51 protein-coding genes and 1 pseudogene (1 of these 52 cut by a window edge) are annotated in these 56,696 nt (G+C 68.2%); 23 read left to right on the forward strand and 29 right to left on the reverse strand.

Annotated elements, in window-relative coordinates; genetic code table 11:
* The 3 genes from rpmB to nadB all read left to right on the forward strand — a co-directional run.
* On the forward strand, nt 1-165 hold the 3' portion of the coding sequence (gene rpmB, locus ACFIMZ_RS15405; RefSeq protein ID WP_004186391.1) for a 50S ribosomal protein L28. It extends 69 nt beyond the left edge of the window; only the last 165 of its 234 coding nucleotides appear in the window; its start codon lies beyond the left edge, outside the window; the stop codon is at nt 163-165.
* A gap of 17 nt (nt 166-182) precedes the next feature.
* Complete coding sequence (gene rpmG / locus ACFIMZ_RS15410) at nt 183-350, forward strand: 50S ribosomal protein L33 (protein WP_006478046.1); 168 nt, start codon at nt 183-185, stop codon at nt 348-350.
* A gap of 160 nt (nt 351-510) precedes the next feature.
* Complete coding sequence (gene nadB, locus ACFIMZ_RS15415; protein WP_431820258.1) at nt 511-2,097, forward strand: L-aspartate oxidase; 1,587 nt, start codon at nt 511-513, stop codon at nt 2,095-2,097.
* 75 nt (nt 2,098-2,172) lie between these two features.
* On the opposite strand, the gene nadC is transcribed toward nadB, so the two are convergent.
* The 6 genes from nadC to purN all read right to left on the reverse strand — a co-directional run bounded on the left by nadC (nt 2,173) and on the right by purN (nt 9,157).
* Entirely contained in the window at nt 2,173-3,057 is an 885-nt protein-coding gene (gene nadC, locus ACFIMZ_RS15420) for a carboxylating nicotinate-nucleotide diphosphorylase (protein WP_431820259.1), read from the reverse strand.
* Complete coding sequence (nadA, locus tag ACFIMZ_RS15425; protein ID WP_431820260.1) at nt 3,054-4,190, reverse strand: quinolinate synthase NadA; 1,137 nt, start codon at nt 4,188-4,190, stop codon at nt 3,054-3,056. Before nadA ends, nadC begins: the two co-directional genes overlap by 4 nt.
* Before the next feature lie 277 nt (nt 4,191-4,467).
* Nucleotides 4,468-5,664 (reverse strand): DesA family fatty acid desaturase, encoded by a 1,197-nt coding sequence (locus ACFIMZ_RS15430; protein WP_431820261.1) that lies wholly within the window; start codon nt 5,662-5,664, stop codon nt 4,468-4,470.
* A 191-nt stretch (nt 5,665-5,855) separates the two neighbouring features.
* Entirely contained in the window at nt 5,856-7,214 is a 1,359-nt protein-coding gene (locus tag ACFIMZ_RS15435; protein ID WP_431822510.1) for a mechanosensitive ion channel family protein, read from the reverse strand.
* A gap of 18 nt (nt 7,215-7,232) precedes the next feature.
* On the reverse strand, nt 7,233-8,498 hold the full coding sequence (locus ACFIMZ_RS15440) for an RsmB/NOP family class I SAM-dependent RNA methyltransferase (RefSeq protein ID WP_431820262.1): 1,266 nt from the start codon (nt 8,496-8,498) through the stop codon (nt 7,233-7,235).
* Nucleotides 8,495-9,157, reverse strand: coding sequence for a phosphoribosylglycinamide formyltransferase (gene purN, locus ACFIMZ_RS15445; RefSeq protein ID WP_431820263.1), 663 nt, complete (start codon nt 9,155-9,157; stop codon nt 8,495-8,497). The genes ACFIMZ_RS15440 and purN overlap by 4 nt, the downstream gene beginning before the upstream one ends.
* Before the next feature lie 122 nt (nt 9,158-9,279).
* Here purN and ACFIMZ_RS15450 point away from each other — a divergent pair, with 122 nt between their 5' ends.
* The 5 genes from ACFIMZ_RS15450 to dut all read left to right on the forward strand — a co-directional run bounded on the left by ACFIMZ_RS15450 (nt 9,280) and on the right by dut (nt 15,510).
* Nucleotides 9,280-10,272, forward strand: a complete 993-nt coding sequence (locus ACFIMZ_RS15450; RefSeq protein ID WP_431820264.1) for a bifunctional riboflavin kinase/FAD synthetase — start codon at nt 9,280-9,282, stop codon at nt 10,270-10,272.
* 102 nt (nt 10,273-10,374) lie between these two features.
* Entirely contained in the window at nt 10,375-13,212 is a 2,838-nt protein-coding gene (gene ileS, locus ACFIMZ_RS15455) for an isoleucine--tRNA ligase (RefSeq protein ID WP_431820265.1), read from the forward strand.
* On the forward strand, nt 13,213-13,713 hold the full coding sequence (gene lspA, locus ACFIMZ_RS15460) for a signal peptidase II (protein ID WP_431820266.1): 501 nt from the start codon (nt 13,213-13,215) through the stop codon (nt 13,711-13,713).
* Between the two features lie 80 nt (nt 13,714-13,793).
* Nucleotides 13,794-15,005: a bifunctional phosphopantothenoylcysteine decarboxylase/phosphopantothenate--cysteine ligase CoaBC gene (coaBC, locus tag ACFIMZ_RS15465; RefSeq protein ID WP_431820267.1), complete on the forward strand. Its 1,212-nt coding sequence runs from the start codon at nt 13,794-13,796 to the stop codon at nt 15,003-15,005.
* Between the two features lie 58 nt (nt 15,006-15,063).
* On the forward strand, nt 15,064-15,510 hold the full coding sequence (gene dut / locus ACFIMZ_RS15470) for a dUTP diphosphatase (RefSeq protein ID WP_010090930.1): 447 nt from the start codon (nt 15,064-15,066) through the stop codon (nt 15,508-15,510).
* Nucleotides 15,511-15,555: 45 nt separating this feature from the next.
* On the opposite strand, the gene ACFIMZ_RS15475 is transcribed toward dut, so the two are convergent.
* From ACFIMZ_RS15475 to clpS, 4 genes are all read right to left on the reverse strand, one after another.
* On the reverse strand, nt 15,556-16,326 hold the full coding sequence (locus tag ACFIMZ_RS15475; RefSeq protein WP_431820268.1) for a COG4705 family protein: 771 nt from the start codon (nt 16,324-16,326) through the stop codon (nt 15,556-15,558).
* A gap of 135 nt (nt 16,327-16,461) precedes the next feature.
* Nucleotides 16,462-17,841, reverse strand: coding sequence for an amino acid permease (locus tag ACFIMZ_RS15480; protein ID WP_431820269.1), 1,380 nt, complete (start codon nt 17,839-17,841; stop codon nt 16,462-16,464).
* A 103-nt stretch (nt 17,842-17,944) separates the two neighbouring features.
* Nucleotides 17,945-20,245: an ATP-dependent Clp protease ATP-binding subunit ClpA gene (clpA, locus tag ACFIMZ_RS15485; RefSeq protein ID WP_431820270.1), complete on the reverse strand. Its 2,301-nt coding sequence runs from the start codon at nt 20,243-20,245 to the stop codon at nt 17,945-17,947.
* Entirely contained in the window at nt 20,242-20,556 is a 315-nt protein-coding gene (clpS, locus tag ACFIMZ_RS15490; protein WP_006398529.1) for an ATP-dependent Clp protease adapter ClpS, read from the reverse strand. The genes clpA and clpS overlap by 4 nt, the downstream gene beginning before the upstream one ends.
* A 247-nt stretch (nt 20,557-20,803) precedes the next feature.
* Here clpS and ACFIMZ_RS15495 point away from each other — a divergent pair, with 247 nt between their 5' ends.
* Nucleotides 20,804-21,013 carry a hypothetical protein gene (locus ACFIMZ_RS15495; RefSeq protein WP_431820271.1) on the forward strand — a complete coding sequence of 70 codons (210 nt, stop codon included), beginning with the start codon at nt 20,804-20,806 and terminating at the stop codon, nt 21,011-21,013.
* Between the two features lie 84 nt (nt 21,014-21,097).
* The gene (locus tag ACFIMZ_RS15500; protein ID WP_004196460.1) at nt 21,098-21,301 is read left to right on the forward strand and encodes a cold-shock protein; all 204 of its coding nucleotides are present in this window, start codon (nt 21,098-21,100) and stop codon (nt 21,299-21,301) included.
* A gap of 227 nt (nt 21,302-21,528) precedes the next feature.
* On the opposite strand, the gene ACFIMZ_RS15505 is transcribed toward ACFIMZ_RS15500, so the two are convergent.
* From ACFIMZ_RS15505 to ACFIMZ_RS15520, 4 genes and pseudogenes are all read right to left on the reverse strand, one after another.
* Nucleotides 21,529-22,362, reverse strand: coding sequence for a YadA family autotransporter adhesin (locus tag ACFIMZ_RS15505; protein WP_431822511.1), 834 nt, complete (start codon nt 22,360-22,362; stop codon nt 21,529-21,531).
* Between the two features lie 57 nt (nt 22,363-22,419).
* A pseudogene (locus tag ACFIMZ_RS15510) lies at nt 22,420-23,355 on the reverse strand (hypothetical protein); the annotation flags it as partial.
* A 492-nt stretch (nt 23,356-23,847) separates the two neighbouring features.
* A complete protein-coding gene (locus tag ACFIMZ_RS15515; RefSeq protein ID WP_431820272.1) occupies nt 23,848-25,452 on the reverse strand; it encodes a multicopper oxidase family protein in 1,605 nt (534 codons plus the stop codon).
* 175 nt (nt 25,453-25,627) lie between these two features.
* Nucleotides 25,628-25,849, reverse strand: a complete 222-nt coding sequence (locus tag ACFIMZ_RS15520) for a hypothetical protein (RefSeq protein WP_431820273.1) — start codon at nt 25,847-25,849, stop codon at nt 25,628-25,630.
* Nucleotides 25,850-26,015: 166 nt separating this feature from the next.
* Between ACFIMZ_RS15520 and ACFIMZ_RS15525 the strand changes: the two genes are divergently transcribed.
* Entirely contained in the window at nt 26,016-26,243 is a 228-nt protein-coding gene (locus ACFIMZ_RS15525; RefSeq protein WP_431820274.1) for a hypothetical protein, read from the forward strand.
* A 169-nt stretch (nt 26,244-26,412) separates the two neighbouring features.
* Here the strand turns inward: ACFIMZ_RS15525 and ACFIMZ_RS15530 are convergent, their stop codons facing one another.
* Together ACFIMZ_RS15530 and icd are read right to left on the reverse strand one after the other, a co-directional pair.
* Nucleotides 26,413-28,641, reverse strand: coding sequence for an NADP-dependent isocitrate dehydrogenase (locus ACFIMZ_RS15530; protein ID WP_431820275.1), 2,229 nt, complete (start codon nt 28,639-28,641; stop codon nt 26,413-26,415).
* 278 nt (nt 28,642-28,919) lie between these two features.
* Entirely contained in the window at nt 28,920-30,176 is a 1,257-nt protein-coding gene (gene icd / locus ACFIMZ_RS15535) for an NADP-dependent isocitrate dehydrogenase (RefSeq protein ID WP_431820276.1), read from the reverse strand.
* 273 nt (nt 30,177-30,449) lie between these two features.
* Between icd and ACFIMZ_RS15540 the strand changes: the two genes are divergently transcribed.
* The 5 genes from ACFIMZ_RS15540 to ACFIMZ_RS15560 all read left to right on the forward strand — a co-directional run bounded on the left by ACFIMZ_RS15540 (nt 30,450) and on the right by ACFIMZ_RS15560 (nt 35,677).
* Nucleotides 30,450-31,028: a pseudouridine synthase gene (locus ACFIMZ_RS15540; protein ID WP_431820277.1), complete on the forward strand. Its 579-nt coding sequence runs from the start codon at nt 30,450-30,452 to the stop codon at nt 31,026-31,028.
* A gap of 267 nt (nt 31,029-31,295) precedes the next feature.
* Nucleotides 31,296-31,520 carry a hypothetical protein gene (locus ACFIMZ_RS15545; protein WP_071733224.1) on the forward strand — a complete coding sequence of 75 codons (225 nt, stop codon included), beginning with the start codon at nt 31,296-31,298 and terminating at the stop codon, nt 31,518-31,520.
* Between the two features lie 161 nt (nt 31,521-31,681).
* Nucleotides 31,682-32,182, forward strand: coding sequence for a DUF192 domain-containing protein (locus tag ACFIMZ_RS15550; protein ID WP_431820278.1), 501 nt, complete (start codon nt 31,682-31,684; stop codon nt 32,180-32,182).
* Between the two features lie 208 nt (nt 32,183-32,390).
* On the forward strand, nt 32,391-34,505 hold the full coding sequence (gene fusA, locus ACFIMZ_RS15555) for an elongation factor G (protein ID WP_431820279.1): 2,115 nt from the start codon (nt 32,391-32,393) through the stop codon (nt 34,503-34,505).
* 161 nt (nt 34,506-34,666) lie between these two features.
* Nucleotides 34,667-35,677: a HoxN/HupN/NixA family nickel/cobalt transporter gene (locus ACFIMZ_RS15560; RefSeq protein ID WP_431820280.1), complete on the forward strand. Its 1,011-nt coding sequence runs from the start codon at nt 34,667-34,669 to the stop codon at nt 35,675-35,677.
* 330 nt (nt 35,678-36,007) lie between these two features.
* On the opposite strand, the gene ACFIMZ_RS15565 is transcribed toward ACFIMZ_RS15560, so the two are convergent.
* Genes ACFIMZ_RS15565 through ACFIMZ_RS15575 form a run of 3 tightly spaced genes read right to left on the reverse strand, consistent with a single transcriptional unit; the run spans nt 36,008 to nt 38,325 of the window.
* Nucleotides 36,008-36,457: a hypothetical protein gene (locus ACFIMZ_RS15565; protein WP_431820281.1), complete on the reverse strand. Its 450-nt coding sequence runs from the start codon at nt 36,455-36,457 to the stop codon at nt 36,008-36,010.
* Nucleotides 36,458-36,509: 52 nt separating this feature from the next.
* Nucleotides 36,510-37,442 (reverse strand): hypothetical protein, encoded by a 933-nt coding sequence (locus tag ACFIMZ_RS15570; protein WP_431820282.1) that lies wholly within the window; start codon nt 37,440-37,442, stop codon nt 36,510-36,512.
* Nucleotides 37,443-37,479: 37 nt separating this feature from the next.
* Entirely contained in the window at nt 37,480-38,325 is an 846-nt protein-coding gene (locus ACFIMZ_RS15575; protein ID WP_431820283.1) for an aldo/keto reductase, read from the reverse strand.
* Nucleotides 38,326-38,494: 169 nt separating this feature from the next.
* On the opposite strand from ACFIMZ_RS15575, the gene ACFIMZ_RS15580 reads away from it, so the two are divergent.
* A complete protein-coding gene (locus ACFIMZ_RS15580; protein ID WP_059616015.1) occupies nt 38,495-39,241 on the forward strand; it encodes a GntR family transcriptional regulator in 747 nt (248 codons plus the stop codon).
* Between the two features lie 276 nt (nt 39,242-39,517).
* Here ACFIMZ_RS15580 and ACFIMZ_RS15585 read toward each other — a convergent pair whose 3' ends face one another.
* Nucleotides 39,518-40,912: a CoA transferase gene (locus tag ACFIMZ_RS15585; protein WP_431820284.1), complete on the reverse strand. Its 1,395-nt coding sequence runs from the start codon at nt 40,910-40,912 to the stop codon at nt 39,518-39,520.
* Between the two features lie 139 nt (nt 40,913-41,051).
* Here ACFIMZ_RS15585 and ACFIMZ_RS15590 point away from each other — a divergent pair, with 139 nt between their 5' ends.
* A complete protein-coding gene (locus ACFIMZ_RS15590; RefSeq protein ID WP_431820285.1) occupies nt 41,052-42,284 on the forward strand; it encodes a citrate/2-methylcitrate synthase in 1,233 nt (410 codons plus the stop codon).
* Here the strand turns inward: ACFIMZ_RS15590 and ACFIMZ_RS15595 are convergent.
* Nucleotides 42,257-42,580, reverse strand: a complete 324-nt coding sequence (locus ACFIMZ_RS15595) for a DUF2917 domain-containing protein (RefSeq protein ID WP_431820286.1) — start codon at nt 42,578-42,580, stop codon at nt 42,257-42,259. The two genes, ACFIMZ_RS15590 and ACFIMZ_RS15595, sit on opposite strands and share 28 nt — an antisense overlap.
* Nucleotides 42,581-42,818: 238 nt before the next feature.
* Here ACFIMZ_RS15595 and mdtD point away from each other — a divergent pair, with 238 nt between their 5' ends.
* Nucleotides 42,819-44,255 (forward strand): multidrug transporter subunit MdtD, encoded by a 1,437-nt coding sequence (gene mdtD, locus ACFIMZ_RS15600; RefSeq protein WP_431820287.1) that lies wholly within the window; start codon nt 42,819-42,821, stop codon nt 44,253-44,255.
* A gap of 173 nt (nt 44,256-44,428) precedes the next feature.
* Entirely contained in the window at nt 44,429-45,703 is a 1,275-nt protein-coding gene (locus ACFIMZ_RS15605) for an EAL domain-containing protein (protein ID WP_431820288.1), read from the forward strand.
* A 37-nt stretch (nt 45,704-45,740) separates the two neighbouring features.
* Here the strand turns inward: ACFIMZ_RS15605 and ACFIMZ_RS15610 are convergent, their stop codons facing one another.
* The 3 genes from ACFIMZ_RS15610 to ACFIMZ_RS15620 form a co-directional block, all read right to left on the reverse strand.
* Entirely contained in the window at nt 45,741-46,346 is a 606-nt protein-coding gene (locus tag ACFIMZ_RS15610; protein ID WP_431820289.1) for a class I SAM-dependent methyltransferase, read from the reverse strand.
* A gap of 95 nt (nt 46,347-46,441) precedes the next feature.
* Nucleotides 46,442-47,449 carry a 2-dehydropantoate 2-reductase gene (locus ACFIMZ_RS15615; protein WP_431822512.1) on the reverse strand — a complete coding sequence of 336 codons (1,008 nt, stop codon included), beginning with the start codon at nt 47,447-47,449 and terminating at the stop codon, nt 46,442-46,444.
* Between the two features lie 7 nt (nt 47,450-47,456).
* Nucleotides 47,457-47,984, reverse strand: coding sequence for a DUF962 domain-containing protein (locus ACFIMZ_RS15620; RefSeq protein ID WP_431820290.1), 528 nt, complete (start codon nt 47,982-47,984; stop codon nt 47,457-47,459).
* Between the two features lie 82 nt (nt 47,985-48,066).
* Here ACFIMZ_RS15620 and ACFIMZ_RS15625 point away from each other — a divergent pair, with 82 nt between their 5' ends.
* Nucleotides 48,067-48,810, forward strand: coding sequence for a Crp/Fnr family transcriptional regulator (locus ACFIMZ_RS15625; RefSeq protein WP_431820291.1), 744 nt, complete (start codon nt 48,067-48,069; stop codon nt 48,808-48,810).
* A gap of 24 nt (nt 48,811-48,834) precedes the next feature.
* Here the strand turns inward: ACFIMZ_RS15625 and ACFIMZ_RS15630 are convergent, their stop codons facing one another.
* From ACFIMZ_RS15630 to xseA, 5 genes are all read right to left on the reverse strand, one after another.
* A complete protein-coding gene (locus ACFIMZ_RS15630) occupies nt 48,835-50,169 on the reverse strand; it encodes an MFS transporter (RefSeq protein ID WP_431820292.1) in 1,335 nt (444 codons plus the stop codon).
* A gap of 17 nt (nt 50,170-50,186) precedes the next feature.
* A complete protein-coding gene (locus tag ACFIMZ_RS15635) occupies nt 50,187-51,497 on the reverse strand; it encodes an MFS transporter (protein WP_431820293.1) in 1,311 nt (436 codons plus the stop codon).
* 175 nt (nt 51,498-51,672) lie between these two features.
* Nucleotides 51,673-52,524, reverse strand: coding sequence for a hypothetical protein (locus tag ACFIMZ_RS15640; protein WP_431820294.1), 852 nt, complete (start codon nt 52,522-52,524; stop codon nt 51,673-51,675).
* A 311-nt stretch (nt 52,525-52,835) separates the two neighbouring features.
* The gene (gene sodB, locus ACFIMZ_RS15645; RefSeq protein WP_017333980.1) at nt 52,836-53,414 is read right to left on the reverse strand and encodes a superoxide dismutase [Fe]; all 579 of its coding nucleotides are present in this window, start codon (nt 53,412-53,414) and stop codon (nt 52,836-52,838) included.
* 168 nt (nt 53,415-53,582) lie between these two features.
* On the reverse strand, nt 53,583-54,965 hold the full coding sequence (xseA, locus tag ACFIMZ_RS15650) for an exodeoxyribonuclease VII large subunit (RefSeq protein ID WP_431820295.1): 1,383 nt from the start codon (nt 54,963-54,965) through the stop codon (nt 53,583-53,585).
* Nucleotides 54,966-55,414: 449 nt separating this feature from the next.
* Here xseA and lpxK point away from each other — a divergent pair, with 449 nt between their 5' ends.
* Complete coding sequence (lpxK, locus tag ACFIMZ_RS15655) at nt 55,415-56,443, forward strand: tetraacyldisaccharide 4'-kinase (RefSeq protein ID WP_431820296.1); 1,029 nt, start codon at nt 55,415-55,417, stop codon at nt 56,441-56,443.
* Nucleotides 56,424-56,618: a Trm112 family protein gene (locus ACFIMZ_RS15660; RefSeq protein ID WP_010090898.1), complete on the forward strand. Its 195-nt coding sequence runs from the start codon at nt 56,424-56,426 to the stop codon at nt 56,616-56,618. Before lpxK ends, ACFIMZ_RS15660 begins: the two co-directional genes overlap by 20 nt.
* Nucleotides 56,619-56,696 lie beyond the last annotated feature (78 nt).

Consider the following 56,696-nt stretch of genomic DNA (forward strand, 5'->3'; position numbering starts at 1 on the left):
AAGACGAAGCGCCGCTTCCTGCCGAACCTGCAAAACCGCCGGTTCTGGGTGGAGAGCGAAAACCGCTGGGTGCGCCTGCGCGTCTCGAACGCCGGCCTGCGCCTGATCGACAAGAACGGCATCGATTCCGTGCTCGCTGACCTGCGCGCACGCGGCGAAGCCTAAGCCCAAGGAGCACAATCATGGCAAAAGGCGCACGCGACAAGATCAAGCTCGAGTCGACCGCTGGTACGGGTCATTTCTACACGACCACGAAGAACAAGCGCAACATGCCGGAAAAGATGGCGATCAAGAAGTTCGATCCCGTCGTCCGCAAGCATGTGGAATACAAAGAAACCAAGATCAAGTAATCTCCGGTTTCCAGCAGCCTGATGGTGACCAAAAAGCCCCGCAATCGCGGGGCTTTTTGTTTTGCGCGCACGCTTTTGCCCGACGCGGTATGCTCTCCCCTTTCCGCGGCTGCGCCGCCGGAATACACAAGATCAAGCGTGCAATGATGGAGATGCAGCAATGAAATTCGACGTGGCGATCGTCGGCAGCGGCCTGGCAGGCCTGTCGGTCGCGCTCAATCTGGCCGACACGCGGCGGGTCGCGCTGATCGCGAAGCGATCGATGATGGAAGGCGCGAGCGACAACGCGCAAGGCGGTATCGCCGCGGTGCTCGATTCCGCGGACAGCATCGAGAACCATGTCGACGACACGCTGGTCGCCGGCGGCGGCCTGTGCGACGAGAGCGCGACGCGCTACATCGTCGAGCACGGCCGCGAAGCGATCGAATGGCTGATTTCGCAGGGCGTGCCGTTCACGAAGGACGACGCCGCCGAGCTCGGCTTTCACCTGACCCGCGAAGGCGGCCACAGCCACCGCCGCATCATCCACGCCGCCGACGCGACCGGCCATGCGGTGCTCGCGACGCTGTCCGAGCGCGCGCGCCGGCACCCGAACATCACGTTCCTCGAGAACCATCACGCGATCGACCTGATCACGTCCGAGCGGCTCGGTCTACCCGGCCGCCGCTGCCACGGCCTGTACGCGCTCGACGTCGACAGCGGCCGCACCGTCACGATCGAAGCGCCGCACACGGTGCTCGCCACCGGCGGCGCCGGCAAGGTCTACCTGTACACGACCAACCCGGACACCGCGACCGGCGACGGCATCGCGATGGCGTGGCGCGCGGGCTGCCGCGTCGCGAACATGGAATTCATTCAGTTCCACCCGACCTGCCTGTTCCACCCGTACGCGAAGTCGTTCCTGATCTCCGAGGCCGTGCGTGGCGAAGGCGGCCTGCTGAAGCTGCCGGACGGCACCCGCTTCATGCCCGCGCACGACCCGCGCGAAGAACTGGCGCCGCGCGACATCGTCGCGCGCGCGATCGACTTCGAGATCAAGAAGCGCGGGATCGACTGCGTGTACCTCGACATCAGCCACCAGCCGGAAGCGTTCCTGCGCGAACATTTCCCGACGATCCACGCGCGCTGCCTCGAGTTCGGCATCGACATCGCGAAGCAGCCGATTCCGGTCGTGCCGGCCGCGCACTACACGTGCGGCGGCGTCGTCACCGACCTAGCGGGCCGCACCGACCTCACCGGCCTGTATGCGGTCGGCGAAACGTCGTACACGGGGCTGCACGGCGCGAACCGGCTCGCAAGCAACTCGCTGCTCGAATGCCTCGTGATCGGCCGCGCGGCTGCCGGAGCGATCGAGACGGCCGGCTTCGACGTCGACTCGCCGGGCGCGCTGCCCGCGTGGGACGAGAGCCGCGTGTCGGATCCCGACGAGGAAGTCGTCGTCGCGCACAACTGGGACGAATTGCGGCGCCTGATGTGGAACTACGTCGGCATCGTGCGCACCGACAAGCGCCTCGAACGCGCGAAGCACCGGCTGTCGCTGTTGCGCGACGAGATCCACGAGTATTACGCGAACTTCCGCGTGAGCCGCGACCTGCTGGAGCTGCGCAACCTCGTCGACGTCGCGATGCTGATCGTCAAGAGCGCCCAGTCGCGACGCGAAAGCCGCGGTCTGCATTACAGCCGCGACTGGCCGCACACGCTGCCGAAGGCGCTGCCGAGCGTGCTGATGCCGAAAGCGCGCCGCTGAGCCGCACGCCGCACCAGCAAAAAAGCCGTTGGCAGAACGCCAACGGCTTTTTCGTCTGCGGATTGCGCCGCACGGTCAGTCGACGATGCGCATCGAATAATCGGTCGCGCGCACGTCCTTCGTCAGCGCGCCGATCGAGATGCGATCGACGCCGGTCTCGGCGAACGCGCGCACCGTATCGAAATTGACGCCGCCCGACACTTCGAGCACGGCCTTGGCCGCAGCCACGCGCACTGCCTCGCGCATCATGTCGAGCGTGAAGTTGTCGAGCAGCACCGACTGCGCGCCGTGCGCGAGCGCCGTGTCGAGTTGCGCAAGCGTCTCGACCTCGACCTGCACCGGCACACCGGCATTCAGCGCGAACGCCGCGTCGAGCGCTTCGCCGACGCCGCCCGCGGCGGCAATGTGGTTCTCCTTGATCAGGATCCCGTCATACAGCGCGAGCCGCTGGTTCGCGCCGCCGCCGACTCGCACCGCGTACTTCTGCGCGAGACGCAGGCCCGGCAGCGTCTTGCGCGTATCGAGGATCTGCGCGCGCGTGCCCTCGATCCGGTCGACATAGCGGCGCGTCGCCGTCGCGACGCCGGACAGCAATTGCAGGAAGTTCAACCCGTTGCGCTCGGCGGTCAGCAGCGCGCGCGCCGGGCCTTCGAGTTCGCAGACGGTCGAATCGGCCATCATCCGGTCGCCTTCGCGATACTGCCAGCGCACGTCGATCGCCGGATCGATCCGGCGCATCACCGCGTCGAACCAGGGCACGCCGCACAGCACGGCTTCTTCGCGCACGATGATGCGCGCACGGCGGCGCTCGCCGGCCGGCACGAGCCGCCCGGTCTGGTCCCCCGTGCCGACGTCCTCGGCAATCGCATCGGCGACGTTGCGCGCGAGCGCGTCGTCGAACGCGGCGCCGTAGTGCGCACGGATCGTGTCGTAAAGCGGGGAAACGGCGCTGGTCGTCATGCCGCCCCCACGTTCGCGAACAGTTGCTGGTCGCGCTGCAGGTCGCCGCTCGCCTGCACGCGCTTCTTGTGAGCGGCCGCGAAATCGAGCATCCGGTCGATCGGCAGGCGCGCGCGCGCGCCGATTGCCGGGTCGACGAAGATCTCGTTATGGCCGCGCTCGAGCACGTCCGCGAGGTTCGCGAGGCCGTTCATCGCCATCCACGGGCAGTGCGCGCAGCTCTTGCAGGTCGCGCTGTTGCCGGCCGTCGGCGCCGCAATGAAGGTCTTGCCCGGCGCCGCGAGCTGCATCTTGTGCAGGATGCCGAGATCGGTCGCGACAATGAAACGCGTCGCGTCCAGCTTCACCGCCGCGTCGATCAGCTGCGTCGTCGAGCCGACGACGTCGGCCAGCGCGACGACGTTCTCCGGCGATTCCGGATGGACGAGCACCTTCGCGTCCGGGTATTCGGCGCGCAGCAGGTCGAGCTCGATGCCCTTGAATTCGTCGTGCACGAGGCACGAACCCTGCCACAGCAGCATGTCCGCGCCGGTTTTCTTCTGGATGTAGCTGCCGAGATGGCGATCCGGCGCCCAGATGATCTTCTCGCCGCGGGCGTGGAGATCCGCGACGATCTCGAGGCCGATCGACGACGTGACCATCCAGTCCGCGCGCGCCTTCACGGCTGCGCTGGTATTCGCGTAGACGACGACGGTGCGGTCCGGATGCGCATCGCAGAACGCGGAGAATTCGTCGGCCGGGCAGCCGAGGTCGAGCGAACAGGTGGCGTCGAGGTCCGGCATCAGGATCCGTTTGCCGGGGCTCAGGATCTTCGCGGTTTCGCCCATGAAGCGCACGCCCGCGACGACGAGCGTCTGCGCGTCGTGGTCGCGGCCGAAGCGGGCCATTTCGAGCGAATCGGCGACACAGCCGCCGGTTTCGTCGGCGAGTTCCTGCAATTCGGCGTCGACGTAATAGTGCGCGACCAGGACTGCCTTCTTGCGGGCCAGCAACGCCTTGATGCGCGCCTTCAGTGCGGCGCGCTCCTCGGGGGACGGCGTCTCGGGCACCTTCGCCCATGCCTGCCCGACGCCGCAGACTGCGCCTGCCGCGACCGGCCGGTCGTACTCGACGGGTTTGATCGTCGATTGCATCTCCATATCTCCTGTCGATCGGAGTTAGCGCTTCAGCGCTTACTCCGATCCCATGCTTCGCGGTCGACCAGAGTTAGCGCTTCAGCGCTTAATCTGGTCCCATGCTTCGCGGTCGATCGGAGTTAGCGCTTCAGCGCTCACTCCGATCCCATGCTTCGCGGTCGGCCGGAGCGAGTGCTTCAGCACTTCCTCCCGCCCCATGCCTTACGGTCGCCCAAAAGAAAAAACCCCGCCAGCGCGGGGTTTGTGACGTCCTGAGATTCTAATCGATTTCGAATCAGGCGTAGCGGCGCAGACGCATCGCAAATTCCTGCAACGCCTTAATGCCGCTTTGTTCGGCGCGATGGCACCAATCCTGCAATTGGGCCAGCAGCTGTTCGCGCGACGCGGTCGAACGATCCCAGATCGCGGCGAGATCCTGGCGCAGCTGGAAGTACGTCTGCAGCTTCTGGCTGTTCGCGAAGATCTCCGGCAGCAGCTTCTTCTGCGGCTCGTCGAGGCCGTCCGCATCCTTGTGGAACCACTTGCGCGCGCCGCGCATCAGCTGGTACTTCTCACCCGAGCCGAGCTCCTTCAGGCGCACGAGCTCCTGACGGTACGCCCGCTTGACGGCCTTGCCGTAGCGCGCCATCACCTCGTAGCGGTTCGACAGCACGGCCTGCAGCGTTTCCTGGTCGAGCACGGTCTTCGGCTTGTTCAGGCGCGGCGTCGGCGCGACCTTCTTCACCTTCGCGAGACCGAACGCGGACATGATGCGGATGTACATCCAGCCGATGTCGAACTCGTACCACTTGTTCGACAGCTTCGCGGACGTCGCGAACGTGTGATGGTTGTTGTGCAGTTCCTCGCCGCCGATCACGATGCCCCACGGGAACAGGTTCGTGCTCGCATCGGCCGAGTTGAAGTTGCGGTAGCCCCAATAGTGGCCGAAACCGTTGACGACGCCCGCCGCCCAGAACGGGATCCAGACCATCTGCACGGCCCACACGGTCAGGCCGAGCACGCCGAACAGCGCGACGTCGATCACCATCATCAGGCTGACGCCGAGAATCGGGTATTTCGAGTAGATATTGCGCTCGATCCAGTCGTTCGGCGTGCCGTGGCCGAACTTGCGCATCGTCTCTTCGTTCTTCGCTTCCGCACGGTACAGCTCGGCGCCTTCGAGGAACACCTTCCAGATGCCGCGGGTCTGCGGGCTGTGCGGATCTTCCTCGGTCTCGCACTTCGCGTGGTGCTTGCGGTGAATCGCCGCCCACTGGCCGGTCAGCATGCCGGTCGTCATCCACAGCCAAAGGCGGAAGAAATGGCTGGCGATCGGGTGCAGCTCCAGCGCGCGGTGCGCCTGGCAGCGGTGCAGGTAGACCGTCACCCCGATGATCGTCACGTGCGTGACGGCGAGCGCGAACAGCACGATCTGCCACCACGAGAAGCGCAGGAGCCCGTGAGCAAGAAAGTCGAGCAGGGAATTCAACAAGGCAGTTACCTGTGGAGTGAACGACGCCGGCACGCACCGACGTCAGAAAAATGAAAGCATACCGCTGAATAGACCAGAATTTTACTTCAACCGTTCCAAGTCTTTGTAAAAAATGAATATTTCTTGCCTTGACGCAACGCCGGCAGTCCAGCGGCGGACTCCGCCGGCCCGGCGCTCCGCGTCTGGCCGGCTTACACGACGGCGCGGCCGGCCGCGCCGTCGCCGTCCTCGGCGCGCGTCGCCGCGAAGCCGTCCGGCAGGCCGACGACGCGCACCTCGCGCTGCGGGAACGGGATCGAGATCCCGTGCTCGCTAAAGAGCCGCCAGATGTTGCGGTTCACCGTCGAGCGCACGCCCGACGTGCCTTTCGCGGAATCCTCGATCCAGAAGCCGAGCTCGAGATCGATGCCGTCCGCGCCGAAGCTCACGAGATACGGCGTCGGCGCCGGCTCCTCGAGCACGCGCGGCACGCCCGTCGCGGCCTCGGCGAGCAGCGTCAGCGCGTGCTCGACGTCGCTCGTGTACGCGACCTGCACCGCGACCTTCGCGTAGCCGCGCGTCAGGTACGACGACTGGTTCTGCACGACGTCGGTGATCAGCTTCTCGTTCGGGATCAGCGTCTCGTTGCCGTCGAGGCCGCGCACGACCGTGTAGCGCGTGCGGATCTGCGTGACGATGCCCTGCAGCCCGCCGACGCTGATCGCGTCGCCGAGCCGCAGCGACCGGTCGAGCAGGATGATGAAGCCCGACACGTAGTTGCTCGCGATCTTCTGCAGGCCGAAGCCGAGCCCGACGCCGACCGCGCCGCCGAACACGCCGAGCACGGTCACGTCGATGCCGACGAGCGACAGCCCGATCAGCACCGCCGCGAACACGAGCAGCGCGCGCCCGACCCGCGACAGCACGACCTTCAGGTTCGCGTCGAGCGTGCTCGCGCGCGTCAGGCGATCCTCGAGCACCGAGCCGAGCCACATCGCGACCAGCAGCGTCACGCAGATCCACAGCGCGCCGGAGATCAGCGACAGCAGCGTGAGGTGCGCGTTCGCGACGCGGAACTGCACGCTGTCGAGCCACGCGATCACGTCGCGCTGGATGCCGAGCACGGTCAGCACCATCGCGGCCCACACGACGGTCGACACGATCTTCTCGACGATCGACAGCCACGCGTGGGTGCTGCCGTCGCGCGCGAACACGCGCCGCGCGAAGAAGAACAGCACGTAGATGAGCCCGATGCCGATGAGCGGCACGAGCGCGAGCGACAGCAGCGCCGTCGACATGAACGGGTCGAACGCGAGCTGCGCGATCCACACGAACACGCCGCCGAACAGCGGGAACAGCGCGCGCTTCAGGCTCTGCGCGCCCGCGCCGGGCCCGCGCCCGGACGCGCGACGGCGCGCGTCGATGCGGCCGTGCACGAAGCGCGCGGCGAGCCACGCGAAGCACAGCGCGCCGACCAGGATCGCCGCCTGCCAGATCATCACCGGCTGGTTGAAGTCCCGGATCACCGACGCGAGACGGCGCGACAGCAGGCGGCTCTGCAGGTTCTGCATCATCCGTGCGGCCAGCCGTTACGCCTGCGCGCGCCGCTCGAGCACGGCGGCGAAGAAGCCGTCGGTCGCATGGCGGTGCGGCCACAGCGACAGGTAGTCGCCGGTATCGAGCGCGATGCGCTGGTCGGCCAGCACCTTCTGCGCCGGCACCAGCACGAACTCCGGATGATCGGCGAGGAACTGCGCGACGATCGCCTCGTTTTCCGCGTCGAGCAAGCTGCAGGTCGCGTAGACGAGCCGCCCGCCCTTCTTCACGAGACGCGCCGCGCTCGCGAGGATCGACGCCTGCTTCGGCGTGAGCTCGTCGATCGACGTGCGCGACTGGCGCCACTTCAGGTCCGGGTTGCGGCGCAGCGTGCCGAGGCCGCTGCACGGCGCGTCGACCAGCACGCGGTCGATCTTGCCGGCGAGCCGCTTGATCTTCGCGTCGTGCTCGCTGTCGATCAGCACCGGGTTCACGTTCGACAGCCCGCTTCTCGCGAGGCGCGGCTTCAGCTTCGCGAGCCGCTTCTCGGACACGTCGAACGCATACAGGCGGCCGGTCGAGCGCATCATCGCGCCGAGCGCGAGCGTCTTGCCGCCCGCGCCCGCGCAGAAGTCGACGATCATCTCGCCGCGGCGCGGCGCGACGAGCGAGCACAGCAGCTGGCTGCCCTCGTCCTGCACCTCGATCTGGCCTTCCTCGAACAGCTTCAGGCGCGTGAGCGCCGGCTTGCCGACGACGCGCACGCCGAACGGCGCGAACGGCGTCGCGCCCGCGTCAATGCCGTTCGCGCGCAGCGCGTCGATCACCTGGTCGCGGGTCGCCTTCTGCGCGTTCGCGCGCAGGTCGAGCGGCGCCGGGTAGTTCATCGCGGCGGCGAGCTGCGCGAGCTCCTCGGCGTCGAAGCGCGACGACAGCGCCTGCTGGATCCAGTCCGGCAGGTTCGCGCGCACGCGCACCGGCAGGCTCGCCGGATCGATCTTCGACACGTGTTCGAGCCAGGCCGCTTCCGTGTCGGACACGAACGGCTTCAGCGCGTTGCGGCCGACCGTCTGCATCAGGCCGAGCAGCGTCAGACGCCGCGCGGGGCTGCCCGTGCCGCTCTCGGCGAGGTGCGCGAACTCCATCTTCCGGCGCAGCACCGCGAACACGGCCTCGGCAATCACGCCGCGCTCGGCATGCCCGAGCTTCGGGTGCGCGCGGAAGAACCGGCTCGTCGTCGCGTCGGCGGGGCCGGCGAACTTCAGCACCTCGGCCAGCAAAGTCTCGGTCTGGCCGATCAGGAATCCGTGCAGCTTCATACGCCCTCACTTGTTTCGGTATGCGGTTGGTCCGCGAAAATCCAGCGCGCCTCTTCCGGCGCCACGACCGCGCGGCCGTTCTCGAGGCGCAGGCGCCCTTCGACGAACCAGCGCACCGCGCGCGGATACAGCACATGCTCGACCGCCAGCACGCGCTGCGCGAGCGCCGCCGCGTCGTCGCCCGCGCGCACGGGCACCGCGCCCTGCGCGACGATCGCGCCGCTGTCGAGCTCGGGAATCACGAAATGCACGCTTGCGCCGTGCAGCGCGACACCCGCGTCCAGCGCCTGCTGGTGCGTGTGGATGCCCTTGAAGCTCGGCAGCAGCGACGGATGGATGTTCAGCAGCCGGCCCTCGTATTGTCTGACGAATGCCGGCGTGAGGATGCGCATGAAGCCCGCGAGGACGACGAGGTCGGGCGCGAAACGGTCGATTTCGGCGGCGAGCGCCGCGTCGAAGCTGTCACGGCCGTCGAACGACCGGTGGTCGACCACCGCGGTCGCCACCCCGTGCGACGCGGCAAAAGCCAGGCCGGACGCGTCGGGCCGGTTGGCGATCACGGCGGCGACCTCGGCCGGCCACCGTTCCTGCGCGCACGCGCGGACGATGGCCTCCATGTTGCTGCCGCGACCGGAAATCAGGATCACGAGTTTTTTCATCCGCGAATTTTACCATTCGGCCTCGCGTTTCCCGCCTCCTGAGCCGCCGGCCCGCCCGAACGTTTATAATCTTCTGCTTTGCGGCCTCGATCCGCTCATTCCCCGACGCTGCACCCGCTATCGTGAAAGTCTTCCGCGGCCTGCCCAACGCCGAAAGCCGCGCCCCGTGCGCGCTGACGATCGGCAACTTCGACGGTGTCCATCGCGGCCACCAGGCCCTGCTCGCGCGCGTGCGCGCGGCAGCGGACGCGCGCGGCCTGCCCGTCTGCGTGATGACTTTCGAGCCGCACCCGCGCGAATTCTTCAACCCGGCCGGCGCGCCGCCGCGCATCGCGATGCTGCGCGACAAGCTGGAAGCGCTGCGTGAGCACGGCGTCGACCGCGTCGTCGTCGAGCATTTCAACCATACGTTCGCGAGCCAGTCGCCGCAGGCGTTCGTCGAGCGCACGCTCGTGGGCGGGCTGCACACGCGCTGGATGATGGTCGGCGACGATTTCTGCTACGGCGCGAAGCGCGCGGGCACGTTCGACACGCTGAAGGCGGCCGGCGAGCAGCACGGCTTCGAGGTCGAGCAGATGGGCACGGTCGCCGGCAGCGACGGCGCGCGCATTTCCAGCTCGGGCGTGCGCGCCGCGCTCGCGGCAGGCAATCTCGCCGCTGCCGCGCAGGCACTCGGCCACGGCTACGCGATCAGCGCCCACGTCACGCACGGCCTGAAGCTCGGCCGCGACCTCGGCTTCCCGACGCTGAACCTGCCGATCGCGCACAAGCGGCCGGCGCTGATGGGCATCTTCGTCGTCCAGGTCCACGGCCTCGCCGACACCCCGCTGCCCGGCGTCGCGAGCCTAGGCTTGCGCCCGACCGTCGTCGATTCGGGCCGCGTGCTGCTCGAAGTCCACCTGCTCGACTGGCACGGCGACGCCTACGGCAAGCTCGTGCGCGTCGAATTCCTGCAGAAGCTGCGCGACGAGGCGAAGTTCGACGATCTCGAAGCGCTGTCGCGCGCGATCGCGCAGGACGTCGCGCACGCCCGCGCGTACTTCGCGGCGCGCGACCACGCGCCCGGCAGCCGCACGACCGGCTTCTCGACGTCGGCCACCGACCGAATTAGCTGATCCCGGCTGGCGGCGCCATGCGCCGCATCCCGGCGCCGCCGCCGCGCGCGCTCACCCGATTCACGACGCACGAGCGTCCCCCGATTTGATAGCGATCTCATCATGAGCAACAAGAAAGCCGATTCGAAACCGCAGGCCAAGTATCCGGTCAACCTGCTCGACACGCCGTTCCCGATGCGCGGCGACCTGCCGAAGCGCGAGCCGCAGTGGGTCAAGGAATGGGAAACGCGCGGCCTCTACGAGAAGATCCGCGCGGCCAGCCAGGGCCGGCCGAAGTTCATCCTGCACGACGGCCCGCCGTATGCGAACGGCGACATCCACCTCGGCCACGCGGTGAACAAGATCCTGAAGGACATCGTCGTCAAGTCGCGCAACATGGCGGGCTTCGACGCGCCGTACGTGCCGGGCTGGGACTGCCACGGGATGCCGATCGAGATCCAGATCGAGAAGCAGTTCGGCAAGTCGCTGCCGGCGGCCGAAGTGATGACCAAGGCGCGCGCGTACGCGACCGAGCAGATCGAGAAGCAGAAGGCCGGCTTCAAGCGGCTCGGCGTGCTGGGCGACTGGGGCAACCCGTACAAGACGATGAATTTCGTCAACGAGGCGGAAGAGATCCGCGCGCTCGGCAAGATCATCGAGAAGGGCTACGTGTATCGCGGCCTGAAGCCGGTGAACTGGTGCTTCGACTGCGGCTCGGCGCTCGCCGAGGCGGAAGTCGAGTACAAGGACCGCACCGACCCGACGATCGACGTGATGTTCCCGTTCGCGGAGCCGGACAAGACCGCGCAGGCGTTCGGCCTGCCGGCGCTGCCGCGCGCCGACGGCGGCATCGTGATCTGGACCACCACGCCGTGGACGATCCCGGCGAACCAGGCGCTGAACCTGCATCCCGAGATCGTCTACGCGCTGGTCGACACCGAGCGCGGCCTCCTGATCATCGCGGAAGAGCGCGTCGCCGCGTGCATGGAGGACTTCAAGCTGACCGGCCGCGTCGTCGCGACGACGCTCGGCGAGAAGCTCGTCAACCTGCGCTTCCACCACCCGCTCGCCGCGGCCCACCCCGGCTACAAGCGCACGTCGCCCGTCTATCTCGGCGACTACGTGACGACCGACACCGGCACCGGCGTCGTGCACTCGTCGCCCGCTTACGGCGTCGAGGACTTCGTGTCCTGCAAGGCGCACGGGATGACCGATTCGGACATCATCAACCCGGTGATGGGCGACGGCCGCTACATCGAATCGCTGCCGCTGTTCGGCGGCCTGTCGATCTGGGACGCGAACCCGAAGATCGTCGAGGCGCTGAACGCGGCAGGCTCGCTGCTGCGCAACGAGAAGTACACGCACAGCTACATGCACTGCTGGCGCCACAAGACGCCGATCATCTACCGTGCGACGTCGCAGTGGTTCGCCGGCATGGACGTGACGCCGCACGACGGCGGCGCGACGCTGCGCGAAACCGCGCTCGCGGGCGTCGACGCGACCGCGTTCTACCCGTCGTGGGGCAAGCAGCGCCTGCACAGCATGATCGAGAACCGCCCGGACTGGACGCTGTCGCGCCAGCGCCAGTGGGGCGTGCCGATGGCGTTCTTCGTGCACAAGGAAACCGGCGAGCTGCATCCGCGCACGCTGGAACTGCTGGAAGAAGTCGCGAAGCGCGTCGAGCAGTCGGGCATCGAGGCGTGGCAATCGCTCGATCCGCGCGAGCTGATCGGCGACGACGCGAACATGTACGAGAAGAACCGCGACACGCTCGACGTGTGGTTCGACTCGGGCACGACCCACTGGCACGTGCTGCGCGGCTCCCACAAGGACGCGCTGCAGTTCCCGGCCGACCTGTACCTCGAAGGCTCGGACCAGCACCGCGGCTGGTTCCACTCGTCGCTCTTGACCGCGTCGATGCTCGACGGCCGCGCGCCGTACAAGGGCCTGCTCACGCACGGCTTCACCGTCGACGGCGAAGGCCGCAAGATGAGCAAGTCGCTCGGCAACGGCATCGATCCGCATGAAGTCGCGAACCGCCTCGGCGCGGAGATCATCCGCCTGTGGATCGCGTCGACCGACTACTCGGGCGAGCTCGCGATCTCCGAGGAAATCCTGAAGCGCGTGACGGAAGGCTATCGCCGCATCCGCAACACGCTGCGCTTCCTGCTCGCGAACCTGTCCGATTTCGACTACGCGCAGCATGCGCTGCCGGTCGGCGAATGGCTCGAGATCGACCGCTACGCAGTCGCGTTCTCCGCACAGCTGCAGGCGGAGCTGCTCGCGCACTACGAGAAGTACGAGTTCCACCCGGTCGTCGCGAAGCTGCAGACGTACTGCTCGGAAGACCTCGGCGGCTTCTACCTCGACGTGCTGAAGGATCGCCTGTACACGAGCGCGGCCGATTCGAAGGCGCGCCGCTCCGCGCAGACGGCGCTCCATCACCTGACGCAGGGCCTGCTGCGCGTGCTCGCGCCGTTCCTGTCGTTCACCGCCGAGGAAGCGTGGAAGGTGTTCCAGCCGGCCAGCGACACGATCTTCACGGAAACGTACTACGCGTATCCGGACGTCGCCGAAGCGGATGCGCTGATCGCGAAGTGGACGCTCCTGCGCGACGTGCGCGGCAACGTCACGAAGGCGCTCGAGGAAGCGCGCACCGCGAACCGCATCGGCTCGTCGCTGCAGGCGGAAGTCACGGTGCACGCGAGCGGCGCGCGCTACGACGCACTGACGAGCCTCGCCGACGACCTGAAGTTCGTGCTGATCACGTCGGCCGCGACGGTCGTCAAGGTCGACGACGAAGCGCACGAGAGCGTCGACGTGGCCGCCTCGACGTACCAGAAGTGCGAGCGCTGCTGGCACTACCGCGAGGACGTCGGCACGCACGCCGATCACCCGACGCTGTGCGGCCGCTGCTTCTCGAACCTGTTTGAAAACGGCGAAATCCGGAGCGCTGCATAAATGGCGAAAACCCTGTCGAAATCGGCAAGTGGCGCGCTAGCGCCGTGGCTCGGCATTTCGCTGATCGTCATCCTGTTCGACCAGCTGACGAAGATCGCGATCCTGAAGACCTTCGCGTACGGCGCTCAGCACGCGCTGACGTCGTTCTTCAACCTGGTGCTCGTCTACAACCGCGGCGCCGCGTTCGGCTTTCTCGCGGCGGCGGGCGGCTGGCAGCGCTGGGCGTTCACCGCGCTCGGCATCGGCGCGACGCTCGTGATCTGCTACCTGCTGAAGCGCCACGGCCATCAGCGCCTGTTCAGCCTGTCGCTCGCGCTGATCCTCGGCGGCGCGCTCGGCAACGTGATCGACCGGCTCGTCTACGGCCACGTGATCGACTTCCTCGACTTCCACGTCGCCGCCTGGCATTTCCCGGCGTTCAACCTCGCCGATTCCGCGATCACGGTCGGCGCGGTGCTGCTGATCTACGACGAGCTGCGTCGCGTGCGCGGCGCGCGCTAAGCCCGCATAAAGCGCGCATACTCTGCGTCGACGGCCGGCCTCGCGCCGGCCGTCTTGATCGACCCCTTCGGAGGCCCGAGTTGGCACACGCAGAACTCGCAGGAAAACACCTCGTCCTCGGCCTGACGGGCGGCATCGCCTGCTACAAGATCGCCGAGCTGACCCGCCTGCTCACCAAGGCGGGCGCGACCGTGCAGGTCGCGATGACGGAAGCCGCCACCCAGTTCATCACGCCCGTCACGATGCAGGCGCTGTCCGGCCGGCCCGTCTACACGAGCCAGTGGGACCCGCGCATCGACAACAACATGGCGCACATCGACCTGTCGCGCGAAGCCGACGCGATCGTCATCGCGCCCGCGTCGACCGACTTCCTCGCGAAGCTCGCGCACGGGTTCGCGGACGACCTGCTGTCGACGCTGTGCGTCGCGCGCGATTGTCCGCTGCTCGTCGTGCCCGCGATGAATCGCCAGATGTGGCAGAACCCGGCCACCCAGCGCAACGTCGCGCAGCTGCGCGCGGACGGCGTGTCGGTGCTCGGCCCCGATTCGGGCGCGCAGGCGTGCGGCGAGGTCGGCGACGGCCGCATGCTCGAGCCGGAAGCGATCTACGAGGCGATCGTCGCGCACTTCCAGCCGAAGCGGCTCGCGCATCGGCGCGTGCTGATCACGGCCGGCCCGACCTTCGAACCGCTCGACCCGGTGCGCGGGCTCACCAACCGCTCGAGCGGCAAGATGGGCTTCGCGCTCGCGCGCGCGGCGCAGCAGGCCGGCGCGGAAGTGCATCTGGTCGCCGGCCCCGTTGCGCTGGCAACGCCGTGGGGCGTATACCGGGAAGACGTGCAGACCGCGCAGCAGATGTACGACGCGGTGATGCACGCGGTGGCCGACGCGGACATCTTCATCGCGGTGGCGGCGGTCGCCGACTGGCGCGTCGCGCACCCCGCCGAGCACAAGATCAAGAAGACCGCCGAGCGCAAGATGCCCGCGCTGACGTTCGTCGAGAACCCGGACATCCTCGCGTCGGTCGCGGCGCTCCCCGATCCGCCGTTCTGCGTCGGCTTCGCGGCCGAGAGCGGCGATCTCGACGTGCACGGCGACGAGAAGCGCAAGCGCAAGAACGTGCCGCTCCTCGTCGGCAATCTCGGCCCGCTCACGTTCGGCCGCGACGACAACGAAGTCATGCTGTTCGAGGCGGCGGGCATCACGCACCTGCCGCGCGCGCCGAAGGACACGCTCGCGCACGTGCTCATCGACGAAATCGCGAAGCGCCTGCCCGACAACCGCCTGATCTGACGCCCTGCGCGGCGGCACTTCGGCTGCCGCCGCGTTTTTTCCCCGAATCGACGACCGAATGAAACTCGACCTGAAGATCCTCGACGCGCGCATGCGCGACTACCTGCCTGCCTACGCAACGACCGGCAGCGCCGGCCTCGACCTGCGCGCGTGCCTCGACGCACCGCTGACGCTGAAGCCGGGCGAGACCGCACTCGTACCGACCGGCCTCGCAATCCATCTCGCCGACCCCGGCTACGCGGCGCTGATCCTGCCGCGCTCGGGCCTCGGCCACAAGCACGGCATCGTGCTCGGCAACCTGGTCGGCCTGATCGACTCCGACTACCAGGGCGAGCTGATGATCTCGACGTGGAACCGCGGGCAAACGGAATTCGTGCTGAACCCGTTCGAACGCCTCGCGCAGCTCGTGATCGTGCCGGTCGTGCAAGCGCAGTTCAACATCGTCGACGACTTCGCTGCAAGCGATCGCGGCGCGGGCGGCTTCGGCAGCACCGGCCGTCACTGAACGACGAAAGGGGCGACGCCTGCGCCGCCCCGTCCCCTTCTTCGCTTACTCTTGCGCCGGCCGCCCGATTCGCGCCATGCCCGGCGCCGGCTGACGCGCCGCCGCGAACATCGCGTACGCGACCAGCGCCACCAGCACGCCCAGCAGCACCGCCGACGAACCGACCGTGCCGAGCGCGAGCCCGCCCTTCGCGACCGGCTTCGTCAGCAGGTCGCCGACCGTCGCGCCGAACGGGCGCGTCAGCACGAACGCCGCCCAGAACAGGAACACGCCCGAGATCCGCGTGAAGTAATGCGCGAGCACGATCACCGCGATGAGACCGCCGATCAGCAGCGCGCCGCCGGCGAAGCCGAGGCCCGAGCTGTCCGCGAGGAAATCGCCGAGCGCGGTGCCGAGCGTGTTCGAGAACAGGATCGCCACCCAGTACAGCAGCTCGACCTTGCGCGTGCGGATCGTATCGACCGACAGCGATTCGCCCGTCATGCGCCACGCCGCGAAGATCGCCAGCAGGATCGCGACGAGGATCGACGAGCCGGCCGCATAGCCGAGGCCGAGCGTGCGATCCATGAAATCGGACATCGTCGTGCCGGCGGTGCTGGTCGCGACGATCACCGCCCAGTAAATCGCCGGACGATAGCGCGTCGTCTTCAGCTGGGCACCGAGCGTGACGAGGAAGAAACCGAACAGCAGGATCGAGCTCACTGCATAGCCGACGTTCAGCGTCATCGACAGCAGGTCGCCGCCGGTTTCGCCGAGCGTGGTCGCGCAGATCTTCATGATCCAGAAAGCGAGGGTGATTTCGGGCAGTTTTTTCATTCGAACCTCATGCGGGAAACGCGAGGCGGCGCAGGCCGCCTCCGTGCGGACGGGTCGAATGTAATCGACGCACGGTTAACGCAGCCTTAGCATGCGTGCATCCCGAGGAGCGGCCGCGCGCGGTTGCCGGACCGCTCAGCGTGCGTGCCGGTGCCGGTAATGCAGCGCGTAAGCGAGCGTCAGCAGCACGACGAACGCGACGCCGACCACCATCGTCATCCGGAACTCGTGCGTAAACGCGGTCGTCAGGAGGATCGCGGCGAGCAGGCCCGCGCCGAGCAGGCTGCCGAACGGATGCCACCACATCCGGAACGCGAGCGCCGGGCCACGATAATGCCGGCGAAAGCGCAGATGCGTGACGAAGATCATCAGCCACGTGAACAGCGCGCCGAACATCGCGATCGCCATCATCACGGTGAATGCGGTGTCCGGCGACAGCGCGACCAGCACGGCCGCGACCGCGACGCCGCTCGTCGACACCCACAGCGCCGCGCGCGGCACGCCGTTCACGCCGAGCCGGCCGAACACCGCCGGCGCCAGGCGGGCGCGCGACAGGCTGAACATCATCCGCGTCGTCACGTAGAGCTGGCTGTTCATCGCCGACAGCGCGGCGACCAGCACGACGAAATTGATCACGCCGGCCGCATACGGCACGTGCGTCGCGGCCATCACCCTCACGAACGGGCTTTCGTCGGTGCCGGCCTGCGTCCACGGCACGATCGCGAGCATCAGCGCGAGCGTCAGCAGATAGAACAGCACGAGCCGGAACACGGTCGAGCGGAACGCGCGCGTGACCGCATGCTCCGGGTCGCGCGCCTCGCCCGCCGCAATCGCGACGGCTTCGATGCTCATGTAGCTGAAGATCGCGACGATCACCGCGACCCAGGTGCCCCACGGCCCCTTCGGCAGGAAGCCGCCGTGCGCGGTGTAGTTCGCGAAGCCGATGCCGGACGCGGCCGGCGCAGACCAGACCAGATACGCGCCGAGCACGACGAACACGACGATCGCCGCGATCTTCAGCAGCGAGAATGCGTACTCGACCGACCCGTACAGCGTGACGCTCGCCATGTTCACTGCGATCAGCAGCGCCGAGAAGCCGATCACCCAATACCACCCGGGCACCGTCGGGAACCAGTACTTCATGAACACCGCGATCGCGCTGATCTCGGTGCCGATCGCGAACACGACCGCGAACCAGTACGCGTAGCGCACGAGAAAGCCCGCGAGCGGGCCGACGTAATGCTCCGCATACGCGCCGAACGAACCAGCGGTCGGATGCGCGACGGTCATTTCCGCGAGCGCGCCCATCAGCAGCAGTGCGATCAGCGCACCGATCGCATACGAAATCATCACGCTCGGGCCGGCGAGCCCGATCGCGAAGCCGCTGCCGAGAAACAGCCCGGTGCCGATCGCGCCGCCGATCGCGATCATCGCCATCTGCCCCGACGACAATGCGTGGCGCAGCCCTTGTTCACGTTCGACGATGCTGTCGAACGACCGTTGTTGTTGTGACACTTCCCTCACTCCCCTGCACCCGCGCTGGCGCCGCCGGCGCCAGATAAAACGAAACGGCGCGGAAGACTTCCCGCGCCGTTGGCTGAAACGGATTGACCGTGGCTTATTCGACTTCCACCGCTTCCTCGTTCGGCTTGTGCGGCGGATTCGCCAGCTTGTCGAACGACAGCTGCACCTTGTCGCTGTCGTCGACATCGACCGTCACGTGACCGCCGTTCACCAGCTTGCCGAACAGCAGCTCGTCGGCCAGCGCGCGACGAATCGTGTCCTGGATCAGCCGCTGCATCGGCCGCGCGCCCATCAGCGGGTCGAAGCCGTGCTTCGCGAGATGCTTGCGCAACGCGTCGGTGAACAGCGCGTCGACCTTCTTCTCGTGCAGTTGCTCCTCGAGCTGGATCAGGAACTTGTCGACCACGCGCATGATGATTTCCTCATCGAGCGAGCGGAAGCTGATGATCGAGTCCAGACGGTTGCGGAACTCCGGCGTGAACAGGCGCTTGATGTCGGCCATCTCGTCGCCGGTTTCGCGGCGCGTCGTGAAGCCGATCGTCGCCTTCTGCATCGACTCGGCGCCCGCGTTCGTCGTCATGATGATGATGACGTTGCGGAAATCCGCCTTGCGGCCGTTGTTGTCCGTCAGCGTGCCGTGGTCCATCACCTGCAGCAGCACGTTGAAGATGTCCGGATGCGCCTTCTCGATCTCGTCGAGCAGCAGCACGCAGTGCGGCTTCTTCGTGACGGCTTCGGTCAGCAGGCCGCCCTGGTCGAACCCGACGTAGCCCGGCGGCGCGCCGATCAGGCGGCTCACCGCATGGCGCTCCATGTATTCCGACATGTCGAAGCGGATCAGCTCGATGCCGAGCGTGAACGCGAGCTGGCGCGCCACCTCGGTCTTGCCGACGCCTGTCGGGCCGGAGAACAGGAACGCGCCGATCGGCTTGTCCATCTTGCCGAGGCCCGCGCGCGCCATCTTGATCGAGGCCGCGAGCGCGTCGATCGCCGGATCCTGGCCGAACACGACGCTCTTCAGGTCGCGGTCGAGCGTCTGCAGCTTGCTGCGGTCGTCCTGCGACACGCTCTGCGCCGGCACGCGCGCAATCTTCGCGATGATTTCCTCGATCTCGCTCTTGCCGATCGTCTTCTTCTGCTTCGACTTCGGCAGGATGCGCTGCGCGGCGCCCGCCTCGTCGATCACGTCGATCGCCTTGTCAGGCAGGTGACGGTCGGTGATGAAACGCGCCGACAGCTCGGCCGCCGCCGACAGCGCGCCCGCCGAATACTTGACGCCGTGGTGCTCCTCGAAGCGCGACTTCAGGCCGCGCAGGATCGCGACCGTCTGCTCGACGGTCGGCTCGGTCACGTCGACCTTCTGGAAGCGCCGCGACAGCGCCGCATCCTTCTCGAAGATGCCGCGATATTCGGTGAACGTCGTCGCTCCGATGCACTTGAGCGTGCCCGACGACAGCGCGGGCTTCAGCAGGTTCGACGCGTCGAGCGTGCCGCCCGACGCGGCGCCCGCGCCGATCAGCGTATGGATCTCGTCGATGAACAGGATCGCATGCGGGCGCTCCTTCAGTTCCTTCAGCACCGTCTTCAGACGCTGCTCGAAATCGCCGCGATACTTGGTGCCCGCGAGCAGCGCGCCCATGTCGAGCGAATAGACCTGCGCGTTCGCGAGGATGTCCGGCACTTCGCCGCGCGTGATGCGATAGGCGAGGCCTTCCGCGATCGCGGTCTTGCCGACGCCGGCTTCGCCGACGAGCAGCGGATTGTTCTTGCGGCGGCGGCACAGCACCTGCACGACGCGCTCGACTTCGGACTCGCGCCCGATCAGCGGATCGATGCGGCCGTCCTTCGCCATCTGGTTCAGGTTCTGCGTAAACTGCGCGAGCGGGGTTTCCTTCTGCGCGTTCGCGTCTTCGGTCTCGGCGTTCGCGTCGCTCGACTTCGCGGCCTCGCCGCTGTTGGTCTTCGCGATGCCGTGCGAGATGAAGTTGACGACGTCGAGGCGGGTGACGCCCTGCTGCTGCAGGTAGTACACCGCGTGCGAGTCCTTCTCGCCGAAGATCGCGACGAGCACGTTCGCGCCCGTGACTTCCTTCTTGCCGTTCGACGTCGACTGGACGTGCATGATCGCGCGCTGGATCACGCGCTGAAAGCCGAGCGTCGGTTGGGTATCGACGTCGTCGGTGCCCGGGACGGTAGGCGTATTGTCGTGGATGAAATTGCGCAGGTTCTGACGCAGGTCCTCGATGTTCGCCGCACACGCGCGCAACACCTCGGCCGCCGTCGGATTATCCAGCAGGGCCAGCAGCAGATGCTCGACCGTTATGAACTCATGGCGCGCCTGACGTGCTTCCATGAACGCCATGTGCAGGCTGACTTCCAATTCCTGGGCAATCATGCTTCCTCCATCACGCACTGCAGCGGATGCCCTGCCTGCCGCGCATGGGTAACGACTTGCTCAACCTTGGTCGACGCGATGTCCCGCGTATAGACCCCACAAACCCCTCGCCCTTCGCGATGGACCTTCAGCATGATCTGCGTGGCCGTCTCGCGATCCTTCTTGAAATACTCCTGCACGACCATCACGACGAACTCCATCGGCGTGAAGTCGTCGTTGAGCAGCACCACCTTGTACATCGAAGGCGGCTTCAGCTTCTGCTGCTTGCGTTCCAGGACGGTGCTGTCCTGCTTGTCCGGGATAATCGCCATACACCCATTCTAAACAACTCGGACAGGCCCGCAATCCTGCCATTACCCGACCGACCGGCCGGCGCCCTCCCCGGAAGCCCGGAACCACGCGCTTGCGCTCGCGCCATACGAAAGCCGGCTGCGGTGCCGGCTTTCACAGGTGGCGCGGGACACGCACCGTCACGGGGAATCGCACCGCGACGTCGCATCCGCATCCAGTATCCCACAAGCATGGGAAGCTCGAACGCGTGTCACTCGAGCCTGGTATATGAGCCGATTATCCGACTTTTCAAGTCCACGCGCTTGCGACGATGCCGACAGGCAAAGCCGGAAAAACCCTGAAAATGGGTTCTTTACAACGGCCCCCTATACGTCTAAAAATTTTCTTGACACTCCAATAAAGAGCGCCAACAATCAAGCTGGCACTTTTTTCAATTTGTCTGAACGGCAAAAAGATAAAGGCCGAGGTGAGCTGTGAGGGGGGAACGGCTGTATTTTCCGGTCGTTTAGCTTTTCGAGCGTGCTCGTGGTAGGTAGCGACTGTGTGACAGGGGAAGTAGGTATGGCAACTGGTATTGTCAAATGGTTCAATGACGCGAAGGGCTTCGGTTTCATCACTCCCGACGAGGGCGGTGAGGATCTGTTCGCACACTTCTCGGCCATCAACATGCAGGGCTTCAAGACCCTGAAGGAAGGCCAAAAGGTGAGCTTCGAGGTCGTCCAAGGACCGAAAGGCAAGCAGGCTTCGAATATCCAGGCCGCCTGAGGGCAACGGATTTCGGACGAGGGAAACCCGGCTAAACGCCGGGTTTCTTTTTTTTTATGTATATGTCGTCAACGTGTCGCTGATTTGATTGGCGCTCCCGGCCAATCGCGATGCATGACGCCAGATTGTCGTGCAAATGACGCAAATGCGTTCATTGCAACAACGGGCGCGCCGCCGAAGCGGCGCGCGCGCCGATGTGCCGGCGACTCCGTCGGCACATGCGCGCGTTACCAGCTATACGACGCGCCAGCCCCCCATGTCGTCGCCGCGGAGCTGAATCCCGCGCCCACCTTCATCTTCAGGTTCTCGCCAAGCCGGACCGATGCACCAAACGCGCCGGCCTGATAGCCAAGATAGCTGCCAAAGCCCATGCCAACGGCGATCGTCTTGCCCGGGTCGACGTCCGGGATCATCGTCAGCGCGGTGGCCGCCGCGACGCCGCTGTACGCACGTCGCGCGACCGCATTGAGCTGGCGAAGGTTGACCGCATCGAATGGCAGCACGCCGTCAGACAAGTTGGTGAGCTTTCGCTCGTTGCCCGGCGTGCCGATCGACACGGTATTGTCACGATCCGCAACGGAACCGGTTCCAAGCGCGACCGAGTTTGTGCCGGTCGCAACGGCGCCGGAGCCGATCGCTGCGCTCTGCGCGCCGGTGGCCGACGCACCGGAACCGAGCGTCACGCTACTGTCGCCGCTCGCGACTGCGCCAGCGCCGACCGCCAGGCTGCGAGCGCCGCCCGCCTGAGCCTGCAGGCCGGTCGCAACGCTGGCGTTACCGGTCGCTGCCGCGGCGACGCCCGTCGCCAAGCTGCCCTCCGCGCTTGCCAGCGCGCCGACACCCATCGCGGTGCTGCTCGAACCGGACGCCGTCGCGCCAGCGCCAGCCGCGAGGCTCGCATCGCCCGCCGCCGAAGCGTCCGCGCCGAACGACGTGCTGCGGTCGCCCGTCGCGGCGGCCTGCACGCCGACGGACGTGCTGTTCGCACCCGATGCGCTGGCGCCGTTTCCGGCCGCAATGCTCCGCTCCGCCGTCGCGCTCGCATTCCAGCCGAGCGCCATGCTGTCGGTTTCCGTTGCGCTCGCGCCCATGCCGAGCGCAACGCTTCCGTCGCCCGTCGCCGCCGATCGGGCGCCAAGCGCCGTGCTGTCCGCGCCCGTTGCCGACGCCTGCACGCCTGCCGCCGAGCTGTTCACGCCCGAGGCCGTCGCGCCCGTGCCGGCCGCCATGCTTTGGTCCGCCGTCGCATTCGCGCCCTTGCCGAGCGCCATGCTCGCATCGCCCGTCGCCGACGCCGAAGCGCCCAGCGCCGTACTGTCCGCGCCCGTTGCCGATGTCTGCACACCTACCGCCGAGCTGTTCACGCCCGAGGCCGTCGCGCCCGTGCCGAGCGCCATGCTTTGGTCCGCCGTCGCATTCGCGCCCTTGCCGAGCGCCATGCTCGCATCGCCCGTCGCCGACGCCGAAGCGCCCAGCGCCGTGCTGTCCGCGCCCGTCGCCGACGCCTGCACGCCTACCACCGAGCTGTTCACGCCCGAGGCCGTCGCGCCCGTGCCGGCCGCCATGCTCTGGTCGCCCGTTGCCTTCGCGCCGTTGCCGGTTGCCAAGCTCAAGTTGCCCGTCGCCGACGCCGACGCGCCCAGCGCCGTGCTCGAAGTGCCGCTTGCCGATGCACTCGCGCCCGCCGCGGTGGAGCCGGTGCCGGACGCCGATGCGGAATCGCCAAGCGCCGTGCTGCCGGTCGCCGATGCAGCCGAATTCGCACCGAGCGCAACGCTGTTTGCCCCCGTACCCGGCGACGGCAGCGAACCGGCGAGCTTGTTGTTGATGCCGGTGATCGAATTGTTGGTCGACGTTTTGAAGGAGTCGAGCGAGCTGCTCAGACTGTCGAGCTGGTCACTCAGGTCCTGGAGCGTCTGTGCCTGCGCACTCGCTGACGCCAAGCTGGCCGTGCCCACAACACTCGCCGCAACGGCGCGCATGGTCAACACGCGCAATCCGCACGACCGCGTCTCATATTCCACATTATTGGCCAGGCCTCGATTCAATTTCATAGCATTCCTGATTAAATTGTTCTGTTGCTTGCGGCACGGTACCGCCTGGATTCAAAAGGCGTGGATATCAACTTGCCAAATTGCGCCCTGCCTCGCCTTCTGCACGCGCTTCGTCACGGCACGGTGGTGTTTGCCGTTTGCGATACGTCAGCAGAGACCCGTCCGGCAAGACCAGCCCCCTGTCGCATCGTGTGAAGTTCGTGCTTCAGAGTATAGGGACCGCCATCTGGAACAAACATGAGACGGGTACGTAATTGACCCCACGTCATGTAGTACTTGTCTCACTCGGCTGGCGAAACCGTGACGACGTGCGTCAGCGACCACATCGAGCGTTAGCTCGTGGCGTTAGTCAGGCGGGAAAAAGCAAGATTTGACCGCGCGTCCCAATCGGTCACGCGCAGCGAAATGCGCGGCATCGCGCAGCACTTGCGCATCGAAAGCCGGCGCGCGGCTTGCCGCAGCCGCGCCTTTCGATGGGCGCGGCGCGGCCGATTACACGACCTTCAGCGTCCCCATCATCCCGAGATCTTCGTGCTCGAGGATGTGGCAGTGGAACATGCGCTCGCCACGCAGGTCCTGCGTCGTGAGCAACGTCACGGTTTCGCCGCTGCGCACGTTCACCGTATCGCGCCATGCGCGGAACGGCTCCGGCGTGCGGGCGCCGCCCGACGCGCGCTCGATCACCTGGAATTGCGTGCCGTGCAAGTGGAACGGGTGATCCATGTCGGTTTCGTTGCGGATCGTCCAGCGCTCGACGTCGCCCGCGCGGCTCGTCAGTGTCGCCCGGTGCGGTGCATAGACATCACCGTTGATCGTGAAGCGCATGCCGGCCGGACGGCCATGCGCCGGCGCGGCCATCATCGCGTCCATGTCCATTTCCTCGCCGAACGCCACCGACTTGTCCGCGACCGGCTTCCCGAGCTCGGGCACCACGCGCAGCGTCGCGGGCAGCGTTCGCGCGGCAGCCGGCGCAAATGCGACGTCGGCGAGCGGCAGCGCCGGATCCGGCGGCAGGCTGCCGTGCCCGTCGTCCGACATCGCCATCTTGCGCCGGTCGTATTCGGCCGCGACCAGCACCGCGCGCGACGCGCGCTCGCCCGCGCGCACCAGCAGCTCCGCGCGCTCGCCCGGCGCGAGCAGCAGCGACGTGACGCGGCGCGGCGCTTCCAGCAGCCCGCCGTCGGTGCCGGCCTGCTCGAACGCACGCCCGTCGTCGAACGCGAGCCGCAGATAGCGCGCGCTGCACGCGTTCCACACGCGCCAGCGCTCGTCGCCGGCGACCTCGACGCGCGGCCGTCGCGCGCCATTGACCAGCACGAACTGGCCTTCGCGGCCATTCATCCAGTCCATCATGTCGTTCGGCGCAATCGTGCCGTCGCGAGCGAGCTTCAGATCGGACACGAACAGGTTGCGCTCCGGCCAGCCGGCGAGCGGGTCGTCCGCCGCGCGTACGACGAACGGCCCCGCCAGCCCGCGAAACACCTGCTCGGCCGTCATCATGTGCGGATGCGGGTGATACCAGTACGTGCCCGCGCTCCCCTTCGGCAGCGTGAACCGATAGACGTGCGACGCGCCCGGCGCGACCGGCCCGGACGGATTGCCGTCCTGATCGGGCGGCACCGGCAGCCCGTGCCAGTGTATCGTCGACGGTTGCGGCAGCCGGTTCACGAAACGGATCTCGACCGTATCGCCTTCGCGGACGTCGATCAGCGGCCCGACGACCGGCCCCTGGGCGCCGTCGCCGAATTGCCAGAACGTCGTCGGTCGCGCGCCGCGCAGCATCGGGCGCGCGACCGGCTGCGCGACGAGCGTCGCACGAAACGTCCCGGGCTCGCGGCTCTCGTTCGCGAGCGTGCGCAGCGACGCCAGCGGCGCGCCGTCCGGCAGCGCATCGGCGGCGGCGAGCGGGGCCGGACGCGCCGCCGGCGCATGCTTGCCGTGCTGACCGTGCGACGCCATGCCCGACATCCCGGGCATGTCGTCCATCTCCATGTCGGCCATGCCGGCGTGACCCGCGTGCTGCGCCCACGCGCTGCGCGCGACCAGCGACGCGACGGCGACGCCGACGGCGTGCGACAGGAAGGTTCTCCGTATCATCAATCGTTCCTTGTTCTCGACGGTATGGTTCGGGAAGCAGCGGCTGCCCGCGTCATCATAACCGGGCGCCCGCCCTGTTAAGTGACCGCCACATCCAGGCGGCGAAACGCCGCATGCCCGGCGCACACGCGTGCCTCTCCCACCGCTCCACCTCCTCGTGATCGCGTGACGACGGTCACTCCGCGACCATGCCGTGCGTGTCGCGCGCTTCGCTCGTCAAACCCGTCCAAAATTTCACGATGCGGAACAGGCCCTTGCCTTGTAAAAATTCGTGGTGCAGAGCACAAATATCCTGTTTCGCGATGCCAAAACCCGTTCCGCAATGCAAAACAAAACATGCAACAGATTGTTTTTTAACGACAATTTTTGTTTTGATCAGTGCTTCTACGCGCACCATCCGAGCGGGCCCCGGACGTAGACTTCTTCACATGCACTGGCGTTACGCAGCGACGTTCGGCACACACCACCGACGAACCCGACGCAACCGCCAGTCGAGCCAGAACCTGCCGGACACCGGCAGGCGGCGCAAAGGAATCGCGTGTGATCAGATAGGGAGAACGGAAATGAAGGGATTTCGCTTTGGTTCAGCGCTCGGGTCGTTCTACATCCTGCCGGGCAACGGCGGCTGGGAAGCGACGTTCGGCAATGCATTGCTCGGCGCGTTCTCGTGCCCCGAACATGCGGTCGACCACATCGCGCGCGGCGTGAACTGCCCGGAACTGTCCGAACTGGACACGGCAACCCTCGATATCCCGGGCGAGATCGCCGAGTGGGAAATCGTCCACGTCTGAGCATGACCCATCATGAAAAACGCCCCGGGCATCCGGGGCGTCTTCGTTTCGATCGGCAGGCAATCCGGACGGCGGGCGGCATCGCCTGCGCGGATCGCTGATCCACGCCGCGTTGCTCAACCCGCCTCCCGTCGTCATGCATGCGATCGCGCAGACCGCACGGACTGCGTCAGGCGATCGCGTCGACGATGCCGTTCAGCGTCGCGCTCGGACGCATCGCCTGGCTCGTCTGGTCGACGTTCGGGCGATAGTAGCCGCCGATGCTCGCCGGCTTGCCCTGCGCCGCGCCCAGCTCCTCGAGGATGCGCGCCTCGTTGTCGGCGAGTGCCTTCGCGACGCCGGCGAACTGCGCCTGCAGCGCCGCGTCGTCGGTTTGCGCGGCAAGCGCCTGCGCCCAGTACAGGCACAGGTAGAAGTGGCTGCCGCGGTTGTCGAGGCCGCCGACCTTGCGCGCCGGAGACTTGTTCTCGTCGAGGAACTTGCCGGTCGCCTGGTCGAGCGTCTTCGCGAGCACGAGCGCCTTCGGGTTGCCGTAAGCCTGGCCGAGGTGCTCGAGCGACGCCGCGAGCGCGAGGAATTCGCCGAGCGAATCCCAGCGCAGGAAGCCCTCTTCGACGAACTGCTGGACGTGCTTCGGCGCGGAGCCGCCCGCACCCGTTTCGAACATGCCGCCCCCCGCCATCAGCGGGACGATCGACAGCATCTTCGCGCTGGTGCCGAGCTCCATGATCGGGAACAGGTCGGTCAGGTAGTCGCGCAGCACGTTGCCCGTCACCGAGATCGTGTCCTTGCCCGCGCGGATGCGCTCGAGCGAGAAGCGGGTCGCGTCGACCGGCGTCATGATGCGGATGTCGAGGCCGTTCGTGTCGTGATCCTTCAGGTAGCGCTCGACCTTCGCGATGACCTGCGCGTCGTGCGCGCGCGCCGGATCGAGCCAGAACACGGCCGGCGCGCCGGTCGCGCGTGCGCGGTTCACCGCGAGCTTGACCCAGTCCTGGATCGGCGCGTCCTTGGCCTGGCACATGCGCCACACGTCGCCCGCTTCGACCGCGTGCTCGAGCAGCACGTTGCCCGCTTCGTCGGTGACGCGCACGACGCCGTCCGCCGGAATCTGGAACGTCTTGTCGTGCGAACCGTACTCTTCGGCCGCCTGCGCCATCAGGCCGACGTTCGGCACGCTGCCCATCGTGACCGGGTCGAACGCGCCATGCTGCTTGCAGTCTTCGATGACGGCCTGGTAGACGCCCGCGTAGCAGCGGTCCGGAATCACGGCCTTCGCGTCGTACAGCTCGCCGTCCGGGCCCCACATGCGGCCCGACTCGCGGATCATCGCCGGCATCGACGCGTCGACGATCACGTCGCTCGGCACGTGCAGGTTCGTGATGCCCTTGTCGGAGTTGACCATCGCGAGGCGCGGACGCGCCGCATACACGGCCTTGATGTCGGCTTCGATCGCTTCACGCGTGTCGGCCGGCAGGTCCTTCAGGCGCGCGTACAGGTCGCCGATGCCGTTGTTCGGGTTGAAGCCGGCTTGCGCGAGCACGTCGGCGTGCTTCGCGAGCGCGTCCTGGTAGTACACCGACACGGCGTGGCCGAACAGGATCGGGTCCGAGACCTTCATCATGGTCGCCTTCAGGTGCACCGAGAACAGCACGCCCTGCGCCTTCGCATCGGCGATCTGCGCTTCGAGGAAGCTGCGCAGCGCCTTCTTGCTCATCACCGACGCGTCGATGATCTCGCCGGCCTTGACGGCCGTCTTTTCCTTCAGGACCTGCTTCGTGCCGTCGGCCTTCGTCAGCTCGATCTTCACGCTGCCGGCATCGGCGATCAGCGCCGACTTCTCGCTGCCGTAGAAGTCGCCTTCGCTCATGTGCGCGACGTGCGCCTTCGAGTCGGCCTGCCACGCGCCCATCTTGTGCGGATGCTTGCGGGCGTAGTTCTTGACCGACAGCGGCGCGCGGCGGTCGGAGTTGCCTTCGCGCAGCACCGGGTTCACCGCGCTGCCCTTGATCTTGTCGTAACGGGCCTTGACGGCCTTCTCTTCATCGGTCGACGGCTCTTCCGGATAGGCCGGCAGCTTGTAGCCCTGCGCCTGCAGTTCGGCGATCGCGGCCTTCAGCTGCGGCACCGACGCGCTGATGTTCGGCAGCTTGATGATGTTCGCTTCCGGCTTCAGCGTGAGCTGGCCCAGGTCGGCCAGATCGTCCGAACCCTTCTGCTCGGGCGGCAGGACGTCCGCGAATGCGGCGATGATGCGGCCGGCGAGCGAGATGTCGCGCGTCTCGACGGCGACGCCGGACGAACGCGTGAAAGCCTTGACGATCGGCAGCAGCGAGTAGGTCGCGAGCGCGGGCGCTTCGTCAGTGAGGGTGTAGATGATCTTGGGCGAAGTGGACATGGTCGATGCGTTGCTACGTGAAAATTGGGACTGGAGATCGCCGGCGGTAACCGGCGGGAGGGCGACCGGGTCGGTCGCGAATGGGAAAGCGCGCGTCTAGCCGGGCGCTGGTGTTGCGAGGGCCGTCATGTTCTACCTTGCAAGGCACGCGGGCCGCGATGCGGCGTCGCGTTTCCGGGCACCGGACCGCCCTGCCAAACCTGCCATCCACGAAACACCCCGGCGCCGGCAGTGGGCGCCGGGGCGGCCGGCAATGCGCCGGCACACCCCGGAGGGACTTACATGTTCTCGATCAGCACTTCACCGAAGCCCGAGCACGACACCTGCGTCGCACCTTCCATCAGGCGCGCGAAGTCGTACGTGACGCGCTTCTGCTGAATCGACTTTTCCATCGCGGCGATGATGGTGTCGGCCGCCTCGGTCCAGCCGAGATGGCGCAGCATCATTTCGGCCGACAGGATCTCGGAACCGGGGTTCACGTAATCCTTGCCCGCGTACTTCGGCGCGGTGCCGTGGGTCGCCTCGAACATCGCGACCGAATCCGACAGGTTCGCGCCCGGCGCAATGCCGATGCCGCCGACCTGCGCGGCCAGCGCGTCGGAGATGTAGTCGCCGTTCAGGTTCAGCGTCGCGATCACGTCGTACTCGGCCGGGCGCAGCAGGATCTGCTGCAGGAACGCATCGGCGATCGAATCCTTGATGACGATCTCGTTACCCGTCTTCGGGTTCTTCACCCGCATCCACGGGCCGCCGTCGATCAGCTCGCCGCCGAACTCCTTCTGCGCGAGCGCGTAGCCGGCGTCACGGAACAGGCCTTCCGTGAACTTCATGATGTTGCCCTTGTGCACCAGCGTGACCGACTTGCGGTCGTTGTCGATCGCATACTGGATCGCCTTGCGCACGAGACGCTCGGTGCCTTCGGTCGACACGGGCTTCACGCCGATCCCCGAGGTTTCCGGGAAGCGGATCTTCTTCACGCCCATCTCGTCCTGCAGGAACTTGATGACCTTCTTCGCCTGCTCCGAGCCGGCCGCCCATTCGATGCCCGCGTAGATGTCTTCCGAATTCTCGCGGAAGATCACCATGTCGATCTTTTGCGGCTCGCGCACCGGCGACGGCACGCCCTTGAAGTACTGGACCGGGCGCAGGCACACGTACAGGTCGAGCTCCTGGCGCAGCGCGACGTTCAGCGAGCGGATGCCGCCGCCGACCGGGGTCGTCAGCGGCCCCTTGATCGACACCACGTATTCCTTCAGCACCTGCAGCGTCTCGTCCGGCAGCCACACGTCCGGGCCGTAGACCTTCGTCGCCTTCTCGCCCGCGTAGATCTCCATCCAGTGGATCTTGCGCTTGCCCTTGTACGCCCGTTCGACCGCGGCGTCGACGACCTTGATCATGACCGGCGTGATGTCGAAGCCCGTGCCGTCGCCTTCGATGTAGGGAATGATCGGCTGGTCGGAAACGTTGAGCGTGTAATCGTGGTTGACGGTGATCTTGTCACCGCCGTCCGGAACCTTGATGTGCTGATACGGCATGATCGACTCCAGTGACGTGGCTGAGCAGGTAATTCTGGTCGAAGCTGCGTGCGCCAGGGAGCGCATCAAGGCCACCCCCGTGACTGCCGCAGCGAGCCGCTATTCTAGCGCCCCATTCGGGAGCGGCGGCGCGATGCGCGGCGCTGCGTATCAAGTCTTCCCTTATGTCTTATATAAGACAGATGACTTGGCGTTCCGTATTATGCATTAAGATTCCGCCATTTGCCATAGACCGCCCGGCGCGCACCGCCACCCCGGGCGCGCGTCCTTGCCATGACCTTGATCGCCCTCAACAAGCCGTTCGGTACGATTTGCCAGTTTTCCGCGCACGAAACGCGGCCGTCGCTCGGCGACTGGGTAAAGACGCCCGGCGTCTACGCGGCCGGCCGGCTCGACGCGGACAGCGAAGGCCTGCTGCTGCTCACCGACGACGGCGCGCTGCAGGCCCGCATCGCCGAGCCGCGCCACAAGCTCGTCAAGCGCTACTGGGCGCAGGTCGAAGGCGCGCCGGGGCCCGCCGACCTGAAGGCGCTCGCGCGCGGCGTCGATCTCGGCGACTACGTGACGCGCCCGTGCCGCGCCGAATTCATCGAGCCGCCCGACGCGCTGTGGCCGCGCAATCCGCCGATCCGTTACCGCGCGGCGATCCCGACCACCTGGATCGAACTCGCGATCACCGAAGGCAAGAACCGCCAGGTGCGCCGGATGACGGCGGCGGTCGGCTTTCCGACGCTGCGTCTCGTGCGGGTCGGCATCGGTTTACTGGATATATTCGCGCTCGGCATTTCTCCCGGAGAAACAATCGCCCTGCCGCCGCGTGCGCCGTGGGACGGTTTCGCGCGCATCGAGTGACATTTGCGTGACGCGTGATTTTTTTCGTCAACCACCTGCGAAGATCGTGCGTTAAACGACGCAGATGCCACCCTGAGCTATCCGGCATTGGCGTCCGAGCCGCTTTTGCGTCGTGCAAGCGACGTTTTTTCGAATGCGATTCGGCGCCCGCAGCGCAAAGAGAAATTTCTTGGAGCGTCTGTCAACCGAAAGGTGGATGGCACCGTTAGACGACATGACTCCTATGCCGGGTCATTTGGTTAATTAACTAAAGCTGAGGAACACAACATGAACAAACTGATCGCCGCTCTGGTCGCTGGCCTCTTCGCAACGGCAGCTTTCGCACAAGCTTCGGCACCGGCAGCTGCTCCGGCAGCTCCGGCAGCAGAAAAGGCAGAAGCTGCTTCGGCACCGGCGAAGAAGGCTGCTAAGAAGCACCACGCAAAGAAGCACCACGCTTCGAAGAAGGCTGCTGCTAGCGCCGCTGAAGCCCCGGCTGCTGCTTCGAACTAAGTAAGCAAGCTGTAAAAATAACGCAGTCAAGAACCAGCAGTTGCCGTTCTTACGGCGTTGAAAGGCAGGTCACCGCAAGGCGATCTGCCTTTTTCTTTTGTGTGCCCGCGCGTGCGCTTCGCGTACCATGCGGGTCTCGTTTTCCCGAAAGGAGCCCTGCTGTGCGATTCTCCCTGCGCTCGTCGCTCGGCCGCCTTGCGCGCGCCGCCATGTTCCCCGTCGCGTTCGCCGTCGCCGCGCTCGGCATGCAAGCCGCCGTCGCGCAGATGCCGCCCGGCGCCAAGCAGCCGAGCGAGTTCCCGCGCGCGAAGCTGCGCGCCGGCATGTACGTGATCGACGCGGCCGTCGCGGCCAACGACGCCGACCGCGAACAGGGGCTGATGTATCGCTCGCAGCTCGCGCCGAACGAAGGGATGCTGTTCGTGTTCAACGAGAACGCGGTGCACTGCTTCTGGATGAAGAACACGCTGATCCCGCTGTCGATCGCATTCATCCGCGCGGACGGCACGATCACCGACATCGACGAGATGCAGGCCGAGACGACCAGCAACCACTGTCCGCGCAACAACGGCGTCTATGCGCTCGAGATGAGCAAGGGCTGGTTCGCGGCGAAGGGCATCAAGCCCGGCATGAAGCTCGACGGGCTGCCGAAGCCGCAGTGACGCGCGCCGCGCCGCGGCGCGACGCCATGCATGCCGGCCGGCCGCCTCGCGCGCGCCGGCTTTTTTTTCGCCCGGCGCCCGTCTTGATTCCGGCCATGCGGCCCGCATCTGCAAAAGCCACACGCAAGCGCTATCCTTTAATTCTCACTTGATTCCCCCCGGTCCGGCGCAGCCGGCCGGCTTACGACCCGAACCACTGGAGGTTCACGTGCCCCGCAAAACCCCCATCGAGCGCTATCGCAACATCGGGATCAGCGCTCACATCGATGCCGGCAAAACCACGACTACCGAACGCATCCTGTTCTATACCGGCGTGAGCCACAAGATCGGCGAAGTGCACGACGGCGCGGCCACGATGGACTGGATGGAGCAGGAGCAGGAACGCGGCATCACGATCACGTCGGCCGCAACGACCGCGTTCTGGAAGGGCATGGCCGGCAATTATCCGGAACACCGGATCAACATCATCGACACCCCCGGGCACGTCGACTTCACGATCGAAGTGGAGCGTTCGATGCGCGTGCTCGACGGCGCATGCATGGTCTACGACTCCGTCGGCGGCGTGCAGCCGCAGTCGGAAACCGTGTGGCGCCAGGCGAACAAGTACAAGGTGCCGCGCATCGCGTTCGTCAACAAGATGGACCGCGTCGGCGCGGACTTCTTCCGCGTGCAGCGGCAGATCGGCGAGCGCCTGAAAGGTGTCGCCGTGCCGATCCAGATTCCGATCGGCGCGGAGGACCATTTCCAGGGTGTCGTCGATCTCGTCAAGATGAAGGCGATCGTCTGGGACGACGAGAGCCAGGGCGTGAAGTTCGCCTACGAGGACATCCCGGCGAACCTGGTCGAGCTCGCGCACGAATGGCGCGAGAAGATGGTCGAGGCCGCCGCCGAAGCCAGCGAGGAACTGCTCGAGAAGTACCTGACCGACCACCACTCGCTGACCGAGGACGAGATCAAGGCCGCGCTGCGCAAGCGCACGATCGCCAACGAGATCGTGCCGATGCTGTGCGGCAGCGCGTTCAAGAACAAGGGCGTGCAGGCGATGCTCGACGCGGTGATCGACTACCTGCCGTCGCCCGTCGACGTGCCCGCGATCCTCGGCCACGATCTCAATGACAAGGAAGCGGAGCGTCATCCGAGCGACGACGAGCCGTTCTCCGCGCTCGCGTTCAAGATCATGACGGACCCGTTCGTGGGCCAGCTGATCTTCTTCCGCGTGTATTCGGGCGTCGTCAACTCGGGCGACACGGTGCTGAATCCGACCAAGGACAAGAAGGAACGGCTCGGCCGGATCCTGCAGATGCACGCGAACGAGCGCAAGGAAATCAAGGAAGTGCGCGCGGGCGACATCGCGGCCGCGGTCGGCCTGAAGGAGGCGACGACGGGCGACACGCTGTGCGACCCGGGCAAGCCGATCATCCTCGAGAAGATGGAGTTCCCGGAGCCGGTGATCTCGCAGGCGGTCGAGCCGAAGACCAAGGCCGACCAGGAAAAGATGGGCCTCGCGCTGAACCGCCTCGCGCAGGAAGACCCGTCGTTCCGCGTGCAGACCGACGAGGAATCGGGCCAGACGATCATCTCCGGGATGGGCGAGCTCCACCTCGAGATCATCGTCGACCGGATGAAACGCGAGTTCGGTGTCGAGGCGACGGTCGGCAAGCCGCAGGTCGCGTATCGCGAGACGGTGCGCACCGCCGCGGACGACGTCGAGGGCAAGTTCGTCAAGCAGTCGGGCGGCCGCGGCCAGTACGGCCACGCGGTGATCAAGCTCGAGCCGAACCCCGGCAAGGGCTACGAGTTCCTCGACGAGATCAAGGGCGGCGTGATTCCGCGCGAGTTCATCCCGGCGGTCGACAAGGGCATCCAGGAGACGCTGAAGAGCGGCGTGCTCGCGGGCTATCCGGTCGTCGACGTGAAGGTGCACCTGACGTTCGGCTCGTACCACGACGTCGACTCGAACGAAAACGCGTTCCGCATGGCCGGCTCGATGGCGTTCAAGGAAGCGATGCGCCGCGCGAAGCCGGTGCTGCTCGAGCCGATGATGGCAGTCGAGGTCGAGACGCCCGAGGACTTCATGGGCAACGTGATGGGCGACCTGTCGAGCCGGCGCGGCATCGTGCAGGGCATGGAGGACATCGCGGGCGGCGGCGGCAAGCTCGTACGCGCCGAAGTGCCGCTCGCCGAGATGTTCGGCTACTCGACGTCGCTGCGCTCGGCGACCCAGGGTCGCGCCACGTACACGATGGAGTTCAAGCACTACGCGGAAACGCCGGCGAACGTGTCGGATGCAGTGATCAACGCGAAGCGCACCGACACGCGGTAACGTAGGCCCAGGCCGCACTCGAAGCCCGTCCGTTCGCGGACGGGCTTTTTTTTGGTTCATCGAGGATGACCGGGAAACCCCGCGCAGGATTTTTGACCGGGCTGCAGCGCTTTTTTGCCCGTGCCACAATCCGCCGCAATCCGTCTGATGAATCGATGCCGATGCCGCCCACCCGTGCCCTGCGCAGCCTGCTGATGCTCTATGCGGGACTGCTCGCCGCCAATGCGGCCGTCTGGCTGTGGGCGTTCGCGGCGCTGCGCGAGCGGCCGCTGCTGCTCGGCACGGCCGCGATCGCGTATGGGCTCGGGCTGCGCCACGCGGTCGACGCCGATCACATTGCCGCGATCGACGTCGCGACGCGCAAGCTGATGCAGGAAGGCCGGCGTCCGCTGACGGTCGGCCTGTTCTTCTCGCTCGGCCACTCGACGATCGTGGTCGCCGCGACGCTCGGCGTCGCGCTGAGCGCGTTCGCGCTGCGCGAGCGCTTCGATGCGTTCCGCGACATCGGCGGCACGATCGGCACCGCGGTGTCCGCGACGTTCCTGCTCGTGCTCGCGTGCGTGAACCTCGCGATCCTGTGCGACGTGTGGCGGCGTTACCGCGACGGCGGATCGGGTGGCGCCGACGCCGCGCACACGCATCGCAGGGCCGGCGTCATCGCGCGCCTGCTGCGTCCGCTGTTCCGGTTCGTCACGAAGAGCTGGCACATGTATCCGGTCGGCGTACTGTTCGGACTTGGTTTCGATACTGCAACTGAAATCGGCCTGCTCGCGATCGCCGCCGCGCAGGCGAGCCAGGGCCTGCCGCTCTACGCGATCCTGCTGTTTCCCGCGCTGTTCATGGCCGGCATGACGCTGATCGACTCGACTGACAACGTGCTGATGATCCACGCGTACGGCTGGGCGATCGACGATCCGCAGCGCAAGCTCCTGTACAACGCGAGCATCACGTTCGTCTCGGCGGCCGTCGCGCTTGCGATCGGCGGCATCGAAGCCGCCGGGCTGCTCGCAGACAAGCTCGCGCTGACGGGCCCCGTGCGCGACGCGCTCGACGCGGTCGGCGAGCGGTTCGGCGCAGTCGGATACGGGATCGTCGCGCTGTTCCTGATCTGCTGGATCGCGTCGATCCTGTTCCACCGCTGGCAGCGCGCGGCCGACGCGCCGGCGCGCTGATCTTCCTCCAGACGTTTCATTCCGGAAACAAAACCCCCTCCCCAGCGTTTCAGGATCCGTCCTACGCAACGCGCGCGCCTTGCGGCACGGGCGTGAGCGGCCGATGGCACGGATCTCGCAGATAAGGCTGCGCACGGCGGGCCCGCGTGCCGATCGACGTTCCAGGCCAGCGCCATGCGCCGGCCCTGACGGGATCGGCCGCCGAAACCACAACGCATCTCCGGCTCCCGCGCACCACACGCACACAGCCGCGCGGCGACGAGGCATCGCGCGCTTTGGGAGGCCAATCATGCATAAGACGAAAGAGCCGTTCCGCGCGGCGGGACGGTGCTACCGCGCGACCTTGCTGGCCGCGGCCGCGTTCGCTTGCTGCTGCGGTTCATATGCCGTCGCGCAGGACGCAACGTCCCTCAGCCCTGTCGCCGAACAGTCGGGCGACGACGCCCCACCCTTCACCGCGCCATTGCGGGTCGCGCAGGACGCGATGCCCGACGCCGCGCCCGCGGCACCCGTCAGCGCCGACGTTGCGGCGCCCGTTGCCGGGCACGCAGCCGCATGCGCCGCCGATCCGTATGCGTGCGCGCCCGGCAAGTACGCCAGCGGCGGTGTCGGCGGCAGCGGTGTCGGCGGCAGCGGTGGCGCCGGCAGCGGAAGCGGCGCCAGCCCGGGCAGCGGAAGCGGCAGCAGCGGGAGTAGCGGAAACGGCACCGTCGGGCCCGCAGGCGTCAGCGGAACGGTAGGCTCGACCGTGGGTGGCGCGACCGGCAATGGCCGCAGCAACGGCAACTCCACCGGCAATGCGTCTGGCAGCGGCGGATCCGGTGGCGGGAATTCAGGTGGTGGAACCTCGGGTGGCGGCACTTCGGGTCGCGGCACTTCGGGCGGCGGTACTTCCGGTGGCGGTACTTCGGGTGGCGGTACTTCCGGTGGCGGTACTTCGGGTGGCGGCACTTCCGGTGGCGGTACTTCCGGTGGCGGTACTTCCGGTGGCGGTACTTCCGGTGGCGGCACTTCGGGTGGCGGCACTTCGGGCGGCGGCACTTCGGGTGGCGGCACTTCGGGTGGCGGCACTTCGGGTGGCGGCACTTCGGGTGGCGGCACTTCGGGTGGCGGTACTTCGGGTGGCGGTACTTCGGGTGGCGGTACTTCGGGTGGCGGTACTTCGGGTGGCGGTACTTCGGGTGGCGGTACTTCGGGTGGCGGTACTTCGGGTGGCGGTACTTCGGGTGGCGGCAATTGCGGCTGCGGAGGCCACGGCGGTGCTGGCGGCGGTGCCGGCGGTGGTGCCGGCGGTGGTGCTGGCGGTGGTGCTGGCGGCGGTCACGGCAACGGCGGCGGTGCTGGCGGCGGTGCTGGCGGCGGTGCTGGCGGTGGTGCTGGCGGTGGTGCTGGCGGTGGTGCTGGCGGTGGTGCTGGCGGTGGTCACGGCAACGGCGGAGGTGCCGGCGGTGGTGCCGGCGGTGGTGCCGGCGGTGGTGCCGGCGGTGGTGCCGGCGGTGGTGCTGGCGGTGGTGCCGGCGGTGGTGCCGGCGGTGGTGCCGGCGGTGGTGCTGGCGGCGGTGCTGGCGGCGGTCACGGCAACGGCGGAGGTGCTGGCGGTGGTGCCGGCGGCGGTGCCGGCGGTCATGGCAACGGCGGCAACGGCGGCCACGGCAACGGTGGCGGCAACGGCAATGGCAACGGCAGTGGCGGCGGCGGCAACGGTGGCGCCAACGGCGTCGGCAATGGCAACGGCGGTCACGGCAACGGCGGGTCGGGCGGCCACGGCCACTGATCGGCGGTGGCGTCCGGCGCCATCGTGGTCAGAGCATTTCGAGCGCGCGCTTGCTGCGCGGTGGACGAAAGTACGCGTCCAGCTGCGCACGCTCGCCATCGCTCAACACGAGATCGAGCGCGGCGCGGTTGTCGCGCACGTGCTCGATCCGCGCCGCCTTCGGGATCGCGAACACGCCGGGCTGCGCGAGCACCCAGGCAAGCGCGACACGCATCACCGACACGCCGCGCACGCGGGCGATTTCGTCGAGCGGCGAGCGTTTCGGCAGACGCGCATGATCGACCGGGCTGTACGCCATCGCCGGGATCCGGCGCGCCGCGAGCCACGGGAGCAGATCGAACTCCGGCCCGCGCCGCGCGAGGTTGTAAAGGATCTGATTGGTCGCGCACGCCGCGCCGCCCGCGTCGTCGACGAGCTCCTGCATGTCGGCCGTATCGAAGTTGCTCACGCCCCAGTGGCGGATCTTGCCGGCGCGGCGTAGCGCGTCGAAGCCCTCGACCGTCTCCTCGAGCGGCACCGAGCCGCGCCAGTGCAGCAGATAGAGGTCGACGCGATCGGTGCGCAGGCGCTTGAGGCTTGCCTCGCAGGCGGCCACGACGCCCCGGCGGCTCGCATGATGCGGATACGCCTTGCTGACGAGAAACACGTCTTCGCGCAAGCCGTCGAGCGCGTCGCCGACGAGCTCCTCGGTCGCGCCGTCGCCGTACATCTCGGCGGTGTCGATCAACGTCATGCCGAGCGCGATGCCCTCGCGCAGCGCGGCAATTTCGTCCGCGCGCCGGGACGCGCGCTCGCCCATCTCCCATGTCCCCTGCCCCAGCTTCGGGATCGTCTCGCCATCGGGCAGGACAACCGTGGCGATCGTGTCCGTCATCATGCGTTCCTCAATGCAAATTCATGGCCGCACGCGGCGGCGGTGGTACGGAATGCGACGCATCAGTGTAGCCATTCGGCGCGGCGCGCGACTGCCGTGCGGCAAAAACCGGCTATAACAGCGCCGCATGATGACTTAGAATGGCCGCAACCTGATCGATACCCATTCCATGAAGTCAACGACGGACGACCGCTGGCAGGACCTGCGCCCCGACCCCGACAACGATACCCCGCTCTATCTGCAGCTCGCCCGCAAGCTCGGCGACGCGATTCACGACAACCGCTGGAGAGCCGGCGAGGCGCTGCCGTCCGAGCGCGTGCTGTCGGAGGCGCTCGGCGTGTCGCGCATCACCGCGCGCAAGGCGATCTCGCTCCTCGTCGAACAGGGGCTGATTCGGCGCACCCAAGGCGCGGGCAATTTCATCCAGCTGCGCTACGAGGATCCGCTGTCGCGCCTGTCGAGCTTCAGCGAGATGCTCGAACGGCGCGGCTTCAAGCCGAGTTCGCAGTGGCTCTCGCGCGAGATCCAGCCCGCGAGCCGCGACGAAGTGATCCAGCTCGGCCTGTCGCCGGCCGCGTCGGTTACACGGTTGAAACGCCTGCGCCTCGCCGACGGCATCGTGATGGCCGTCGAGAACTCGACGTTTCCCGCGACGCTGATCCCCGATCCGCAGGCGATCGGCGATTCGCTGTACAGCTACCTCGAAGCGCGCGGCACGCCGATCGTGCGCGCGCTGCAGCACTTCCGCGCGGTCAACGCGACCGACGAGATCGCAAGGCAGATGGGCATCGCGCCGCACGACGCACTGCTGCTGATCACGCGGATCGGCTACACGGCCGACCAGCGCGCGATCGAGCTGACCGACACCTACTGCCGCAACGACTACTACGACTTCGTCGTCGAGCTGCGCAAGTAATTCGCCCCCCGCGCGAGCGCCCCATAGGGCCTGTTCACGCTAATAACGGGCTTGCGCTGGCCGCCAGAAGGGCCGAGCGCGAGGAGCATGACGCGGCGATCGGCCCTTCTGGCGGCCAGCCCCACGAATGAATTTCCAAGATCAGGGGAACGTGCCTTGCCGGCCGCATTGCGGCGTCGCGCGTCGCTTGTTTGGCTCGGCCAAACGGCGCTCCTTGCGCCTTGCACTACGACCGGCAAGACACGTTCGCAAGCCCGTTATTAGCGTGAACAGGCCCTATTCGATCCAGCGCGGTTCGTCCGCCCCGAGCGGCACGGGCGGCAATGCGAAGAACGGCGGCGTCGCCGACAGCCGTTCCGCCGGGCGCACCGCATCGACGACGCCGAACGGCGACGCGATCCGGTCGAGCCGGTCGAACACGTCGTCGGGCATGATTTCGGGCGCGTGCGCGCCGTCCGGCACGAGGCCGAACGACTGCAGCCAGCGGCCCGTCTGCGCAAGCGACAGCCGCACCTGCCAGCTGCCGCCTTCGCGCGCGCGGCGCGCCAGCGCGATCATCGCGCCGAACGCCGCGAGATAGCCGGTCGCATGATCGAGCGCCTGGCACGGCAGGTGACGCGGCGCGTCCGCGTGGGCCGCCTGCCGCTCGCGCCATGCGATCCCGCTCGCGGACTGCACGAGGCTGTCGAAGCCGCGCCGCCGCGACCATGGCCCCGCGTGCCCGTACGCGGAAATCGACACGCACACGATGCCCGGCCGCAGCGCCGCCAGCGCGTCCGGCGAAAAGCCGCGCAAGGCGAGCGCGCCGGGACGGTACGCCTCGACGAACACGTCCGCCTGCCGCGCAAGCCGCTGCAGCGCGTCGACGCCCGCGGCATCGCGCAGATCGAGCCATGCGGACCGCTTGCCGCGCCCGTTGTCGATCACGAGCGGCGCAATGTTCGGCAGATGCGGGCCATTGACGAGCAGCACCTGCGCGCCATGCGACGCGAGCGTGCGGCCGGCGACCGGGCCCGCGATGATGCGCGTGAGATCGAGCACGCGCACGCCCGCGAGCGGCCGGCTCGCCGCGCCGCCGCCGAGCGCCTGCACCGGCGCGTCGCCGATGCGTTCGATCTCGAACAGCGGCAGCGCCTCGAGCGCGCGCGCCTGCTCGTGCGCCGTCCATTCGTCAGGTGTTCTGATCAGCGCCGCGCACAGGCCCGCGTCCGCGAGTGCGGCGTCGAGCGTCGCGGCGTCCCGCGTGCGGATCGCCGCCGCAACCTCCGCCCGGCTCGCGCCGCAGCCGAGCACGCCGAGTATGCCGCGCAGGTGATGCGGGAAGTTCGCGTGCAGCTGGATCCAGCGCGCATCGCGCGTCTCGTAGAAGCCCGTCACCGGATGTCGCAGCTCCGGTGGCGGCCCGTCGTCGACGCGCAGGTAGCGTTCGCTGCGAAACGCGACGAGCGCGTCGCGCACCGACACGTCGACGCGTTGCTCGACGCCCGTGCGAAGCCGATGGCACTCGGCGGCCGCCAGCCCGGCCGCCGCGATCGACGCCGCGGCCAGCGTGCCGACATGGAACGCCGACGGCAGCGCCGGATCCTGCCCGTCGATCGCGACGCGCGCGAGCGCGCCGGGCTCGCCGTGCGCGAGCTGCCAGAGATGCGTCAACGCGAGCCTGGGCGTCATGATCGGTCGCCTCGCGGAAGGGAATATCGAATCGAGTCTAGAATTCGCCGCAGGCGCGATCAACCTTGATCGCACATCCCGCCATCACGATTGACTGCAGCGGGGCCGCGCGCGACGCGGCCCGACAGGAGCGATCCGCATGACGTCTCTCAGCGCCCCCGAAGCCGCCGACATACTGGGCGTCAGCGTGAGCACACTCTATGCGTACGTGAGCCGCGGCCTGCTGCGCTCGCTGCCCGATGGCGACAGCAAGCGCCGCCGCTACGACGCGGACGAAGTGCGCCTGCTCGCGCGCCGCCGCGCCGATGCGAAGCGCGCGGGCGGGGTCGCCGAACGTTCGCTCGACTGGGGCGTGCCGGTGCTCGAATCGCGCATCACGCAGATCGCCGACGGCCGCCTGTTCTATCGCGGCGCCGACGCGATCGCGCTCGCCGCCGACGCGACGCTCGAAGCCACTGCCGCGCGGCTCTGGGACTGTCCGCCCGCACGGCTCGCCGCGGCACCCGCCGCGACCGGCGGCTTCGACGCCGCGCAGTGGCAGGACTGGGCGCGCCCGTGGGCGCATCTCGCGCCGCTCGAGCGCACGCTCGTGCTGCTGCCGGCCGCGGCCGCGTCGATCCCCCGCATCTGGGCGCAGGGGCGAGAAGCGCAGCTCGATACCGCCGCACTGCTGCTGCGCGTCGCGACCGCCGCGCTCGCGGGCATCGCGCCCGGCGACGCGCCGCTGCATCGCCAGCTCGCCGACGCGTGGCAGGTGCGCGGACGCGGCGAGGCCGACCTGCTGCGCCGGGCGCTCGTGCTGTGCGCGGATCACGAACTGAACCCGTCGACGTTCGCGGTGCGCTGCATCGCGTCGACCGGCAGCCACCTGTTCGGCGCGATCGCGGGCGGGCTCGCGGCGCTGGCCGGCCCGCGCCACGGCGGCGAGACGTTCCGGGCCGGCACGCTGCTCGACGAAGCGGCCCGCGCCGCCGACCCGGACCGCTATCTGGCGTTCCGCCTCGCGCACGACGAACGCGCGGCCGGCGGCCGCGCGGCGCTGTCCGGCTTCGGCCATCCGCTCTATCCGGCCGGCGACCCGCGCGCGCAGGCGCTGCTCGGCGCGCTGCAGGCCGCGGCGCCGGACCGCCCCGCGCTGCGCGCGGCGCTCGCGCTCGCCGCGCGCGTCGAAGCGGCAACCGGGCAGCGGCCGACGATCGATTACGCGCTCGCGGCGCTGGAACGCACGCTCGCGCTGCCCGACGGCGCCGCGTTCACGCTGTTCGCGGCCGGCCGCACGGCCGGCTGGATCGCGCACGCGCTCGAACAGTACGCGGACGGCAAGCTGATCCGGCCGCGCGCGCGCTACGTCGGCAGCGACGCGCCGGCCTGACGGCGGCGCCCGCGCCACGCGGCCAGACGCTGCCGCAGCGCCGCGGCGAACGGCGCCGCCCGGTCATCCGCGCGGCTCAGCGTGAAGCGCGCCCCGCGCGATCCGGCGCTGACCCAGATTTGCGCGCCGGGCCCGAGCACCAGCCTGTCGCCAGGCCGCAGCCAGTGATCGGCGGGCTCGCCCTCGATCGTCAGCCACACTTCCCCCGCCGTGACGCGCAGCACGCTGCGGCGGACCAGCCGCCACCGCCCGGCGGGCTCGTCGGCATCCAGTTCGTAGAGTCGCAGTTCACGCATGGCCCGCTCCCGGTCGTGGTCGATCGCACCCGTCCAGTATCCGGACAGCGGCAGCACGCTCACAGATACGCCCGCAGACACTTTCGGCTGAACTGTACCGGTCCATCGGGCGACGCACCTCCGCCCGCGGGCACGGGGTCGAAACTGCGCGGCGCAGCGGCTTTCCCTACAATGTCGGCTGTCCTGCATTCGCGCGGCGCCGCCCGCGTGTCCACGTTTCAATGTTCGCCCGCCGCCCATGTTTCAACGCCCGCCCGCCGCCGCCCCCGGCGAAAAGAACCTCACCGTGATGCTCTGGCTCGTCGCGACGGGCTTCTTCATGCAGACGCTCGACGCGACGATCGTCAACACCGCGCTGCCGTCGATGGCGGCGAGCCTCGGCGAATCGCCGCTGCGGATGCAGTCGGTCGTGATCGCGTATTCGCTGACGATGGCGGTGATGATCCCGGTGTCCGGCTGGCTCGCCGATACGCTCGGCACGCGACGGGTGTTCTTCAGCGCGATCCTGGTCTTTTCGCTGGGCTCGCTGCTGTGCGCGAACGCGCACACGCTGCCGCAGCTCGTCGCGTTCCGCGTCGTGCAGGGGATCGGCGGCGCAATGCTGCTGCCGGTCGGACGGCTCGCGGTGCTGCGCACGTTCCCGGCCGAGCGCTACCTGCCGGCGCTGTCGTTCGTCGCGATCCCGGGCCTGATCGGCCCGCTGATCGGCCCGACGCTCGGCGGCTGGCTCGTGAAGGTCGCGTCGTGGCACTGGATCTTCCTGATCAACGTGCCGGTGGGCGTCGCGGGCTGCATCGCGACCTACTATTCGATGCCCGACGCGCGCAATCCTGCCGTCGGCCGCTTCGACCTGAAGGGCTATCTGCTGCTGACGATCGGCATGGTCGCGATCTCGCTGTCGCTCGACGGGCTCGCCGACCTCGGCATCCAGCATGCGGCCGTGCTCGTGCTGCTGATCCTGAGCCTCGCGTGCTTCGTCACCTACGGGCTGTACGCGGTGCGCGCGACGCAGCCGATCTTCTCGCTCGAGCTGTTCCGGATCCACACGTTCAGCGTCGGCCTGCTCGGCAACCTGTTCGCGCGGATCGGCAGCGGCGCGATGCCGTACCTGATCCCGCTGCTGCTGCAGGTGAGCCTCGGCTACACCGCGTTCGAGGCGGGCCTGATGATGCTGCCGGTCGCGGCGGCCGGGATGTTCTCGAAGCGCCTCATCACGCACCTCATCATGAAGCACGGCTACCGCACCGTGCTGCTCGCGAACACGATCATGGTCGGCGTGATGATGGCGAGCTTCGCGCTGATGCACGATTCGATGCCCGTGTGGCTCAAGGTCGCGCAGCTCGCGCTGTTCGGCGGCTTCAACTCGATGCAGTTCACCGCGATGAACACGTTGACGCTGAAGGATCTCGGCACCGGTGGCGCGAGCAGCGGCAACAGCCTGTTCTCGCTCGTGCAGATGCTGTCGATGAGCCTCGGCGTGACGGTCGCGGGCGCGCTGCTCGCGACCTTCACCGGGATGCTGCGCACCGTGACGCCGAGCAACACGCTGCCCGCGTTCCACGCGACCTTCATCTGCGTCGGCGTGATCACCGCGGGATCGGCGTGGATCTTCGCGCAGCTCGCGCCGGAGATTCGCGGCGCGGCACGCAAGACCGATCCGTCCGAGCGCGCATGACGCGGGCCGGCGCGCCCCGGTTCGGACGGCGCACCGGCATGCGGCGCACCACAACGGTGCAACCGGCACGCCTGATGCCCGCGTCAGCGGGCCGCACCGGCCGAGCGATTGCGCACGCTTCTTGCTCGCCTATTCTGTAGGTAAACTGGCAGCCTTCCCCGGCCGACATCATGATGAGCATGATCGACATCGATCCCCCCGGCTTTCAGCCGCCCCGCCCCGTCGCCGGCGACGACGGCAACCGGCGCACCGTGCTGTACGGCGGCTATACCGTCTTCAGCGTGTTCCAGCCGGTGTTTTCCGTGTCGCACCGGCGCGCGATCGGCTATCACGCGTCGCTGCGCGCGCACGACGAGGAAAGCCGCCAGGTCGCGTCGCACGAGGTCTTCACGCAGGCCGCGCGGCGCGGCGACCTGCTCGAGCTCGGCCGGCTCGCCGAATCGCTGCATCTCGGCAACTTCCATGCGTTCGACAGCCACGACGAATGGCTCTTCCTGAGCCTGCATCCCGCGGCGCTGATGGACACCGTCTACGGCGACGCGCTGCTCGCGAACCTGAAGGCGCTCGGCCTGCCGCCGCACCGCGTGGTGCTCGAGGTGCCCGAGCAGGCGGGCGGCGAGACGCCGCGCTATGCGGCGATCGTCGACGGCCTGCGCAAGGCCGGCTTCCTGATCGCGCTCGGCGGCTTCGGCGCGAAGCATTCGAACATCGACCGCGTCTGGCACCTGCACCCCGACATCGTCACGCTCGACCGCGGCATCCTCGCGCAGGCGAGCGAGCATTCGCATCTCGAACGGGTGCTGCCGGGGCTCGTGTCGCTGCTGCACGAATCCGGCCAGCTCGTGCTGATGGGCGGCCTCGCGACCGAGCGCGACGCGCTGATCGCGCTCGAATGCGACGTCGATTTCGTGCAGGGCCAGTACTTCGCGGGCCCGAGCGTCGAGCCGGTGCAGCCGCAGGCCGCGGCGGGCTGCATGGATACGCTGTCGGCCGCGCTGCGCCTGCGCGTCGCGGAACGCGAGCGCATGCAGGCGGCGCGGCTCGCGCCGTACGTCGCCGCGCTCGAGGAGGCCGGCACGAAGCTCGGCGCGGGCGACACGCTCATCGACGCGGCCGCCACGGTGCTCGGCCTGCCCGAGACCGCGCGCTGCTTCCTGCTCGACGCGTCCGGGCGGCAGATCGGCGACAACGTGCTCGCGCGCGGCAGCGTGTCGCAACGCGCGAAGCGCTTCCGCCCGCTGCTGCACTCCGAAGGCGCGAGCTGGGAGCGCCGCCCGTACTTCATCCACGCGATGCGCACGCCGGGCCGCGTGCACCTGACGCCGCCCTATCTGTCGATCAACGAAGCGCACCTGTGCGTGACCGCGTCGATCGCCGCGCCCGTCGCCGGCGGGATGCAGGTGCTCTGCGTCGACATCAACTGGGAAGCGGCCGCGCACCGCAACTGACGCCCCGGACCCCGCTGGCGCGTCACCCGAGCCTGCGTCAGGCCGCCCCGTCCGTCCTGCGGACGATCAGCCGGTGCACGCGCTTGCCCGACGACGCGCTGACGACTTCATGCTCGTCGAGCACCTGCACGCCGCCGCCGAGCGCGGCGCGCATCCGGGCGCCGTCGAGCGCCGTGTACAGGCGCCCGTGCTCGTCGCGCAGCGACCCGCTGCCTGCAACCCGCCAGCTCATGTAGAGCGTGCCGCCCGGCGCGAGCAGCTCGACGAGCCGTGTGGCGGCGGCGGCCGCCTCGACATGATCCAGGTGCATCACCACGGTCTCGCACAGCACGTTGCGGAACGCGCCGGACGGCACGCCGGGCAGCGCCGGCAGCGCCGCCTGCTCGAAGCGCAGGCCGGGATGGCGGCGGCGCGCCTCGTCGAGCAGCGCCGCGCTCGCGTCGTAGCCGCGCACGTCGAAGCCGCGGGATTCAAGCCAGGCCGTATCGCGTCCCGCCCCGCAGCCGACGTCCGCCGTCGGTCCCGGCGAGAAATGCTGTTCGAGGAGCGCATACATGTCGTCGGGCGGCCCCTCGTCGAGCCAGAGCTGCGCATAGTCGGCGGCGTAGGCGTCGTACGCGTCGAGTGTCGGGCGATCCACCATGGCGATTGCGCTCCGCAAAGGCGTCACATGACGCCAATCCCATCTTAGTCGTTGCACGACGCGACACCGGCACGCAATCGTTCGGCGTCCGGCGCTCACTCCGCCAGCGCGGCCCACAACGCGTCGCCGCGCCACGCGGGCCGCCGGGCGGCCGCCTCCGCGGCGTGCACGAGCGCGCACAGCCGCGCGTTCACGGGCGCCGACGCACCGAAGCCATCGGCCAGCCGCACCACCTCGCCGTTGATCCACTCGACTTCGGTCGGCCGGTGCGCGGCCAGGTCGTCGGACATCGACGAGCGCGCGAGCGGATCGATCGCGAGCATCCGCGCGCCGAGCACGCGGAACAGCGGATCGGGCGCGTCGAGCACCGCCGGAATCCACGCGGCCGGCAACGGCGTGACGCGCGCCGGCCGGATCCCGGCCCGGGCGAGCCAGCGCAGCGCCTCGCGCTGCGCAAGCGCGACGCAGCGGCGATACGCGCGTTGCGCGAGCTCGTCGCGCAGCGGCAGGTTCGCGAGCGCGTTGACCGCGTTGTTCAGGTTGAACAGCAGCTTCGCCCACTGCACGGCGGGCATGTCGCGCCGCAGCGCAAGCGGCAGCCCCGCACGCGCGAACGCGTCGGCAAACGGCTGCAGCCCCGGCGACGCGTCGACCGCGAGCTGGCCCGCCGAACCCTGGTGAAACGCGCCCGGCCCGCGTTCGATCACGTTGAACGGCACCATGCCGGCGAGCACCGTGGCCTGCGGCAACGCCGCGCGCAACGTGCCGACGTTGCGCACGCCGTTCTGGAAGCTGATCACGCGCGCGCCCGGCCGCAGCACGCCGGCGAGCTGCGCGGCGACCTCCGGCGTCGCCGCCGACTTCACCGTGACGAGCACGAGCGCCGCGTCGGCCGCAGCTGCAATGTCCGTGTCGAACGCGACGTCCTCCGGCGCGCGCTGCGCGCGATACCCGCGATGATCCGACAGCGTCAGCCCGTGGTTCCGGATCGCGTCGCCGATCCGCGCGCGGCCGATCAGCGTGACGGGCTGCCCTGCCGCCGCGAGCCGGCCGCCGAGATAGCAGCCGACCGCGCCCGCGCCGACCACGCAGATGCGCGCCATCGTCCGTTCAGACATGCGCGTCGTGCGCGCCGCCGTGCACGGGCCCGGCCCGCTCCTCGACCGCGCGCCGCACATCGCCGCGCAGCCCCGCGAAGAACGCAACCTCGGCGACGACGAACAGCGGCCCGACCATCAGCCCGACGAGATCGTCGACGAACGCGGGCTTGCGCCCCTCGAACCAGTGCCCGACGAACTGCACGATCCAGCCGACGACGAACGCGCCGATCCCGATGCCGAGCCATTGCGCGGTCGGCAGCGCGGCGAGCGTCTGCCCGGCCCACAGGCCGAACGCGAACAGCACCGTCATCACGGCGCCGAAGCGCAGGTCGACGCGCAGGTAGAACACGACGAACGCGATCGTGAGCAGCAGCGCCGGCGACAGCGCGACGCCCGCCGGCGCGCCGAACGCGGGCCGCGACAGCAGCACCTCGACCGCGAACACGATGATCGGGATGCCGACCAGATGCGTCGCGATGTTGCGCGCGTCGCGGTGATAGGCCGCGTACTGGGAAAGATGGTCTTCGAGGGTCTTCATGGCGTCTCCTTGTCGTTCGATGCGCGCTATGATGCCCGTCACGCCCGAGAACCACTGTCGGCTACCCGACATCGCGCCGCCCATGCCCGAGTCCTTCGACCCCGAGTCCTTCGACCCCGAGCCTTTCGACCCCAAGTCTGTCGGCCGATACCTGCCGCAACTCGACGCGCACCCGTGGTTCGCCGCGCTGCCGCAAGCACTGCGCGCGGAGTTGCTCGCGCGCGCCGCGCTGCGCCGCCTGCCGGCCGGCCACGCGCTGTTCCGCCGCGGCGACCCGCCGTGCGGGCTGTACGCGGTGCTGGGCGGTTCCCTCACGATAGGCGCGGTCGATCCGCAGGGCAAGGAGGCGCTGCTGACGGTCGCCGAGCCGGTCACGTGGTTCGGCGAGATCGCGCTGTTCGACGGCCGGCCGCGCACGCACGACGCGATCGCGCTCGACGACACGCTGCTGCTGCACGTGCCGCAGGCGGCGCTGCTTGCGATCCTCGACGCGACGCCGCAATACTGGCGGCAATTCGCGCTGCTGATGGCGCAGAAGCTGCGGCTCAGCTTCCTGACCGTCGAGTCGATGAGCGTGATGCCGGCCGCGCAGCGGCTCGCCGCGCGCCTGCTGATGATCGCCGACGGCTACGGCGGGATCAGCGCCGGCCGCACGCGCATCCGGCTGTCGCAGGAAAAGCTCGCGGCGATGCTGTCGCTGACGCGTCAGACCACGAATCAGCTGCTGAGATCGCTGGAGACGGACGGCGTGGTGCGGCTGCACGTCGGCGAGATCGAACTCGTCGACGTCGACGCGCTGCGGCGCGCAAGCGGGCTGCAGGGCTGAGAAGCCTGCGGCGCGCCGCGGCCGTCACGACCGCTCCCCGCGCCACGCGGCGCCGTCGCCGCGCGACGCATCCTCACGCCGGCCTACCCTCGTCAACAGCGCCGCGCCGACGCAACCGAACAGCGCGAGCGTCAGCATGCCGGCCTGCGGATGCCCGGCGACGCGCTCCGCGACGCTCTTCAGGTTCGGCGCGACGAAGCCGCCGAGATTGCCGACCGAATTGATGAACGCGATCCCGCCCGCCGCGGCCGCGCCGCCCAGGTAGCCGGTCGGCAGGGTCCAGAACAGCGGCTGCACCGCGACGAACCCGGTCGCGGCCACGCAGAACGCAACCAGCACGACCGGCAGCGACGCGCCGAGCGCCGACGCGGCGATTCCCGCCGCCGCGAGCGCCAGCATCGCGGCCGCCCACGCGCGGTGCCGGCCCGAGCGGTCCGCGCGCCGCGTGACGACGAACGTGCCGGCGATCGCCGCGCACCACGGGATCGCAGTCAGGAAGCCCACCGCCGTGCCGACGTGGCCGCCCGTCAGCCCGGCGATGCGCGTCGGCAGGTAGAACACGACGCCGTACACGCTGACCTGGATCGCGAAATAGATCGCGCTGAAGAACAGCACGCGCGTGTCGCGCAGCGCCGCCGCCACCGACGCCGGGCCGTGCGCGCGCTTGTGCGCGTCCTCGTCGCCGAGCGTCGCCACGAGCGCCGCGCGCTCGTCGGCCGATAGCCAGCGCGCGTCGGCCGGCCGGTCCGTCAGGTAGAAGAACGCGATCACGCCGACCACGGATGCCGCGAGCCCCTCGAGCGCGAACATGCCCTGCCACGGATGCAGGCCGAACGGCATCGGCAGGTCGAGCAGCCAGCCGGACACCGGGCTGCCGAGCACGAGCGCGAGCGGCAGCCCGAAGTAGAACAGGCCCATCGCCTGCGCGCGGATCCGTGCCGGAAACCAGTTCGACAGGAACAGGATGATGCCGGGAAAAAACCCCGCTTCCGCGATGCCGAGCAGCACGCGCAGCAGGTAGAAGCTCGCCGCGTCGTGCACGAACGCCGTGCATGCGGACACGATGCCCCAGGTGAGCATGATGCGGCTCATCCACGCGCGCGCGCCGAAGCGGTGCATCAGCAGGTTGCTCGGGACTTCGAACAATGCGTAGCCGACGAAGAAGATGCCGGCGCCGAACGCGAACGCCGCATCGCTCAGGCCGGTGTCGGCCTGCAGCACGTTCTTCGCGAACCCGACATTCGCGCGATCGACGAACGCGAGCACGTACATCAGCACGAGGAACGGCAGCAGGCGCGCACGGGCCTTGCGGGTGGCGGCATCCAATGCGAACGATGCGTTGACGGTTGGCAGGTTCATCGAAGTCGTCTCCCCGTTCAGCGTCCGGACGGTCCGGCCAGTTCGAAAGCCGCGTCGTCCGCGTGCGCACGCGCATCGTCGCGCAGCGGCAGGTCGGGCCGCATGAAGAAGGTCATCACGATGCCGAACACGAGCAGCGCGATCGAGCCGGCAAACGGCAGCGTCCAGCTGCCGGTGCGGTCGACGACGAAGCCGAACACGATCGGCGTGAAGATGCCCGCAACCGCCGAGCCCGCGTTCACGAGGCCGCTCGCGACGCCGACGTGCCGCGACGTGATGTCCATCGGCACCGCCCAGATCGGCCCGATCGTCATCTCGAGGAAGAAGAACGACAGGCTCATCGATGCAGCCGTCACGGTCAGCGACTTCGCGAACATCACCGGCGCGAGGAACACGAGCGCGCCGGCGAACGCGACGATGATCACGTTGCGGCGCGCGGCGACGACGTTGCCGGTGCGCTTCAGCACGCGATCGCTGAGCGCGCCGCCCACCGTGTTGCCGACGACGCCCGACAGGAACACGCCGGCCGAGAACAGCGCGGATTGCTTCAGGTCGAGGCCGCGGCCGTGCATGAAGAAGGTCGGTAGCCACGTGAAGAACAGCCAGCCGGTCCAGCCGTAGCAGAAGTACACGACCATCGTCGGCGCGATGCGGGCGAGCAGCCGCCGCCACGGCGTGCGTGCATGCGCCTGCGAGTCGGCCGAAGCGCGTGCAGGCGGCAGGTCGGCCGCTTCGTCGGCGCACATGTGGCGGTGCCGGCGCGGATCGTCGGCGAAGTACCACGCGTAGACGATCACCCACACGGCGGTCAGCGCGCCCGCCGCGACGAACGATGCGCGCCACGACGCGATCGCGACGACGAACGCGACGAGCGGCGGCGTCACCGCGTTGCCGAGCCGCGAGAATGAATGCGTGAGCCCTTGCACGAAGCCGCGCCGGCCGGCGGGGAACCAGTTGGCCAGCGCGCGGGCCTGCGCGGGCAGCGCCGCGCCCTCGCCGATGCCGAGCAGCATGCGCGCGCAGAACAGCGACACGAGGCCGCCGGCGAGCCCGGTGGCGACGGTCGCGACGATCCAGATCGTCGCGCAGGCGATCAGCGTGCGCTTCGCGCCGTAGCGGTCGCTCGCCCAGCCGCCGAGCACCTGGCAGATCGCATACGTGTACGCGAATGCCGCGAACACGAGGCCGACGCCGGTATTGGACAGATGCAGGTCGTCGCGGATCACGCCGGCGGACGCCGACAGGTTCACGCGATCGAGGTACATGATGAACGACATCGCGCACATCAGCGCGAGGACCGACCGACTGACGCGGGGGCGTTGAAACATGGTGTCTCCTCCAGGAGCGGTGCGCGGCCCCGTGGCCGGGGTCTCGGTGCGCGCCGTCATTCGTGTCACGAATTGCTGGAGAACGAGTGTCGGAGCCGGGCCGTCGAGCGTCTATTGAATTTATGGCATCGACTGATTGCCTCCGGTTATAAGGCCCGGCCGGAAATGAGACGGATCAGAGCCGTTCGAGCACTTCGAGGAAGAGCAGCAAGGCGATGAGGACGCCGATCCATCTCAGCGTCAACCTGAGGTTGAGGAGCCTGAGTCCCAGCGAGTTCACGGCATCCGCGACGAGCTTCGCCGTTGCGTCACCGTCGTGACCATGGCCCGCCGCCGGGCCGCGCAATGCGGTCGTCGCAAAGTCGATCCGCAGGTGGGTCACATAGCCGGTCGCGATACTCGGCCATTCGATCGCGTCGTCGCTTTCGCCGGGCCGGAGAAACAGGCGGGGCTGGCGTGCCGGGTCAGCCGCCGCACTTTCCGCCAGATACAGGTGCCGCATGGTCAGCCCCAGCTCCACCGCGCCAAGCTGGCCATCCGCGATGGCCTTCGCGAGCACCTGCAGGCAGGCGTTGGGAATATGGCACGCGAGCCACCACTGATCGGGCTCGTCGGTGCCGTCGTCGGCACGATTGAAGCCGAGCCGGGCACTGCCGAGCACCACGTCGGACAACGCATGGCCCAGCTCGTCTTCCAGCGCACGCAGGCCCAGCCGGTCCGCCGTGCTGACGTCGCGCGCCTCGAAGGACACCTGCAGCGTGCGCGTCGTGTGTCGATCGTCGCCGATGATCGACAGCTCCTGCCCGTCGAGACAGGCCACGCCGTGCAGCGACATGGCAAGCGTCGGCTGCTTGTCCGCGCCCAGCGGCTCCGCGAGTTGCTGCACCACCTGAAGCTGCCCCAGCTTCAACCACATGGTCATGGCGGGGTAATACGTGCGTTTCTCGTTGTCGAGCCCGACATGTTCGAGAGCGTGGTCCTTCCGCTCGACGAAATTCAACGCAAGCCTTCTTTCCAGAAAAACCATGACACGCCCCCGCCGTTGCCGATTGCGTCATGCCGATCGCCGTTGCAGGAAAGACGACGCGCGTGTCGTTCGTCAGACCGCATGGTCGAAGCGTCTGCAGTTTCGCACTTACCCACAGTAGGCGACTACGCGGCGTTCTACCGATCCGAAACTACCCTCATATGTTACGAATCGCATACAAGGCGCCCGTTTCGTTCCCGAACGTGCTTCAAGGCCGATCGCCGAAAAGCAAAAAGCCCTCGTCCGGTGAACGAGGGCTTTTTGCGGGATGCCGCGCGCCCGGTGCGGGGCGCGGCAAAGGTGTCGGTGACTTACGCAAAGTTCTTCGCGGCGAAGTCCCAGTTCACGATGTTCCAGAATGCTTCGACGAACTTCGGACGCGCGTTGCGGTAGTCGATGTAGTACGCGTGCTCCCACACGTCGATCGTCAGCAGCGCCTTGTCGGCCGTCGTCAGCGGCGTTGCCGCGTTGCTCGTCGACACGATGTCGAGCGAACCGTCAGCCTTCTTCACGAGCCATGCCCAGCCCGAGCCGAACGTGCCGACTGCCGCCTTCGTGAAGGCTTCCTTGAACGCGTCGTACGAACCCCACTTCGCATTGATCGCGTCGCCCAGCGCGCCCGTCGGAGCGCCGCCGCCGTTCGGCGACAGGCTGTTCCAGAAGAACGTGTGGTTCCAGATTTGCGCGGCGTTGTTGAAGATGCCGCCCGACGACTTCTTCACGATCTCTTCCAGCGACAGGTTTTCGAATTCCGTGCCGGGGATCAGGTTGTTCAGGTTCGTCACATAAGCCTGGTGATGCTTGCCGTAGTGGTACTGAATCGTCTCTTGCGAGATGGTCGGCGCGAGCGCGTCTTCAGCGTACGGGAGCGGCGGGAGCGTATGAGCCATGGCGATTCCTTCGTTGAGTATGTAGGGAGGCTGTGTTGAATGCTGCCGAGCGTCCGATTGTAGGCGAGGACGAATAACCCCGCAAACACGCGGGCCATTTATCCGCGGTATGCGGAAAAGCGGCGTTCGCGCAGCATCCGGCGGGATGCCCCGATCGCCGCCGTTCGTTCAGAACGTATCCGACAGCCGCGGCTGGACGTCGGCGAGCGACACGTCCGCCGAGCCTTCGGCGAGATGCACGGTCAGCCGCCGTTGCGGCTTCAGCGCGCTCGGCGCGCGCACCGCGCGGCCCGTCTGCGTATCGATGAGCGCCGCGTAGCCGCGCTCGAGCGTGCGTTGCGGGCTCAGCACCTCGAGCCGCGCCGCACAGGCTGCCACGCGCGCCGTGTCGCGTTCGTGGCGGCGCTGCAGCGCGACCGAAAGACGTTGCTCCAGCCCGGCGAGCGCGTGACGCGCCTGCGTCACGTCGGGCCGCGCGCGCTGCCAGCGCAATTGCGCAAGCGCGAAGCGGGCGCGCGCGTCGCGCACCGGCCGCGCCGCCGCGGACGCGAGGCGCACCGCGAGCTGCCCGATATGCGTGCGCTGCCGCTGCAGCCGTTCAGCCGGGCTGACGAGCCGGCGCGCGAGCCAGTCGAGCTGCTGCGCGCGCTGTTCGAGCACGCGGCGCATCCCGCGCGCGAGCGCGCCTTGCCGGTCGCTCACCTCGCGCAGCAGCAGCGCGCGCTGCGGGCTCGCCAGTTCGGCCGCGCCGGTCGGCGTCGGCGCTCGCACGTCGGCGGCGAAATCGGCGATCGTGAAATCGGTTTCGTGCCCGACGCCGCTGACGACGGGCAGCGCGCTCGCCGCGATTGCGCGCGCGAGCGCCTCGTCGTTGAACGACCACAGATCCTCGATCGAGCCGCCGCCGCGGCACACGAGCAGCACGTCGACCTCGCGCCGCGCATTGGCGGTCTCGACCGCCGCGACGAGCTTCTCAGCCGCGCCCGCGCCCTGCACGGGCGCCGGATAGACGATCACCGGCACGTGCGGCGCGCGGCGCGCGAGCGTGGTCAGCACGTCGCGCAGCGCGGCAGCCTGCAGCGACGTGACGATGCCGATCGCACGCGGATGCGCGGGCAGCGGCCGCTTGCGCTCGGGCGCGAACAGGCCCTCCGCCTCGAGCTGCGCCTTGAGCCGCAGGAACGCCTCGTACAGACGCCCCTGCCCGGTGCGTCGCACGGCCTCGACATTGAGCTGCACCTCGCCGCGCGGCTCGTACATCGTGACGACCGCGCGCACCTCGATCCGGTCGCCTTCGCGCGGCGTGAACTCCGCGTATTGCGCGCGGCCGCGGAACATCACGCAGCGCATCTGCGCCTGCTGGTCCTTGATCGAGAAATACCAGTGGCCGCTCGCGGCGCGCGTGAAATTCGATACTTCGCCCGCGACCCACAGCAGCGGAAACGAGCGCTCGAGCATCGTCGAAATCGCACGGTTGAGGGCCGAGACGGGGATCACTTCATCGCCGCCGCGCGTCGCGCCCGGCGCGGTAAATGAGGAGTCGGAAAGCATGGACGATCGGTTGAATGCTGGCGGCGACACGATAGTCCGACATCCGCCCGGCGTCCAGCGGCGCCGCGTGCATTGCACAACGCGAAAAGTGTCCACACCCGGGCAATCGACTGCAAAAAACCCCGCAAAACTCCCCAAAACCCCTGACAATTTGTGGCAACACATTGATTCTTATAAAGTTTTAATGCATCCGGAATGATTCTCATCCGATTCGAGGTCCACCGGACGGGCATGTGCGGCGATCGCCTGCCGGGTTCTTCACAGAGTTATCCACAGGTCCGCGCGATCCGGCCCCGCCTGCGTCGTGGCGGCGCGGTGCTTGCCGGGCCGGCGCGCCGCGCGCTAGAGTGCCGCCTTCCGCAGAACCCGCGGCTTGCGCCGCCATCCGGAGGATTCGCCTTGACGACCCCGTCCCACGCCACGCGGCGCCACATGCCGCGCGCTGACCGATGAGCACGCCCGGCGGCCCGCTCGCCCGGCTCGAGACGCGCCTCACGCGCGAATGGCAGCGCCGCGGCGCGCTCGTGTGGGCGCTCACGCCGTTCGCCTGCGTGTTCGGGCTGTGCGCGGCGCTGCGCCGCGCGGCCTACGCGCAAGGCTGGAAGAAGCCGGTCGACGTCGGCGTGCCGGTCGTCGTGGTCGGCAACGTGACCGTCGGCGGCACCGGCAAGACGCCGACCGTGATCGCGCTCGTCGATGCGCTGCGCGCCGCGGGCTTCACGCCGGGCGTCGTGTCGCGCGGCTACGGCGCGGACGTGCGCACGCCGACCGCGGTGACGCCGGGCGCGCGCGCGAGCGAGGCCGGCGACGAGCCGCTGCTGATCGCCCGCCGCACCGGCGCGCCCGTCTGGGTCTGCCCCGATCGCGTGGCGGCCGCGCAGGCGCTGCGCGCCGCGCATCCGGACGTCGACGTGATCGTCAGCGACGACGGCCTGCAGCACTACCGCCTCGCGCGCACGGTCGAGCTCGTCGTGTTCGACCACCGGCTAGGCGGCAACGGCTTCCTGCTGCCGGCCGGGCCGCTGCGCGAGCCGCTGTCGCGGCGCCGCGACGCGACCCTCGTCAACGATCCGTACAGCGGCGCGCTGCCGCCGTGGCCCGACACCTACGCGCTCGCGCTCGCGCCCGGCGCCGCGTGGCATCTCGACCAGCCGGCGCTGCGCCGCCCGCTGTCGCAGTTCGCCGGCGAGCGCGTGCTCGCGGCGGCCGGCATCGGCGCGCCCGAACGCTTCTTCGCGACGCTGCGCGCGGCCGGCCTCGCGCCCGCGACCCGCGCGCTGCCCGATCACTACGCGTTCGCGCACAATCCGTTCGACGACGATCAGGTCGACACGATCCTGATCACCGAGAAGGATGCAGTAAAATTGGGCGCTTCCTGGCGCGACGCTCGAATCTGGGTCGTCCCTGTCGAAGCCGCGCTCGATCCTCGCCTCATTGCCCTCGTTGTGGAGAAACTCCGTGGACGCTCGCCTGCTTGAAATTCTTGTGTGCCCTATCTGCAAAGGCCCGCTCCACTATGACCGCGCCGCGCAGGAGCTGATCTGCAACGCGGACAAGCTCGCCTATCCGATCCGCGACGGCATTCCCGTGATGCTGGTCGACGAGGCGCGCCAGACCGTCGAAGGCACGCCGGTCGACCCGGCCGGCCGCTGAACCCGGCCGCTGAACCCGGCCGCTCATTCCGGCCCCGGCGCATCCCTGCCGCCCCGCGGGCGCCGCGCACGCGCCGCC

The sequence above is a fragment of the Burkholderia sp. F1 genome, assembly GCF_050813845.1.
In the GTDB taxonomy this organism is placed as follows: domain Bacteria; phylum Pseudomonadota; class Gammaproteobacteria; order Burkholderiales; family Burkholderiaceae; genus Burkholderia; species Burkholderia ubonensis.

Coding starts and splice junctions, on each gene's coding strand:
- ACFIMZ_RS15620 (WP_431820290.1), bottom strand. CDS start 47,984: ATGAAGACCCTCGAAGACCATCTTTCCCAGTACGCGGCCTATCACCGC.
- ACFIMZ_RS15635 (WP_431820293.1), bottom strand. CDS start 51,497: ATGTTTCAACGCCCCCGCGTCAGTCGGTCGGTCCTCGCGCTGATGTGC.
- ACFIMZ_RS15590 (WP_431820285.1), top strand. CDS start 41,052: ATGACGTCTCTCAGCGCCCCCGAAGCCGCCGACATACTGGGCGTCAGC.
- ACFIMZ_RS15530 (WP_431820275.1), bottom strand. CDS start 28,641: ATGTCCACTTCGCCCAAGATCATCTACACCCTCACTGACGAAGCGCCC.
- dut (WP_010090930.1), top strand. CDS start 15,064: ATGAAACTCGACCTGAAGATCCTCGACGCGCGCATGCGCGACTACCTG.
- ACFIMZ_RS15515 (WP_431820272.1), bottom strand. CDS start 25,452: ATGATACGGAGAACCTTCCTGTCGCACGCCGTCGGCGTCGCCGTCGCG.
- ACFIMZ_RS15585 (WP_431820284.1), bottom strand. CDS start 40,912: ATGACGCCCAGGCTCGCGTTGACGCATCTCTGGCAGCTCGCGCACGGC.
- ACFIMZ_RS15435 (WP_431822510.1), bottom strand. CDS start 7,214: ATGCAGAACCTGCAGAGCCGCCTGCTGTCGCGCCGTCTCGCGTCGGTG.
- ACFIMZ_RS15640 (WP_431820294.1), bottom strand. CDS start 52,524: ATGGTTTTTCTGGAAAGAAGGCTTGCGTTGAATTTCGTCGAGCGGAAG.
- ACFIMZ_RS15605 (WP_431820288.1), top strand. CDS start 44,429: ATGAGCATGATCGACATCGATCCCCCCGGCTTTCAGCCGCCCCGCCCC.
- ACFIMZ_RS15580 (WP_059616015.1), top strand. CDS start 38,495: ATGAAGTCAACGACGGACGACCGCTGGCAGGACCTGCGCCCCGACCCC.
- ACFIMZ_RS15545 (WP_071733224.1), top strand. CDS start 31,296: ATGAACAAACTGATCGCCGCTCTGGTCGCTGGCCTCTTCGCAACGGCA.
- ACFIMZ_RS15505 (WP_431822511.1), bottom strand. CDS start 22,362: ATGGCGCTCGGCTGGAATGCGAGCGCGACGGCGGAGCGGAGCATTGCG.
- ileS (WP_431820265.1), top strand. CDS start 10,375: ATGAGCAACAAGAAAGCCGATTCGAAACCGCAGGCCAAGTATCCGGTC.
- clpA (WP_431820270.1), bottom strand. CDS start 20,245: ATGATTGCCCAGGAATTGGAAGTCAGCCTGCACATGGCGTTCATGGAA.
- ACFIMZ_RS15520 (WP_431820273.1), bottom strand. CDS start 25,849: ATGGTGCGCGTAGAAGCACTGATCAAAACAAAAATTGTCGTTAAAAAA.
- ACFIMZ_RS15525 (WP_431820274.1), top strand. CDS start 26,016: ATGAAGGGATTTCGCTTTGGTTCAGCGCTCGGGTCGTTCTACATCCTG.
- nadB (WP_431820258.1), top strand. CDS start 511: ATGAAATTCGACGTGGCGATCGTCGGCAGCGGCCTGGCAGGCCTGTCG.
- ACFIMZ_RS15500 (WP_004196460.1), top strand. CDS start 21,098: ATGGCAACTGGTATTGTCAAATGGTTCAATGACGCGAAGGGCTTCGGT.
- ACFIMZ_RS15560 (WP_431820280.1), top strand. CDS start 34,667: ATGCCGCCCACCCGTGCCCTGCGCAGCCTGCTGATGCTCTATGCGGGA.
- ACFIMZ_RS15440 (WP_431820262.1), bottom strand. CDS start 8,498: ATGAAGCTGCACGGATTCCTGATCGGCCAGACCGAGACTTTGCTGGCC.
- nadA (WP_431820260.1), bottom strand. CDS start 4,190: ATGCAATCGACGATCAAACCCGTCGAGTACGACCGGCCGGTCGCGGCA.
- ACFIMZ_RS15495 (WP_431820271.1), top strand. CDS start 20,804: ATGAGCCGATTATCCGACTTTTCAAGTCCACGCGCTTGCGACGATGCC.
- ACFIMZ_RS15615 (WP_431822512.1), bottom strand. CDS start 47,449: ATGGCGCGCATCTGCGTGGTCGGCGCGGGCGCGGTCGGCTGCTATCTC.
- ACFIMZ_RS15575 (WP_431820283.1), bottom strand. CDS start 38,325: ATGACGGACACGATCGCCACGGTTGTCCTGCCCGATGGCGAGACGATC.
- ACFIMZ_RS15540 (WP_431820277.1), top strand. CDS start 30,450: ATGACCTTGATCGCCCTCAACAAGCCGTTCGGTACGATTTGCCAGTTT.
- ACFIMZ_RS15630 (WP_431820292.1), bottom strand. CDS start 50,169: ATGAACCTGCCAACCGTCAACGCATCGTTCGCATTGGATGCCGCCACC.
- nadC (WP_431820259.1), bottom strand. CDS start 3,057: ATGACGACCAGCGCCGTTTCCCCGCTTTACGACACGATCCGTGCGCAC.
- clpS (WP_006398529.1), bottom strand. CDS start 20,556: ATGGCGATTATCCCGGACAAGCAGGACAGCACCGTCCTGGAACGCAAG.
- ACFIMZ_RS15475 (WP_431820268.1), bottom strand. CDS start 16,326: ATGAAAAAACTGCCCGAAATCACCCTCGCTTTCTGGATCATGAAGATC.
- sodB (WP_017333980.1), bottom strand. CDS start 53,414: ATGGCTCATACGCTCCCGCCGCTCCCGTACGCTGAAGACGCGCTCGCG.
- icd (WP_431820276.1), bottom strand. CDS start 30,176: ATGCCGTATCAGCACATCAAGGTTCCGGACGGCGGTGACAAGATCACC.
- ACFIMZ_RS15595 (WP_431820286.1), bottom strand. CDS start 42,580: ATGCGTGAACTGCGACTCTACGAACTGGATGCCGACGAGCCCGCCGGG.
- ACFIMZ_RS15625 (WP_431820291.1), top strand. CDS start 48,067: ATGCCCGAGTCCTTCGACCCCGAGTCCTTCGACCCCGAGCCTTTCGAC.
- xseA (WP_431820295.1), bottom strand. CDS start 54,965: ATGCTTTCCGACTCCTCATTTACCGCGCCGGGCGCGACGCGCGGCGGC.
- lpxK (WP_431820296.1), top strand. CDS start 55,415: ATGAGCACGCCCGGCGGCCCGCTCGCCCGGCTCGAGACGCGCCTCACG.
- rpmG (WP_006478046.1), top strand. CDS start 183: ATGGCAAAAGGCGCACGCGACAAGATCAAGCTCGAGTCGACCGCTGGT.
- lspA (WP_431820266.1), top strand. CDS start 13,213: ATGGCGAAAACCCTGTCGAAATCGGCAAGTGGCGCGCTAGCGCCGTGG.
- purN (WP_431820263.1), bottom strand. CDS start 9,157: ATGAAAAAACTCGTGATCCTGATTTCCGGTCGCGGCAGCAACATGGAG.
- mdtD (WP_431820287.1), top strand. CDS start 42,819: ATGTTTCAACGCCCGCCCGCCGCCGCCCCCGGCGAAAAGAACCTCACC.
- ACFIMZ_RS15610 (WP_431820289.1), bottom strand. CDS start 46,346: ATGGTGGATCGCCCGACACTCGACGCGTACGACGCCTACGCCGCCGAC.